The sequence below is a fragment of the Cupriavidus sp. 8B genome (genome assembly GCF_054589115.1).
The window spans coordinates 33,105-88,827 of record NZ_BAAILO010000100.1; the positions used below are offsets into that span (position 1 = coordinate 33,105).

53 protein-coding genes and 1 pseudogene (1 of these 54 running past the window's edge) are annotated in these 55,723 nt (G+C 66.5%); 20 read left to right on the plus strand and 34 right to left on the minus strand.

The features are described from left to right. Window positions 1–122 precede the first annotated feature (122 nt). The 5 genes from ACYP5B_RS10590 to ACYP5B_RS10610 all read left to right on the plus strand — a co-directional run bounded on the left by ACYP5B_RS10590 (window position 123) and on the right by ACYP5B_RS10610 (window position 6,607). The gene (locus ACYP5B_RS10590; protein WP_400092103.1) at window positions 123–635 is read left to right on the plus strand and encodes a sigma-70 family RNA polymerase sigma factor; all 513 of its coding nucleotides are present in this window, start codon (window positions 123–125) and stop codon (window positions 633–635) included. A gap of 4 nt (window positions 636–639) precedes the next feature. Further along, window positions 640–1,626, plus strand: a complete 987-nt coding sequence (locus ACYP5B_RS10595) for a FecR domain-containing protein (RefSeq protein WP_459569555.1) — start codon at window positions 640–642, stop codon at window positions 1,624–1,626. 259 nt (window positions 1,627–1,885) lie between these two features. Next, a complete protein-coding gene (locus ACYP5B_RS10600) occupies window positions 1,886–4,258 on the plus strand; it encodes a TonB-dependent siderophore receptor (RefSeq protein WP_459569604.1) in 2,373 nt (790 codons plus the stop codon). Between the two features lie 39 nt (window positions 4,259–4,297). Beyond that, a complete protein-coding gene (locus ACYP5B_RS10605) occupies window positions 4,298–5,050 on the plus strand; it encodes a hypothetical protein (protein WP_400092110.1) in 753 nt (250 codons plus the stop codon). A 135-nt stretch (window positions 5,051–5,185) separates the two neighbouring features. Next, window positions 5,186–6,607 (plus strand): MFS transporter, encoded by a 1,422-nt coding sequence (locus ACYP5B_RS10610; protein WP_459569556.1) that lies wholly within the window; start codon window positions 5,186–5,188, stop codon window positions 6,605–6,607. 108 nt (window positions 6,608–6,715) lie between these two features. Here the strand turns inward: ACYP5B_RS10610 and ACYP5B_RS10615 are convergent, their stop codons facing one another. The 4 genes from ACYP5B_RS10615 to ACYP5B_RS10630 form a co-directional block, all read right to left on the minus strand. Beyond that, window positions 6,716–9,760 carry an FAD-binding and (Fe-S)-binding domain-containing protein gene (locus ACYP5B_RS10615; protein ID WP_459569557.1) on the minus strand — a complete coding sequence of 1,015 codons (3,045 nt, stop codon included), beginning with the start codon at window positions 9,758–9,760 and terminating at the stop codon, window positions 6,716–6,718. Window positions 9,761–9,821: 61 nt separating this feature from the next. Continuing rightward, window positions 9,822–9,947, minus strand: coding sequence for a hypothetical protein (locus ACYP5B_RS10620; protein WP_318235360.1), 126 nt, complete (start codon window positions 9,945–9,947; stop codon window positions 9,822–9,824). Window positions 9,948–10,011: 64 nt separating this feature from the next. Then, window positions 10,012–11,280: an MFS transporter gene (locus ACYP5B_RS10625; RefSeq protein WP_459569558.1), complete on the minus strand. Its 1,269-nt coding sequence runs from the start codon at window positions 11,278–11,280 to the stop codon at window positions 10,012–10,014. A 235-nt stretch (window positions 11,281–11,515) separates the two neighbouring features. After that, the gene (locus ACYP5B_RS10630) at window positions 11,516–12,736 is read right to left on the minus strand and encodes a pyridoxal-phosphate-dependent aminotransferase family protein (protein WP_459569559.1); all 1,221 of its coding nucleotides are present in this window, start codon (window positions 12,734–12,736) and stop codon (window positions 11,516–11,518) included. A 169-nt stretch (window positions 12,737–12,905) separates the two neighbouring features. On the opposite strand from ACYP5B_RS10630, the gene ACYP5B_RS10635 reads away from it, so the two are divergent. The 3 genes from ACYP5B_RS10635 (at window position 12,906) to ACYP5B_RS10645 (ending at window position 14,662) form a co-directional block, all read left to right on the plus strand. Then, on the plus strand, window positions 12,906–13,631 hold the full coding sequence (locus ACYP5B_RS10635) for a GntR family transcriptional regulator (RefSeq protein ID WP_318235357.1): 726 nt from the start codon (window positions 12,906–12,908) through the stop codon (window positions 13,629–13,631). A 405-nt stretch (window positions 13,632–14,036) separates the two neighbouring features. Further along, entirely contained in the window at window positions 14,037–14,258 is a 222-nt protein-coding gene (locus ACYP5B_RS10640) for a DUF2188 domain-containing protein (RefSeq protein ID WP_459569560.1), read from the plus strand. Window positions 14,259–14,473: 215 nt separating this feature from the next. Beyond that, window positions 14,474–14,662, plus strand: coding sequence for a DUF3008 family protein (locus tag ACYP5B_RS10645; RefSeq protein WP_318235355.1), 189 nt, complete (start codon window positions 14,474–14,476; stop codon window positions 14,660–14,662). A 92-nt stretch (window positions 14,663–14,754) separates the two neighbouring features. Here ACYP5B_RS10645 and ACYP5B_RS10650 read toward each other — a convergent pair whose 3' ends face one another. The 3 genes from ACYP5B_RS10650 to ACYP5B_RS10660 form a co-directional block, all read right to left on the minus strand. Continuing rightward, window positions 14,755–15,051, minus strand: a complete 297-nt coding sequence (locus ACYP5B_RS10650; RefSeq protein WP_459569561.1) for a XapX domain-containing protein — start codon at window positions 15,049–15,051, stop codon at window positions 14,755–14,757. Window positions 15,052–15,117: 66 nt separating this feature from the next. Further along, window positions 15,118–16,989 carry an amidohydrolase gene (locus tag ACYP5B_RS10655; protein WP_459569562.1) on the minus strand — a complete coding sequence of 624 codons (1,872 nt, stop codon included), beginning with the start codon at window positions 16,987–16,989 and terminating at the stop codon, window positions 15,118–15,120. An 85-nt stretch (window positions 16,990–17,074) separates the two neighbouring features. Then, window positions 17,075–17,761, minus strand: coding sequence for a hydrolase (locus ACYP5B_RS10660; protein ID WP_459569563.1), 687 nt, complete (start codon window positions 17,759–17,761; stop codon window positions 17,075–17,077). Between the two features lie 341 nt (window positions 17,762–18,102). On the opposite strand from ACYP5B_RS10660, the gene ACYP5B_RS10665 reads away from it, so the two are divergent. Together ACYP5B_RS10665 and ACYP5B_RS10670 are read left to right on the plus strand one after the other, a co-directional pair. Further along, on the plus strand, window positions 18,103–18,867 hold the full coding sequence (locus tag ACYP5B_RS10665; protein WP_318235351.1) for an SDR family oxidoreductase: 765 nt from the start codon (window positions 18,103–18,105) through the stop codon (window positions 18,865–18,867). 39 nt (window positions 18,868–18,906) lie between these two features. Further along, the gene (locus ACYP5B_RS10670) at window positions 18,907–19,722 is read left to right on the plus strand and encodes a helix-turn-helix domain-containing protein (protein ID WP_459569564.1); all 816 of its coding nucleotides are present in this window, start codon (window positions 18,907–18,909) and stop codon (window positions 19,720–19,722) included. Here ACYP5B_RS10670 and ACYP5B_RS10675 read toward each other — a convergent pair. From ACYP5B_RS10675 to ACYP5B_RS10685, 3 genes are read right to left on the minus strand one after another with little or no spacing between them, the layout of a single operon-like run. After that, entirely contained in the window at window positions 19,719–20,204 is a 486-nt protein-coding gene (locus ACYP5B_RS10675; RefSeq protein ID WP_400092134.1) for a RidA family protein, read from the minus strand. The two genes, ACYP5B_RS10670 and ACYP5B_RS10675, sit on opposite strands and share 4 nt — an antisense overlap. Next, window positions 20,201–21,088 carry a PhzF family phenazine biosynthesis protein gene (locus tag ACYP5B_RS10680; RefSeq protein WP_459569565.1) on the minus strand — a complete coding sequence of 296 codons (888 nt, stop codon included), beginning with the start codon at window positions 21,086–21,088 and terminating at the stop codon, window positions 20,201–20,203. Before ACYP5B_RS10680 ends, ACYP5B_RS10675 begins: the two co-directional genes overlap by 4 nt. A 16-nt stretch (window positions 21,089–21,104) precedes the next feature. After that, window positions 21,105–22,118 carry a Bug family tripartite tricarboxylate transporter substrate binding protein gene (locus tag ACYP5B_RS10685; protein WP_459569566.1) on the minus strand — a complete coding sequence of 338 codons (1,014 nt, stop codon included), beginning with the start codon at window positions 22,116–22,118 and terminating at the stop codon, window positions 21,105–21,107. Window positions 22,119–22,220: 102 nt separating this feature from the next. Here ACYP5B_RS10685 and ACYP5B_RS10690 point away from each other — a divergent pair. Further along, window positions 22,221–22,462: pseudogene (locus tag ACYP5B_RS10690) on the plus strand (hypothetical protein); the annotation flags it as partial. On the opposite strand, the gene ACYP5B_RS10695 reads toward ACYP5B_RS10690, so the two are convergent. Further along, window positions 22,442–23,167 carry a hypothetical protein gene (locus tag ACYP5B_RS10695; RefSeq protein ID WP_459569567.1) on the minus strand — a complete coding sequence of 242 codons (726 nt, stop codon included), beginning with the start codon at window positions 23,165–23,167 and terminating at the stop codon, window positions 22,442–22,444. The pseudogene ACYP5B_RS10690 and the gene ACYP5B_RS10695 sit on opposite strands and share 21 nt — an antisense overlap. A gap of 289 nt (window positions 23,168–23,456) precedes the next feature. On the opposite strand from ACYP5B_RS10695, the gene ACYP5B_RS10700 reads away from it, so the two are divergent. Further along, complete coding sequence (locus ACYP5B_RS10700; protein ID WP_459569568.1) at window positions 23,457–23,774, plus strand: high-potential iron-sulfur protein; 318 nt, start codon at window positions 23,457–23,459, stop codon at window positions 23,772–23,774. Between the two features lie 49 nt (window positions 23,775–23,823). Here ACYP5B_RS10700 and ACYP5B_RS10705 read toward each other — a convergent pair whose 3' ends face one another. The 13 genes from ACYP5B_RS10705 to gtdA form a co-directional block, all read right to left on the minus strand. Further along, a complete protein-coding gene (locus ACYP5B_RS10705) occupies window positions 23,824–24,231 on the minus strand; it encodes a Na+/H+ antiporter subunit G (RefSeq protein WP_400092200.1) in 408 nt (135 codons plus the stop codon). 24 nt (window positions 24,232–24,255) lie between these two features. Further along, window positions 24,256–24,531, minus strand: a complete 276-nt coding sequence (locus ACYP5B_RS10710) for a K+/H+ antiporter subunit F (protein ID WP_400092142.1) — start codon at window positions 24,529–24,531, stop codon at window positions 24,256–24,258. Continuing rightward, on the minus strand, window positions 24,516–25,019 hold the full coding sequence (locus ACYP5B_RS10715; protein WP_459569569.1) for a Na+/H+ antiporter subunit E: 504 nt from the start codon (window positions 25,017–25,019) through the stop codon (window positions 24,516–24,518). Before ACYP5B_RS10715 ends, ACYP5B_RS10710 begins: the two co-directional genes overlap by 16 nt. 4 nt (window positions 25,020–25,023) lie before the next feature. Continuing rightward, on the minus strand, window positions 25,024–26,556 hold the full coding sequence (locus ACYP5B_RS10720) for a monovalent cation/H+ antiporter subunit D (RefSeq protein ID WP_459569570.1): 1,533 nt from the start codon (window positions 26,554–26,556) through the stop codon (window positions 25,024–25,026). Beyond that, window positions 26,553–26,939: a Na+/H+ antiporter subunit C gene (locus ACYP5B_RS10725; protein WP_400092147.1), complete on the minus strand. Its 387-nt coding sequence runs from the start codon at window positions 26,937–26,939 to the stop codon at window positions 26,553–26,555. The genes ACYP5B_RS10720 and ACYP5B_RS10725 overlap by 4 nt, the downstream gene beginning before the upstream one ends. After that, window positions 26,939–29,734, minus strand: a complete 2,796-nt coding sequence (locus ACYP5B_RS10730; protein ID WP_459569571.1) for a monovalent cation/H+ antiporter subunit A — start codon at window positions 29,732–29,734, stop codon at window positions 26,939–26,941. The genes ACYP5B_RS10725 and ACYP5B_RS10730 overlap by 1 nt, the downstream gene beginning before the upstream one ends. Window positions 29,735–29,845: 111 nt before the next feature. Continuing rightward, window positions 29,846–30,262: a universal stress protein gene (locus tag ACYP5B_RS10735; RefSeq protein WP_459569572.1), complete on the minus strand. Its 417-nt coding sequence runs from the start codon at window positions 30,260–30,262 to the stop codon at window positions 29,846–29,848. 187 nt (window positions 30,263–30,449) lie between these two features. Next, window positions 30,450–32,300, minus strand: a complete 1,851-nt coding sequence (locus ACYP5B_RS10740; protein WP_459569573.1) for an OPT/YSL family transporter — start codon at window positions 32,298–32,300, stop codon at window positions 30,450–30,452. Window positions 32,301–32,653: 353 nt separating this feature from the next. Beyond that, complete coding sequence (locus ACYP5B_RS10745; protein ID WP_400092153.1) at window positions 32,654–33,997, minus strand: MFS transporter; 1,344 nt, start codon at window positions 33,995–33,997, stop codon at window positions 32,654–32,656. A gap of 85 nt (window positions 33,998–34,082) precedes the next feature. Continuing rightward, entirely contained in the window at window positions 34,083–35,291 is a 1,209-nt protein-coding gene (locus ACYP5B_RS10750; protein ID WP_459569574.1) for a 3-hydroxybenzoate 6-monooxygenase, read from the minus strand. 62 nt (window positions 35,292–35,353) lie between these two features. Further along, window positions 35,354–35,998, minus strand: a complete 645-nt coding sequence (gene maiA, locus ACYP5B_RS10755; protein WP_459569575.1) for a maleylacetoacetate isomerase — start codon at window positions 35,996–35,998, stop codon at window positions 35,354–35,356. A gap of 41 nt (window positions 35,999–36,039) precedes the next feature. Beyond that, window positions 36,040–36,738 (minus strand): fumarylacetoacetate hydrolase family protein, encoded by a 699-nt coding sequence (locus tag ACYP5B_RS10760; RefSeq protein ID WP_400092157.1) that lies wholly within the window; start codon window positions 36,736–36,738, stop codon window positions 36,040–36,042. A gap of 51 nt (window positions 36,739–36,789) precedes the next feature. Further along, window positions 36,790–37,836 carry a gentisate 1,2-dioxygenase gene (gene gtdA / locus ACYP5B_RS10765; protein WP_400092160.1) on the minus strand — a complete coding sequence of 349 codons (1,047 nt, stop codon included), beginning with the start codon at window positions 37,834–37,836 and terminating at the stop codon, window positions 36,790–36,792. A 157-nt stretch (window positions 37,837–37,993) separates the two neighbouring features. On the opposite strand from gtdA, the gene ACYP5B_RS10770 reads away from it, so the two are divergent. Beyond that, window positions 37,994–38,938 (plus strand): LysR substrate-binding domain-containing protein, encoded by a 945-nt coding sequence (locus ACYP5B_RS10770; RefSeq protein ID WP_400092161.1) that lies wholly within the window; start codon window positions 37,994–37,996, stop codon window positions 38,936–38,938. Window positions 38,939–38,954: 16 nt separating this feature from the next. Here the strand turns inward: ACYP5B_RS10770 and ACYP5B_RS10775 are convergent, their stop codons facing one another. After that, window positions 38,955–40,667, minus strand: a complete 1,713-nt coding sequence (locus ACYP5B_RS10775) for an ABC-F family ATP-binding cassette domain-containing protein (RefSeq protein WP_459569576.1) — start codon at window positions 40,665–40,667, stop codon at window positions 38,955–38,957. A gap of 115 nt (window positions 40,668–40,782) precedes the next feature. On the opposite strand from ACYP5B_RS10775, the gene ACYP5B_RS10780 reads away from it, so the two are divergent. The 3 genes from ACYP5B_RS10780 to ACYP5B_RS10790 all read left to right on the plus strand — a co-directional run bounded on the left by ACYP5B_RS10780 (window position 40,783) and on the right by ACYP5B_RS10790 (window position 42,853). Then, window positions 40,783–40,998, plus strand: a complete 216-nt coding sequence (locus tag ACYP5B_RS10780) for a hypothetical protein (RefSeq protein WP_459569577.1) — start codon at window positions 40,783–40,785, stop codon at window positions 40,996–40,998. A gap of 248 nt (window positions 40,999–41,246) precedes the next feature. After that, entirely contained in the window at window positions 41,247–41,540 is a 294-nt protein-coding gene (locus ACYP5B_RS10785) for a helix-turn-helix domain-containing protein (RefSeq protein WP_400092165.1), read from the plus strand. After that, on the plus strand, window positions 41,540–42,853 hold the full coding sequence (locus ACYP5B_RS10790) for a HipA domain-containing protein (protein WP_459569578.1): 1,314 nt from the start codon (window positions 41,540–41,542) through the stop codon (window positions 42,851–42,853). Before ACYP5B_RS10785 ends, ACYP5B_RS10790 begins: the two co-directional genes overlap by 1 nt. Window positions 42,854–42,884: 31 nt before the next feature. On the opposite strand, the gene ACYP5B_RS10795 is transcribed toward ACYP5B_RS10790, so the two are convergent. From ACYP5B_RS10795 to ACYP5B_RS10825, 7 genes are all read right to left on the minus strand, one after another. Next, window positions 42,885–44,309 carry a DHA2 family efflux MFS transporter permease subunit gene (locus ACYP5B_RS10795; protein WP_459569579.1) on the minus strand — a complete coding sequence of 475 codons (1,425 nt, stop codon included), beginning with the start codon at window positions 44,307–44,309 and terminating at the stop codon, window positions 42,885–42,887. Window positions 44,310–44,482: 173 nt separating this feature from the next. Beyond that, window positions 44,483–45,433, minus strand: coding sequence for a cation diffusion facilitator family transporter (locus ACYP5B_RS10800; protein ID WP_459569580.1), 951 nt, complete (start codon window positions 45,431–45,433; stop codon window positions 44,483–44,485). Next, window positions 45,423–45,911: a DUF6691 family protein gene (locus tag ACYP5B_RS10805; RefSeq protein ID WP_459569581.1), complete on the minus strand. Its 489-nt coding sequence runs from the start codon at window positions 45,909–45,911 to the stop codon at window positions 45,423–45,425. The genes ACYP5B_RS10800 and ACYP5B_RS10805 overlap by 11 nt, the downstream gene beginning before the upstream one ends. 8 nt (window positions 45,912–45,919) lie before the next feature. Continuing rightward, window positions 45,920–46,354: a YeeE/YedE family protein gene (locus ACYP5B_RS10810; protein ID WP_459569582.1), complete on the minus strand. Its 435-nt coding sequence runs from the start codon at window positions 46,352–46,354 to the stop codon at window positions 45,920–45,922. Then, a complete protein-coding gene (locus tag ACYP5B_RS10815) occupies window positions 46,344–46,688 on the minus strand; it encodes a metalloregulator ArsR/SmtB family transcription factor (RefSeq protein WP_459569584.1) in 345 nt (114 codons plus the stop codon). Before ACYP5B_RS10815 ends, ACYP5B_RS10810 begins: the two co-directional genes overlap by 11 nt. Window positions 46,689–46,785: 97 nt before the next feature. Further along, window positions 46,786–47,637 carry a universal stress protein gene (locus tag ACYP5B_RS10820; RefSeq protein ID WP_318237630.1) on the minus strand — a complete coding sequence of 284 codons (852 nt, stop codon included), beginning with the start codon at window positions 47,635–47,637 and terminating at the stop codon, window positions 46,786–46,788. A gap of 148 nt (window positions 47,638–47,785) precedes the next feature. Continuing rightward, window positions 47,786–48,475 (minus strand): cobalt-precorrin-7 (C(5))-methyltransferase, encoded by a 690-nt coding sequence (locus ACYP5B_RS10825; protein WP_459569585.1) that lies wholly within the window; start codon window positions 48,473–48,475, stop codon window positions 47,786–47,788. Window positions 48,476–48,711: 236 nt separating this feature from the next. Here ACYP5B_RS10825 and ACYP5B_RS10830 point away from each other — a divergent pair, with 236 nt between their 5' ends. Then, window positions 48,712–51,279, plus strand: coding sequence for a sensor domain-containing protein (locus ACYP5B_RS10830; protein WP_459569586.1), 2,568 nt, complete (start codon window positions 48,712–48,714; stop codon window positions 51,277–51,279). 36 nt (window positions 51,280–51,315) lie between these two features. On the opposite strand, the gene ACYP5B_RS10835 is transcribed toward ACYP5B_RS10830, so the two are convergent. Further along, window positions 51,316–52,683, minus strand: coding sequence for a M20/M25/M40 family metallo-hydrolase (locus tag ACYP5B_RS10835; protein WP_400092175.1), 1,368 nt, complete (start codon window positions 52,681–52,683; stop codon window positions 51,316–51,318). A 240-nt stretch (window positions 52,684–52,923) separates the two neighbouring features. Here ACYP5B_RS10835 and ACYP5B_RS10840 point away from each other — a divergent pair, with 240 nt between their 5' ends. The 3 genes from ACYP5B_RS10840 to ACYP5B_RS10850 all read left to right on the plus strand — a co-directional run bounded on the left by ACYP5B_RS10840 (window position 52,924) and on the right by ACYP5B_RS10850 (window position 54,646). Further along, complete coding sequence (locus ACYP5B_RS10840; RefSeq protein ID WP_416053272.1) at window positions 52,924–53,175, plus strand: HPr family phosphocarrier protein; 252 nt, start codon at window positions 52,924–52,926, stop codon at window positions 53,173–53,175. Window positions 53,176–53,200: 25 nt separating this feature from the next. Beyond that, a complete protein-coding gene (locus ACYP5B_RS10845; protein ID WP_459569588.1) occupies window positions 53,201–54,343 on the plus strand; it encodes a DUF1275 domain-containing transporter in 1,143 nt (380 codons plus the stop codon). 123 nt (window positions 54,344–54,466) lie between these two features. Continuing rightward, a complete protein-coding gene (locus tag ACYP5B_RS10850; protein WP_318237623.1) occupies window positions 54,467–54,646 on the plus strand; it encodes a hypothetical protein in 180 nt (59 codons plus the stop codon). 23 nt (window positions 54,647–54,669) lie between these two features. Here the strand turns inward: ACYP5B_RS10850 and ACYP5B_RS10855 are convergent, their stop codons facing one another. Then, on the minus strand, window positions 54,670–55,723 hold the 3' portion of the coding sequence (locus ACYP5B_RS10855) for a transglycosylase domain-containing protein (RefSeq protein WP_400092179.1). 1,973 nt of this gene lie beyond the right edge of the window; 1,054 of the gene's 3,027 nt are visible here — the last part of the coding sequence; the start codon falls outside the window, past its right edge; it ends in the stop codon at window positions 54,670–54,672.

The window sequence follows — 55,723 nt, forward strand, 5'->3', positions numbered from 1 at the left end:
CTTCCCCTCGCCTGCGCGGCCGTGATCGTCATTGCCACAGGCACCCCCGCCTTGTTATACTGAGAATCGTTCTCATTTCTTCTATCCGGTGCCGCGCACCTCCTCCCGAGTAGAAAGTGCCCATGCCGGCCGCCGATTCTCCGCTTCAGCGCGACTTGCTCGCGCTTTACAGTGACCACCACCGCTGGCTGTGCGGCTGGCTGCGCAAGAAGCTCGGCTGTACGCATCGCGCCGCGGATCTGGCCCACGACACCTTCCTGCGCCTGCTTGCCCGCGAAGAAGCCATCGCGATCCAGGAGCCGCGCGCGTTTCTCACCACGGTTGCCCAGCGGGTGCTGGCCAATCACTGGCGGCGCGAGCAAATCGAACGCGCCTACCTCGAAGCGCTGGCGCAGATGCCGCAACCGCTGGCGCCCTCGCCCGAAGAACGCGCCATCCTGCTGGAAACCTTGTTTGAAATCGACCGCTTGCTGGCCGGCCTGCCCACGCCGGTCAAGCGGGCGTTCCTGCTCTCGCAGCTCGACGGGCTTGGCCAGGCCGAGATCGCCACGCAACTCGGTATCTCCGTGACTACCGTGAAACGCTACCTCGTTCGTGCCGGCACGCAGTGCTATTTCGCGCTGCCGGTGGATTGACACCATGCCGCTAAGCACATCCGCAGGAATTCCCCCCGAGGTCGCCACGCGCGCGGTCGAATGGCTGCTCGCGCTGCAAGCCGAGGATGCCACCGGCGCCACGCGGCTTGCCTGGCAGCAGTGGCTGAAAGCCCACCCCGATCACGCCCGCGCCTGGCAACGCATTGAAGCGGTCAATGGCCGGCTGCGCGCGCTCTCGTCGCCGGTGGCCTCGGCCGTGGCCCACGCCACGCTGGCACCGCCGCGCTCGCCGCGGCGCCGCGACGCCGTCAAGACCCTGGCGCTGCTGCTGTTTGCCGGCGGTGGCGCGTGGATGGTGCAAGAGCGCACACCGTGGCGGGAATGGGTGGCGGACGAGCGCACGCGCGTGGGCGAGCGGCGCACCGTCACGCTGGCAGACGGCACCGTGGTCTCGCTGAATACCGATAGCGCCTTCAACGTGCGTTTTTCAGGTGCCGAGCGCCGTGTGCGGCTGCTTGCCGGCGAGATCATGGTGATTACCGGTAACGACGGCGGCACGGGGGCGCGCCCCTTCACCGTCGAGACCGCGCACGGAGAACTGCAACCGCTCGGCACGCGCTTCACGGTGCGGCTGCAGCCCGACGCCAGCCGGGTCGCCGTATTCGAAGGCGCGGTGGCCATCCGCCCGCGCGACGGGCATGGCCTGGCACGCACGCTGCAGGCCGGCGAGCAGGCGCGCTTTACCGGCACGGCAATCGGCGAGTCCGAGCGGGCCAACGACACCGACACCGCCTGGGTCGACAACATGCTCGTGGCCAGCGGCATGCGCCTGGACCGGTTCCTGGCCGAGCTCGGCCGGCATCGTCCGGGGCTCCTGCACTGCGATCCAGCAATCGCCGGCCTGCGCGTTTCCGGCACGTACCCGCTGGCGGAGACCGACCGCGTCCTCGATATGTTGCGCACCACGCTGCCGGTGGAAATCCACTTCATGACACGCTACTGCGCAACCGTGCGGCCTGCGCGCTCTTAGGCGGGCTCATAGGCGCGCCCCTGGATTTACCCCTTTCATCTCTTTTCACGAAAAAAACTGCCGGAAGTGGTCTGTTTTCGATTCTCGCGTGACATAGGAGGTAAGCGCACCACATCTCCCATCCTCCACCGAGCCATCGAATATGGAACCTCATCAAAACGCCGACGCCTTCGGCTGCCTCAAGCGACATCCGCTAGCGTCCGCCATCGGGCATGCCGCGGTGGCCATGGGCCTCACCACGGCCAGCCTGCTGCCCGGCATGGCGCGGGCGGCAGACGCGCCGGCAGCGCCGGCGCCGGCGACCGCCAGGGCCTACGACATCCCGGGCGGCCCGCTGGAGGGCGCGCTCAACCGCCTGGGCCGCGAAGCCGGCATCCTGCTCTCTTTCCCCACGGAAACCACGGCTGGCCTGCAAAGCAAGGGCTTGCACGGCCGTTATGACGTGCCGGACGCGCTGGCCCGACTGCTGCAAGGCACGGGCCTGGCCGCCGTGGCGCAGGCCAACGGCGGCTATGCGCTGGTCAGGCGCATCGAGTCCTCGGCAGCGGTACTTGGCGCGAGCGGCAACGAGGCCGCCCTGCCGCCGGTCACCGTGCGCGCCGATGCCGCCCGTGAAGACAGCTACCGTGCCCCGCCCACGGCATCCGTGATGCGTTCGGACACGCCCCTGCTCGACACGCCGCAGGTGGTGAACGTGGTGCCGGCCCAGGCGCTGCGCGATCAGCGTCCCCGCAACCTGGACGACGCGCTCGGCAATATCAGCGGCATCACCCAGGGCAATACGCTGGCCGGCACGCAGGACACCATCATGAAGCGCGGCTTTGGCGGCAATCGCGATGGCTCGGTGATGCACAACGGCATGCCCCTGATACAGGGCCGCGGGCTCAACGCGGCGGCCGACAGCGTGGAGGTGCTCAAGGGCCCGTCCTCGCTGCTGTACGGCATCATGGATCCGGGCGGCGTGATCAACATCGTCAGCAAGCGACCCATGCTTGAGCAATACAACGCCATCTCCGTGCTCGGCTCCACCTATGGCCACGGCAAGAACGGCGCGGGCGCCACGCTGGATTCCACCGGCCCCATCGGCACCTCCGGCCTGGCTTATCGCCTGGTGGTGGACCAGGTCGACGAGCAATACTGGCGCAACTTCGGCGAGCATCGCGAGACGCTGGTAGCGCCGTCGCTGGCCTGGTACGGCAAGGACACGCAGGTAGTCCTGTCCTACGAATACAGGAAGTTTCTCTATCCGTTCGATCGCGGCACGGCCATCGACCCGAAGACCAACGAGCCGCTGGCCATCCCCAGCCGGCGCCGGCTGGATGAGCCGTTCAACAGCATGGACGGGCAATCGCACTTGGTGCAGCTGGCGGTCGATCATCAGATCAATGCCGACTGGAAGGGACACTTCGGCTACAGCTACAACCGCGAGAGCTACGACGCCAACCAGTTGCGCGTGTTCGGGGTCAACTCCACCACCGGCGTGCTGTCGCGCAGCAATGACGCCACCCATGGCGCCTTGAGCACGGACAGCTACGGCATTGCCTATGTGGATGGCCGCTTCAATGTGGCCGGGCTGCGCAACGACCTGCAGGTTGGCGTCGACAGCGAGTACCGCAGGATCTACCGGGCGGACCTGCTGCGCCAGAACACCACCCGCACCTTCAACTACCTGAACCCGGTCTACGGGCTGGAGTCGCCATCCAGCACGGTCTCGGCGAGCGACAGCGACCAGACGGACACGCTGCACGACACCTCGTTGTTCTTCCAGGACAGCCTGCACCTGAGCGAGAAATGGATCCTGGTGGGCGGCGCCCGCTTCCTGTCGTACAGCCAGGTGGCCGGGCGCGGCCGGCCGTTCAACGTCAACACTGACATCAACGGCAACAAATGGCTGCCGCGCGCCGGCCTGGTCTACAAATGGACCGAGGCCGTGTCGCTGTATGGCAGCTACACCCAGTCGCTCAAGCCAACCTCGACCATCGCGCCGCTTAGCTCCGGCGTGGTGATCGACTCGGGCGTGCTGCCGGAACAAGCCACGTCCTGGGAGCTGGGCACCAAGCTGGACCTGCCGGGCAGCATGACGGGCTCGCTGGCGTTCTTCAACATCGACAAGAAGAACGTGCTGGTCTCCCAATACAACGACGTGACCCGGCAGACCGACTGGCGCACCTCCGGCCGCGCGCGCTCGCGCGGGATCGAGATGGACGTGGCCGGCCAGATCGGCGAGCGCTGGAACCTGATCGGCAGCTACGCCTATATCGACGCCAAGACCACCGAGGATCCCTTGTACGCGGGCAATCGGCTGTGGAACGTGGCGCAGCACACGGCGTCGCTGTCGGCCGTCTACGACTTCGGCCAGATCTTCGGCGGCGACAAGCTGCGCCTGGGCGCGGGCGCGCACTATGTGGGCAACCGCCCGGGCGATTCGGCCAACAGCTTCACGCTGCCCGCCTACACCGTGGCGGACGCCTTTGCCACCTACGAGACCAAGGTCGGGCAGCGCAAGCTCAGGTTCCAGCTCAACGTGAAGAATCTGTTCAACCGGACCTACTACCCGTCCAGCGTCAACAAGTACTTCGTATCGGTGGGCGACGCGCGTCAGGTCACGCTCCTTTCCACCTTTGAATTCTGAGATAGCGCCACGGATTACCCGATAAGGAATGCAGACACCATGAAGACTGAAGACCCCCACCCCGCCACCTTCGCTGGCGCCCTGGCCAGAACGCTGCGCGCGGCGATCGCCGGCGTGCTGATGGCCGCCTGCGGCGCCGGCATGTCCGCCCACGCCGCGCAAGCCAACGGGCAAGGCAAGAGGATCGCGCTGATCGTGCAGACCGATGGGCCCAACGTGGCTGTCGACCAGAAGATCAAATCGCACCTGGAAGCACGCGGCTACGCGGTCAGCCTCGTCGAGCAGGATCAATCGCCTGAAGCAGTGCGCGACGCGGATCTCGTCGTCATGTCGTCCACCGTCTCGGCCAAGCGCGTCGCGCCCGGATGGCGCCAGTTGCCCAAGCCGCTGCTGACCTGGGAGAACGACTTGCTGGACGACCTGGCCATGACCGGCAAGCGCCACGACGTGGACTTTGGCGAGGCGGCGAAGGAGCGCTATGTGTGGCTGGTCAATGCGCCGCATCCCATTGCCGCGGGCCTGCCGGCCGGGGCGATCAACGTCTACGACCGCCAGGCCGGCATGAGCTGGGGCAAGCCCGGCCTGGGCGCCAGCATCATCGCCACCCTGTACGGCCAGCCTGAGAAAGCGGCCATCTTCGCCTACGAAAAGGGCGCGACGATGGATTATGAATCGCTTGCCCCGGCACGCCGCGTCATGTTCTTCCTCGACAACGATACGTTCACCAACCTTGCGGCGCCAGGGCGGCAGCTCTTCGACGCGGCGGTGGATTGGGCAGTGGGCTTGCGGTAGGACACCGACAAAGGGGGGCTTCCTCCTCGCTTTAATTTCCAAAGCATGTACTTGTGTAATTGATGGCAGCGCCTTATTATCCAAGAATTAATTTGGATAATAAGGCAATGACAGCCAGCCTGTCGCCCCCTATCAATGTCTCCTGACCAAGCCGCTATCGGCACCTGGCTCGACCTGCTGCGCGCAAAGAACGGGCGGCTCGCCCTGGCCCTGACCGGCGGCGTGGCGCTCCACGCTATCAACGTTCACATTGTCACCACCGTGCTGCCATCGGTGGTGCACGACATCGGCGGCCTCGACTGGTACGCCTGGAACACCACCCTCTTCGTCGTAGCCTCCATCGTCGGCGCGGCATTGTCCGTGCGCCTGCTGGCCGCGCTGGGTCCGCATGGAGCGTCCATCGCCGCGCTGGCGGTGTTCGCGCTGGGCTCGGCTGGCTGCGCCCTCGCGGCGTCCATGCCCTGGATGCTGGCCAGCCGCGGCGTGCAAGGCCTGGGCGGCGGCACGCTGGCGGCGCTGAGCTATGCGCTGATCCGCGTCGTGTTTGCCCCACCGCTGTGGCCGCGCGCCGTGGCGCTGGTCTCAGGCATGTGGGGTGTAGCCACGCTGTGCGGGCCGGCCGTCGGCGGGTTGTTCGCGCAGGTCGGGCATTGGCGCTGGGCGTTCTGGGCGCTGCTGCCGGTGTCCTTGCTGCAGGGCATGCTGGTGGCCGTGCAGTTGCGGCCCAAAGGCAAGCCGGCTGCGTCGGCCGCCGCGCCGAGCATTCCTGCTGTGCAGATCGCCTTGCTGGCGGCTTCCGTGCTGGCCGTGGCCGCGGGCAGCCTGTCGGACGAGATGGCCTGGCAGGCCGCCGGCATGGTGGCAGGGTTGGCGCTGGGCGCAATGGCCATTGCGAGGGACCGGCGCGCGCCAGTGCGCTTGCTGCCTACCGGTGGCACCGAGCCCGGCACGCCGCTGGGCGCCGTCTACGCCAGCGTGGCCTTGCTGCTGGTCGGCACCACCACCGAAGTCTTCGTGCCGTATTTCCTGCAAACCTTGCATGGCCACACACCGCTGGCCGCGGGATACCTCACGGCGGCCATGGCGGGTGGCTGGAGCCTGGGCTCGCTGCTCTCCTCCGGCCAGGACGGCGCCCGCGCGGCGCGCCTGCTGCGCGTGGGGCCGGTGCTGTGCGCGGCTAGCTTGCTCGCTCTGGCGCTGGTCGTGCCTGCGGGCGCAAGCCTCGCGCCGGCGGTGCGCACGCTGCTATGCGGGCTGGCACTGGCCGGCGCGGGTGCCGGCGTGGGCATCGGCTGGCCGCACCTGCTGACACACGTGTTGACGCTGGCGCCCCGCGGCGAGGAAGGCATGGCCTCGGCCGCGATCACTACGGTCCAGCTCTACGGCATGGCGATCGGCGCGGCGGTCGCCGGGCTGGTAGCCAATGCGGCCGGGCTCATCACGCCGGGCGGCACGGCGGGCGCGCAGTCCGCCGCTGCCTGGCTGTTTGCCAGCTTTGCCCTGGCACCCACGCTGGCAGCGCTGGCGGCGCACCGGATCACCAGCATGGCGCGATAGCCGGACGGGGCAACGCATGACGCTCGCCCCTCGCATCGGCAACGCCATCAGCATGCACGCAGCCATCGTGCCGTGGCCAGAGGGGCACCTCGGTGGCCTGCGTGTGCCTCAGGCCTGAGGCCCGCCCTCGCGCTTCAGCGCCATCGCCAGCACACGAGCCACGTGCATGGCATCGGTGTGGGCACCGTCCAGGATCTGGTGGCGGCAACTGGTGCCGTCGGCCACCACGATGGCATTAGCGGCGCGCTGGCGCACGGCCGGCAGCAGAGACAATTCGGCCATCGCCTTGGACGCCTCGTAGTGCTCGGCCTCGTAGCCAAAGCTGCCGGCCATGCCGCAGCAGGACGATTCCACCGCAGAGACCTTCAGGCCGGGGATCCAGCCAAGCACGGTCTGCACCGGCGTGAAGGCGTCGAATGCCTTTTGGTGGCAGTGGCCATGCACCACGGCCTCGCTCGTCTGCAGCGCATCGAGGTCCAGCGCGAGGCGGTCGGCTTTTTTCTCACGCACCAGGAACTCCTCGAACAGGAAGGCCTGCGCGGCCAGCTTCCTGGCCTCGTCGCCATAGCCATAGTTGAGGAACTCATCGCGCAAGGACAGCAGGCACGAAGGCTCCAGCCCGACGATCGGGATGTCGCGGTCCACATAGGGCTTGACCGCATCCAGCAAGCGCCGCGCCTCCTCCTTGGCCTGGTCCACCAGCCCCGCCGCGAGGAAGGTGCGGCCGCAGCACAAGGGGCGCTCGCCCTCGCGGCGGTTGAAATGCACCGTGTACCCCGCTGCCTCCAGCACCTGTTGCGCCGCCCGCGCGTTCTCTGGCTCCATGTAGTTGCTGAAGGTGTCGACGAAGAGCATGACTTCGCGGCCCGGCGTGCCTTGGTGCTTCGCCTTGGCCTTCGACAGGAACGAGGCCTTGAAGCGTGGCAACGAGCGCTGCGGTGCAAATCCCAGCGCCCGCTTCACCACGCCGGAGATACCGGGAATGCTGTCGGCCAGCGCGAGCAGCGCCGGGAAGCGGCTGGCCAGCGGCGCATAGCGCGGCATGAAGGCCACCATGCGTTCGCGCAGGGTGATGCCGTGCCGCCGGGTCCAGGCGTGGCGCGCCTCGATCTTGAACCTGGCCATGTCCACGCCCGTCGGGCAATCGCGCTTGCAGCCTTTGCAGGAGACGCACAGGTCCAGCGCTTCCTTGACTTCCACGCTGGCGAGCCCGTCGTCGCCCAGCTGGCCTGACACCGCCAGCCGCAGCGTATTGGCACGGCCGCGCGTGACGTGCTGCTCGTCCTTGGTCACGCGATAGCTCGGGCACATGGTGCCCGCGTCGAACTTGCGGCAGTGGCCGTTGTTGTTGCACATCTCTACCGCCGCGGCCAGGCCGCCGGCACGGTCGGTGCCAGTGCCGGGCGCCGTTTCCTCGCCGCTCAACGGGTTGCGGCTGACATTCCACGCGGACCAGTCGAGCGCCGGCGTGAGCGGCAAGGCGGCATAGCCCGGCGCGAAGCGGAAGTTCTCGCGTGCGTCCATCTTCGGCGGCCGTACGATCTTGTCCGGGTTGAAGCGGTTGTCCGGATCGAACAACGCCTTGATCTCGCCGAAAGCGGCGTTGATGCGCGGGCCGTACTGCCAGGCCACCCACTCGCCGCGGCACAGGCCGTCGCCGTGTTCGCCGGAATACGCACCCTTGTATTCACGCACCAGCTCCGCCGCTTCCTCGGCAATCTCGCGCATGCGCACCGCGCCGTCGCGCCGCATGTCCAGGATCGGGCGCACATGCAGCGTGCCCACGCTGGCATGGGCGTACCAGGTGCCTTCGGTCTCGTGCTTGTGGAACACGGCGGTGAGCCGGCGCGTGTACTCGGCCAGGTGCTCCAGCGGCACGGCGCAATCCTCGATGAAGGAGACCGGCTTGCCGTCACCCTTCATGCTCATCATGATATTGAGACCGGCCTTGCGCACATCCCACAGCGCCTTCTGGGATTTGGCGTCGGGCATCTTGACCACGGATCCCGGCAGGCCCAGATCGCTCATCAGCCTCGCCAGATCGTCCAGTTGTGCCAGCAGCGCGCTGTGCTCCTCCCCCGCGAACTCGACCAGCAGGATAGCCTGCGGCTCGCCCGACAAGGCGCTCTCGATGACGGGGCGAAACGCCGGGTTCTCCATCGACAGGTCGATCATGGTGCGATCCACCAGTTCCACCGCAACCGGCTTGAGCTTGACGATATGCTGCGTCATGTCCATGGCCTGGTAGAACGTGGGGAAGTTCACCACGCCCAACACCTTGTGCCGCGGCAGCGCAGACAGCTTCAGCGTGACCTGGCGGCTATAGGCCAGCGTGCCTTCGGAGCCCACCAGGATATGCGAGAGATTGGCGTAGCCGTCGTCGGTGTAGGCGCGCGGGTTCTGGCATTCGAACAGGTCGATGTTGTAGCCGGCCACACGGCGCAGCACCTTCGGCATGCGCTCGGCAATCTCGCCCTGCTCGCGCGTGGCGATGCGTTGCAAGCCCTTCAGGATGCCGTCCACGCGCGCATCGGCCACGGGTGCCTTCAGCGAGCCGAAATGGCATTGGCTGCCGTCGGCCAGCACCGCATCGATGCCCAGCACGTTGTGCACCATGTTGCCGTACTCGATGGAGCGCGAGCCGCATGAGTTATTGCCGGCCATGCCGCCGATGGTGCATTGCGCGCCCGTCGATACGTCCACCGGAAACCACAGGCCATGCGGCTTCAGCCAGGCGTTGAGGTGATCCAGCACGATGCCGGGCTCGACCGTGACGGTCGCGGCCACGGGATCGAAATCCACCACATTGTTCAGCCACTTGCTGTTGTCGATCACAAGCGCCTCGCCAACCGTCTGGCCGCACTGGCTGGTGCCAGCGCCGCGCGCCAGCACCGGGGCCTTTTCGTCGCGGGCGATCTCCAGCGCCAGCAACAGGTCCGCCTGGTCGCGCGGCACCACCACGCCGATAGGCGTGATCTGGTAGATAGAGGCATCGGTGGCGTAGCGGCCCCGGTTGGCGCGATCGAAGAACATGTCGCCGCGCAGTTCCTTGCGCAAGCGGGCCGACAGTGGCGACAGGGCCGGGCCGGCGCGGCCTTGCGACGGCACAAGATGGATCGGCTTGACGAGCAAAGGGGAGGAGGAATGATTCATGGCTTTCTACCAGGGCTTGTGTGGCGCGGTGCCGTGCCGGCGCGACTTGTCATGCGAGTTGTCATGCGAGGATCAATTCAACCGGCGGCAGGCCGGCGATCCGGCCCAGCGCCACGCCCGCCTGGGCGGGAAAATGCATGCCCGTGTAGGACCCGGTGGTCACCAGCGTGCCGTGCCCCAGCGTCATGCCGCGCATGGTGCAGTGGTTGACGATCCACGGGTTTTCGGGTCGGTTGGCATGTCTGCGTGGCTCAGGCGTGCAACGGCTTCGAGGCGGCCGCGGGCTCGGTTTCGAACTTGCTCTCGGGCTGCATGCGCAAGGCCAGCACCACGCCGATGCCCATCAGCACCATGCTGCCGATAAAGGGCAGCTCCCAGCTGCCGAAGCGGTCGATCAGGTAGCCCGAGAGCACCGGCGAGATGATCGCGGCCAGCGCGGAGCCGGAATTCATCATCCCGCTGGCGGTACCAGAATGCTCCGGCGCGATATCCATGGGGATCGCCCACATCGGCCCGATGGTCATCTCGGAGAAGAAGAAACCGGCGGCCAGGCAAGCCATCGAGACGTAGAGCTGGTGGGTAAACAACATAGGGATCAGCGACAGCATCGTCAGCAGCATGCAGACCGCCACCATCCAGCTGCGGGCGCGCTTCAGGCTACCGGTACGCTCAAAGAGCTTGTCGGTGACGATGCCGCCGAGCGTGTCGCCGAGCACGCCAGCGAAGAACACGGCGGAGGCGAAGATGGCGGACTTCTTCAGGTCCAGGTCGTAGCTATGCAGGAAGTACTGGGGAATCCAGCTCAGGAACAGCCACAGGGTCCAGGCGTAGCAGAAGTAGACGATGGTGACCGGCGCCATGCGCTTGAACAGGCGGCGCCAGGGCACGTTGCCAGCCTTCTTCTTGGCGGCGGGCATCGTTTCGAGTTCGTCCGCCGTCATGCGGGGATGATCCTTGGGGTGCTCGGTGAAGGTCACCGCCCACAACGCCACCCAGACCAGGCTGATTACGCCACAGATGTAAAACGATTCGCGCCAGCCGTAGACCGCCATGATGGCGACGACCGCGGCCGGGGCCACCGCGTTGCCTACCCGTGCGCAGGCATGGGTGATGCCCTGCGCGAAGCCGCGCTTTTCCTTGGGCACCCAGCGCGCCATGGCGGCGGTGGCCGCCGGAAACGTAGCGCCCTCGCCCAGGCCCAGCAGCAGGCGCGCGGCGAGCAGGGAAATCAGCCCGCCGGCAAAGCCCGTGAGCAAGGTGGCGATGGCCCAGAGCACGCCGCAGGCCATCAGGGTGCGCTTGGCGCCGAACCGGTCGCTGACCCAGCCGCCGATGATCTGGAACACCAGGTAGGGATAGGCAAAGGCCGAGAACACCAGCCCGATCTCGGTCTTGCTGAGGTTGAACTCCTGGCCAAAGCCGGCCGCGGCCGTGCTCACATTGACGCGGTCCAGGTAGGTGATGAAATACATGATGCATAGCATCCCCAGCACGACGCTGGTTGCGCGCAGGCGTTTCATGGCTTGTCTCCGTTTTTGTTCCTGCCCGCCCGGCGGGTGCCGGGGCCGGGGCAAATTCATCGCGGCCGGCTCTATGGCCGGTTCCCGCTCCTGCGCACAGGCGGCGGTATGGCTGCCTGACCAAAAAAAGGCAGCACGTCTGCCTGGCCTCACCCCAGGGGTGAAGCCATGCCTGCTTGCACTTGTTGTTGCGTTGCGGTGGTTCAGGAAGGCCGCCCGGCCCTCCTGCGCCGGCCTATGCCGCGGCCTTCAGCACCGGGGTATCCGCATGCGAGGCCAGGTACTCCATCGCCGCCACGACGCCGCTGGCGGCCACCGGCACGCCGGCGAGCTTCAGCCCCATCTCGCAGCCGGACAACGTGGCCATCAGCGTGAGGTCGTTGCAGTCGCCGAGATGGCCGATACGGAACATCTTGCCGCGCATCTTGCCCAGCGCCTGTCCCAGCGACATGTCGAAGCGTTCATAGATGCGCTTGCGCACTTCGTCGGCATCCACGCCGTCCGACATCATCACGCCCGTCAGCACCGGGCTGTACACGGCGGCATCCGCGCACTGGATCTCCAGGCCCCACGCCCGCACAGCGCGGCGGGTGGCTTCGGCCAGCCGCTGGTGCCGCGCGAACACGTTGTCCAGGCCCTCCTCCAGGATCATGTCCAGCGCTTCGGACAGGCCGTAGAGCAGATTGGTGTTGGGGGTGTACGGCCAGTAGCCGTTCTTGTTGGCTTCGATGATCTCGTCCCAGCCCCAGAACGCGCGCGGCAACTTTGCCGCCTTGCTGGCCGCGATGGCCTTGGGCGACAGCGCGTTGAAGCTGATCCCCGGCGGCAGCATCAGCCCCTTCTGCGAGCCCGACACCGTCACGTCCACGCCCCATTCGTCGTGGCGGTAGTCCGCCGAGGCCAGGCCGGAGATGGTGTCCACCAGCAGCAGCGCCGGGTGGCCGGCCGCGTCGATGGCGCGGCGCACCGCGGCGATGTTCGAGGTCACGCCGGTCGAGGTCTCGTTGTGCACCACGCACACCGCCTTGATGGCATGCGCACTGTCGGCGCGCAGGCGGGCTTCGATCATGTCGGCCTGCACGCCACGGCGCCAGCCCTCGATGCCCGGCAGCCCCAGGAATTCCGGCTTCAGCCCGAGCGCTTGCGCCATCTTCTGCCACAGCGTGGCGAAGTGACCCGTCTCGAACATCAGCACCGTGTCGCCCGGGCTCAGCGTGTTGGTCAGCGCTGCCTCCCAGGCGCCGGTGCCGGAGGCCGGATAGATGATGACCGGCTGCTCGGTCTTGAAGATCGTCTTGATGTCCGCCAGCACCTTGCGGCCCAGCGCGCCGAATTCCGGGCCGCGATGGTCGATGGTCGGGTAGCTCATCGCACGCAGGATCCGGTCAGGCACGGGGCTCGGGCCGGGGATCTGCAGGAAGTGGCGGCCAGCGGGATGGAAGTCGAGTTTGATCATGGGTTGTGCCTTTTTGTGAATTATGCATTTTGCATTCAAAATACTTTAGCAGACGAAACCCTTCGCATCCAAGCGCTGTTTTGGCCTGAACACTGGGTGTTTACCCCGAAACTGGGCGCCTGCCAAGAGATGCAGTAGAATGCGAAAAACGCAAAGATAAGGACTTTGAATGCAGAATCCATCTGGCGGCGACCTCACGCGCCCTGCAGCGGTCCTCCCCAAGGTCGAGCGCCAACGGCTGCACGACACCGTGGTCGAGCACCTGCGCCGGTTCATCGTGGAAGGCGTGCTGTCCCCGGGCATGAAGCTCAACGAACGCGAGCTGTGCGAAACGCTGGGTATTTCCCGCACGCCGCTGCGCGAGGCGTTCAAGGTGCTGGCGGCGGAAGGCCTGATCGAGATCTCGCCCAACCGGGGCGCCAGCGTCTCGCGCATGACGGAGGCGGAAGTCTGGGAGACGTTCGAGCTGATGAGCGGCCTGGAGGCATTCTCGGGCGAGCTGGCTTGCGAGCGCATCACGCCGGCCGAGCTGGCCGAGATCAAGGCGCTGCATTATTCGATGCTGGCCTGCCGCGTGCAGAACGACCTGCCGGGCTACTACAGCCGCAACCAGGAAATCCACGACCGCATCAACGAGGCGGCGCGCAACGCTACGCTGCGCCAGACCTACCAGGGCATCAACCGCCGCCTGAAGGCGCTGCGCTTTCGCTCCAACCACCAGACGGACAAGTGGGACCGCGCCGTGCACGATCACGAAGACATGATCAAGGCACTGGAGGCACGTGACGGCAAGCTGCTAGGCGCTATCCTCAAACGCCACTTGCTGGAAAAGCGCGACGCCATCATGCAGATCCATCAGGATCCGATCGGCGACCCGCCCACCCCGAACGACTAGACGAGCGCCCGTTTGCCGATAAAACCATGCCCGCGCCCGGGCATGGTGGTCGACGGGTGGTCGACGCGTCAAAGCGCGGTGCGCCTTGATGGTGCCCACGTCCGCATGGCGCTGCGCGACGCGTATCTTCTGCCGCACAAGCTCCTTTTGCCAATGCGATTTGCGAGGGATGCAGCGCAAAAAGGCCTCTTCGCTTGCGGCATGTTTCTTGCGAAGCATGCGGGGGTGCTGCCATGCGCGCACGAGATGCGCACGAGATGCGTACGACGGGAAGGCGCCCATCATCGCGCCACTGCGTAAGGGTGGCAGCGCACTGCGGTGTCAGACGGTCCCCGATTGCCATGCGCGATAGCAGGACCAGAAGAGAGGTATCCGTTATCGGTAAGAACCCCACAGGAGATCGCCATGACAGCCCATAACATCCACGTTTTGCCGCATGGCACCGGCTGGGACGTGATCCAGGAGGGCGCGAGGTATGCCAACTCGCATCACGCGTCCCAGGAAGAAGCCGTGGAGGCGGGTATCCGGGATGCCCAGCGCGAGCAGGTCGAGTTATTGATTCACGGGCTGGACGGACAGATCCGTGCCCGCAACAGCTTTGCGCATGATCCTCGCTCGACGATATAGAGCGGAATGCGGGACCGAGCGATGAAGACTTTTTTACCTGTGTTGCAGGATTCGGTGCAGGGGCACAGCGGGTTTCGCACGGCTCAGCTGGCGCGGTCCACAGGCATATGGTTTGCTTCATGCAAGTAGCTGCCTGGGCTGGTGCCCGACGGCAGCCACTCCCATTGACCGCTTAAAGGACGCCTGAAAGGACGCCTGAACGAAGGAGACCTCCCATGCCCGCAAAATCCAAGGCACAGCAAATGGCCGCCGGCGTTGCGCTCTCTGCAAAGCGTGGCGACAGGAAGGCCAGTACATTGAAAGGCGCTTCCAGATCAATGGTCAAGTCGATGAGCGAAGCCGAGCTGCACGACATGGCCTCCACCAGCCAGAAGGGCAAGCCAGGGCATAAGTCCAAGTCCTGACGCGCCGCCCGCCGCGAGGGCCATGGCAAGCAATGAAGCCACCGCACATCGGTGGCTTCATGCATTCAGGGGCAAATTCAGGGGCTGGCGTTCTACGTGCCGTTCTTGTCGCCCGTGCTGGCCACCGTTGCCGCCTGCGCTGGCACCCCCTGTGCCGGCGCAGGCGGCGCACCGCTGATCTTGGGCACGCACTCGGAGCGGAACCATGCAACGGTGATCGGCTCCCCGGCCATCAAGCGCTTCGCGGTCGGCACAACCTGCTCGCCAATCAGCATCCCAAGCAGCCCGATCAGGGCAATGGCGGGCGGGGCCGGCGAGCGGACCTGCAACAGCGCATAGATGATGCCGACCAGAATCCCCGCGCCGAACGAAACAAGAAACAGCTTCATGTCGCTTCTCCCTGGAAGTAGCCTCTGTTCACGATGGTGGTGCGGGCCGAAGGGTGCCCACTGCCATCAAAACGCCCAGCAGGAGCAACCCGGCGCGCCCCAGAACCCGCGATGATCCGACACCGGCGCACTGGTCTGCCACGCACCCGCGTGCGCATGGCCATGCACGCCGCAGGCGCTCGCGCAGCCGCAGCCGGCCGTCACGGCCAGCGCCTGTGCGCCTGGCGCTCGCCGTGGCTGATAGCCGCCAAAGGCGCGCACCGGCGCCCAGTCCGGCATGGCGGGCGGCAGCGGTGGCGCCAGCTTGCCGAAGTCGCCATCGCCGTACACGACCTTGCCGCCCAGCACGGTCAGCACGGAGGTGATGTCCTGGATCTCGTCGCCCGGCACGGAGAAATAATCGCTCGACAGCACCGCCAGGTCGGCCATCTGCCCGGCCTGGATCTGGCCCTTCTTGCCTTCTTCCGAGGAGAACCACGTATTGGCCTCGGTCCACAGGCGCAGCGCGGCTTCGCGGTCAAGCAGGTTGGCCTGCGGATACAGCGAAAGGCCGCCCAGCGTCTTGCCAGTGACCAGCCAGGACAGCGACACCCAGGGGTTGTACGATGCCACGCGCGTGGCATCGGTGCCGCCGCCGACCTTGACCCCGCGCTCCAGCATGCGCTTGATGGGCGGCGTGCTCTCGGCGGCCTTGGCACCGTAGCGCTCCACGAAGTACTCGCCCTGGTACGCCATGCGGTGTTGCACGGCAATCCCGCCGCCGAGCGCGGCAATGCGGTCGATGTTGCGATCGGTGATGGTCTCGGCGTGGTCGAAGAACCAGTGCAGCCCGTCGAGGGGCACGTCCCTCGCTACTTTTTCGTAGACGTCCAGCGCGCGGGAGATGGTCTCGTCATAGGTGGCGTGCAGCCGCCAGGGCCAGCGGTTTTCCGCCAGCAGCCGGATCACCGGCTCCAGGTCGCTCTCCATCGATGGCGGCATCTCGGGACGCTCGACACGAAAGTCTTCGAAGTCCGCTGCGCTATAGACCAGCATTTCCCCGGCGCCGTTGTGCCGATAGACGTCGTCGCCCTGCCCCGGCCTGACCTTGCCGGCCCAGGTCTTGAAATCGCTGAGCTCGTCCTTGGGCTTTTGCGTGAAGAGGTTGTAGGCCAGCCGGATGGTCAGCAGCCCTTCGGCATGCAGGGACTCGATGATGCTGTAGTCCTCCGGATAATTCTGGAAGCCGCCGCCGGCATCGATCACGCCGGTGACGCCAAGCCGGTTGACCTCGCGCATGAAATGCCGCGTGGAGTTCTTCTGGTATTCGGGCGGCAGCTTGGGGCCCTTGGCCAGCGTCGCGTAGAGAATGGTCGCATTAGGCTTGGCCAGCAGCAGCCCGGTGGGGTTTCCCAGGGCATCGCGCACGATCTCGCCGCCCGGCGGATTCGGCGTGTCCTTGGTGTAGCCCACGGTACGCAGCGCGGCGCCATTGAGGATGGCGCGGTCGTATAGGTGCAGGATGAACACCGGGGTATCCGGCGCGGCCGCGTTCAGCTCGTCGATGGTCGGCAAGCGCTTTTCCGCGAACTGCTGGTCGGTGAACCCGCCCACCACGCGCACCCATTGCGGTGCCGGTGTGCGCGCCACTTGCTCCTTGAGCATGCGCATGGCATCGGCCAGCGAGCGCACGCCATCCCAGCGCAACTCCATGTTGTAGTTCAGCCCACCGCGGATGATGTGCATGTGGCTGTCGATCAGCCCCGGCACGGCGCAGCGGCCATGCAGGTCGATCACCTGGGTGCCGCTGTCCGCCAGCGCCATCACATCCTGCCGCGTGCCCACGGCAATGAACTTGCCAGCACGGATGGCAACGGCGTCGGCCTGCGGGTTGGCGCGATCAAGCGTGGCAAAGCGCCCGTTCATCAGGATCAGTTCGGGCTTGGCGGTAGCATCCATGGTAAGGCTCCGGTCGATGGCAACGACACACGGCGGGGCCGCGGCAAAGCGGCGCCCGCCGGCTCGTGAAAGCGCTGTCTGGCGGCTAGCGCGCGGGCACTGCCGGCAGGGCCTCGTGCTTGTCGCTGGTACGTTGCTCGGCCTTGTGCACCATCGTGTAGGCGTAGTCCACGCCCATGCCATAAGCGCCGGAATGCTCCTTGACCAGTTTCATCACGGCGTCATAGGTGTCACGGTGCGCCCAGTCGCGTTGCCATTCGAGCAGGACCTGCTGCCAGGTCACGGGGACGACGCCGGCCTGGATCATGCGCTGCATGGCGTAGTCGTGCGCTTCCTTCGTAGTGCCGCCCGAGGCGTCGGCCACCATGTAGATTTCGTAGTTGCCCTCCGCCATCGCGCATAGCGCAAAGCTGTTGTTGCACACCTCGGTCCACAAGCCGGAGACGACAACCTTCTTGCGCCCGTTCGCCGCTAGCGCGTCGCGCACCTTCTGGTCATCCCAGGAGTTCATCGATGTGCGTTCAAGCAGCTTCTTGCCAGGAAATACATCGAGCAATTCCGGATAGGTGAACCCCGAAAAGCTCTCGGACTCCACGGTAGTGATCGTGGTGGGAATATTGAAGATCTTAGCGGCCTTGGCCAATCCGACCGTATTGTTCTTCAGGGCCTGCCGGTCCATGGATTGCACGCCGAAGGCCATTTGCGGCTGGTGATCGATGAAAATCAACTGACAGTTCTGCGGCGTCAATACCTCGAGCTTCGGGTTTGTCATGGTGGTTCTCCGATACGGACGTACGAATGGATTGAGGATGGGTGAGTCCCTCGCGTGGGATTCGCGTCGCGGGCGCGGCGCCCGCGCGCGGGCCCATGAAACGATGTGAAGCGCGCCCCGTGCTTTGAGCCTTACCAATATAGGAACTCTTTTCAAACCGGCCAGGCTTTTTCTTATGCGGCAGCGCGCACATTTTTCTTCGCCTTCAGCTCCGGCATGGAGTGGCGCGCTTCAATGATTTTTGTGATCCGGCCCTGTCGGGAATCGCCGTTGGCGACCATACTCTTCTAGCCTGGCGCATCGGGCGGAGCCATCCGCACGCGCCAATCGGGAGAAACGCCATGGAACGCCTGGCCGGAAAAGTCGCCATCATCACAGGTGCCAGCGGCGGCATCGGATTCGCTACGGCGAAGCTGTTTGCCGCCCAGGGCGCCAAGGTCGTCATCGGGGCGCGGCGCCAGGATGAGCTGGACCAACTGGCCGCGCAGATCCGCGCGGCCGGCGGCGAAGCCGTCGCGCTGGCTGGCGATGTGCGCGCGGAGGACTATGCCAAGGCGCTGGTCGCGCTGGCGGTCGAGCGCTACGGGAGGCTGGATGTCGCGTTCAACAACGCGGGCACGCTAGGAGAATCCGGCCCCAGCACAGGTGTCTCCGAAGCGGGCTGGAACGACGCCATCGCCATCAACCTGACGGGCGCCTTCCTGGGGGCCAAGCACCAGATCGCGCAAATGCTCAAGAACGGCGGTGGCTCGGTGATCTTCACCTCGACGTTCGTCGGCTACAGCTTTGCGTTCCCCGGCGTGGCAGCGTATGCGGCGAGCAAAGCGGGCCTGATCGGCCTGACCCAGGCGCTGGCCGCCGAGTTCGGGCCGCAAGGGGTGCGTGTCAATGCGATACTGCCGGGGGCGGTGGACACCGACATGTACCGCAGCATGAACAGCACGGCGGAGTCCCAGTCCTTTATCACCAACCTCCACGCCCTCAAGCGCGTGGCCAGCGCGGACGAACTGGCCCGTTCGGTGCTGTACCTGGCATCTGACGATTCAGCCTTCGTGACCGGTACAGCATCCCTGGTGGATGGTGGTGCATCGATCACCCGTACCTGAGCAAAGGCTCGAAAGCCACGACACCAGCAACGCGTTCCGATGCCCATCACTGCGCCACTCTCCTCCAAGCTTGCCCTGATCTCGGCCCAAGGATTCGCGTTCCGCGAAAGCCGCCAGCCGGACTACCGCGTCGAATGGCATACGCACGATTGCGCCATGCTGCTGTGGCCGCGCCTGGGCAGGCTCAAGAGTGCGTGGATGGCGCCAGGCCATGATTCCGATCGCGCCCCAGGCCTCGCAAACTCCCGCGCCGCAAAGCTGGTCCGGGGCTCGGCCGTCTTGCTTCCCGTTTGTGCCGCGCACCTCACCGTCTCGGACTCGGGCCGGCAACAACACGGGGAGCTGTACCTGCAGCCCGACAGCCTGCGCGAGTGCCGGCACTTCGGGGCCCTCCGTCTGGACGGCGCCACCATCGCCATGCTGGATGCCCTGCTGGCGCCGACCCTCACCACGGCCAGCGCCGCGCTATTGGTGCGCGCGATCGTTGCGCAAGTGCTATCGAGCCGGCCGCTGGCCTTGCCGCCAGCGCCCGTCTCCATCGGGAGCAGGATGGTGCAGTGCTACATGCGCGCATTGGAATACGAGGCCGCGCTCCCCGCCGTGGAAGCAGTGGCTTGCGAGCTCGGCGTCACAACGCGCCAGCTTCAACGCGCCGCGCAAGAGGAATTCGGCGCCAGTCCCGTCAGCATCCGGCGCAGGCTGCTGGCAGCGCACGCCAGGGCATTGCTGAGCGAGGGGCATTCACTGGCCCGGGTCAGCGAGCGGCTTGGATTCGCTACCAGCGGGCACCTCTCCAGGCTATTGCGGACGGCCGGCGAGCAAACCCGTGAGCCAACCGTCCGACAACGCGCTTAGCCGGCCAGCGCCCACGCATCAATCTCGATTTCGATCCAGGCATGGCTCGGCAGGCTCGCCACGCCAACCGCGCTGCGGGCAGGCAGCAACTGGCCGGGAAACGCCACGCACAGCACGGCCGAGGCCGCGTCCAGCACCGCGGGATGGTGCGCGAAATCCGCCGATGCACGAATGAAGCCGCGCAAGCGCATCACTTGTGCCACCCGGTCCAGCTGGCCGCCGCAAGCATCCCGCAGCGCCGCCAGCGCATTCAGCATGGCCACTTCGGCGGCAAGGCGCGCGCCGGCCACGTCGTACTCGCCGTGGCAAATGCCCGCGATGGCTATCCCATCTTGCCGGCAGGTCTGGCCGCTGATGGCAATCCATCGCCCAGCCTGCCCGGACACCATGCAGGAAGGGGCATACATGCCGCGCGGCACGGGCGCGCTCGGCAATGCAAAGCCGGCGGCTGCCAGCCGGGCCTCCGGAGATGCATGGCTCACGGCGCCTCCCATTCCACGTTGCCGCTTAACCAGCAACCATCGCTCCCCCCTTCCCGCGAATACCGAGGGCTCACCTGGATCTCGGACGGGCAGCCCATGGCTTCGCCTTGCACGACGGTAACCGCTTGCGAGCCAGCACCGTCGTTGGCAAACGCGCCCGACGCAATCAGATGCCCCCAGAGCGCGGACGCGGCGATGCCCGTCGCCGCGTCCTCCGGGTAGCCAGAGGATTTGGGGAACTGCCGGGCATGCACAACGTGCGGCACCGTCGCATCCATCGCAAACGGATAGAGCCCCGTGGAACCGATCGACTCGCACAGCGCTGCCATCGCGTCGAAATCCGGCTGCAACCGGTTGAGCGCCGCCACGTCCGGCAGTCCCACCAGGGTCTTGACCCGGCTGGTGGATGCGTTGGTCATGGCGTAGTACGCGGCGTCGGCCGGCAAACGAAGCACGTCGGCCACGCGCTGGCGCTCCGGCTCCGACAGCGCACGGCTATTGACGGGCGGCTGCGAGATCCAGGCGCGCTGGTGCGCTTCGTCCCACCGCGCGATGACCGGGCCGCTCAAGGTCTCCACCCGTGCCGTGGGGCGGGTCCAGCGTTTCCATTGGCGCAGCGCCCAGAGCGTGCCGACGGTGGCGTGCCCGCACATTTCCATCTCGTGCTGCGGGACAAAGAAGCGCAGGCGCCAGTCGAAACGGCTATCGCTCGGCGGCAGGATAAAGGCGGATTCATGTCCATGGCTGAGCGCCACTTGCTGCATGGCAGCGTCGGACATGCCGCGCGCATCGGCGACAAGGGGAACCGGGTTGCCGCCACGGGCCGCGTTCGCACCGCGCACAAACACGCGCATGACCGTGACCGCGCCGGACGTAGTGGGCATGCTGATCGAGGCGGGCTTATTCAACGGTGGCCCCCACGGATCTGGCAATGGCGCCCCAGTACGGAATGTCCTTTTTCACCGTTGCCTGCATCTCGGCCGGCGTGCCCGGGTGAGCGGTAACGCCCTTGGTGGCCAGGTCGCGGGCCACGTCGCGCTGCGAGAGCACCTTGTTCAGCGCCGCATTGAAGCGGCTGACGATGGCCGGCGGCGTGCCCTTGGGAAAGGCCACGCCATACCAGAGCTGCTGCTCGAAATTGGCGATGCCCTGCCTGGCGAAGGTCGGCACGTCCGCCAGCAGCGGCGTAGGCGCGGTCGTGGCGATGGCCGTGATCTTCTGCGCTTTCACGTAAGGCGCCAGGCCGACCGGGTTATCGAACATCAACTGGACCTGCCCGCCCATCAGGTCGGTATAGGCCGGCGCCGCGCCGCGATACGGCACGTGGATCATGGGCACGTTCGCCAGCTTGCTGAACTGCTCTCCCATCAGGTGGGAGACCGTGCCCACGCCGACCGAGCCGAACGTGGGCTGCCCGCCTGCCGCCTTCAGCTTCTCCACCAGCCCCTTGACGTCCTTGGCCTGCAAGGACCGGTTGACCGCCAGCACATAGGGCGACGTGCCGATGAAACCCGCGTAGGCGAAGTCGCTGGCCGGGTCATACGCCAGCTTCGGGTACACGCTGACGCTGACCGCATGCGTGCTGGTGGTGACGACCCCGGCGGTGTAGCCATCCGGCGTGGCCCGCGCGACAAAGGTCGAGCCGATGGTGCCGCCGGCCCCGCTACGGTTGTCGATGACGACCGGCTGCCCGAGTTCCTTTTGCAGCAGCGGCTGGATCGACCGGATGACAAGGTCGGTGCCCCCGGCCGCCGGGAACGGGACGACCAGCGTGATGGGCCGGGCAGGCCAGCCCTGCGCAAAGGCCGTCCCGAAGCTCAGGGCGGCAAGGATGGCGGCCAAAGCCCCGCGGGCTCCGTAAAACAGAAAAGGTCGATGGAAAGGTCGGTAAGGCAGTCGTGGCGCAGATGACATGGCGTTCTCCCTGGATGGAAGCAACGAGTCTATTGAGGCGCCCTGGGCGGGCCAAACCCGGATGCGACAAGCGGCAAGCCCAAATGCGACACGCGCGCCGCGCGGCCCCGCGCGTTCTACGACCTGGTGGTCGAGGCGGCCATCGTCCGGCCGGGCCCGGTGCAAAGCGGCATGGTGCATCCTTACTGCGCCGCCGGCAGGGACTCGAGCCGGCCACTTATTCCAGCATCGCCATGGAGAAAGCGCTATCGCGCACGCTCGGCGTGCTGATCTTCCAGGAACAGGTCATGCAGGTGGCCATGAACGCGTTCCCCGCCCTCGCCTCAACCCGCCGAGCTGGCGGGAAGCACTGAAACGCGCACGCTGGTAATGCCCAGCGGCTCGCGCCCGGCCGCATCCGCCACAACCGTCCACGCCTTCAGCGTCTCGGCGGCCGACTGCAACAGCGCCGCGCCCGAAGCGGACGCCTGATCCAGCCCCAGCAGCACCTCGAACGAGGCGCTGCGCTCGCCCGCCGCCTGCAGCCGTGCATCCAGGTCGCCCAGCAAGGCGTACACGGCATTGGCCAGCTGCTGCACAAAACCGCGCTGGAGGCCAAGTGACTGGTACTGCGGGCGAATCCACGACTCGACCAGCGTAACGAAGATCACGCCGGTTTCGTCGGCGTTGATCTCGAACGCGCAGTACCCGACCGGATCCAGGTCCCGCGCGAGGATCAGGCGGTAGAACAGGACCTGGCCGCAAACCTCATCGGTGTCCATGTCCATCTCGAACGCCTGGCCCGGCTCCCAGTCCTCGCTGGCGAGGATTTCGCCAATGTCCGGTTCGTCGCCCGCCGGCGAAGGCGCGACGAGGTGCGCGTCGAGCTGGGCGCGCAGCGCGGAGAGCACCTCGTCGCGCCCCGGCGCTTCCGGCGGCTCGGTGTAGATGGCGAACCGCTCTGCGTCGCCCGCCTCGGCAAAGGCGGTGCCCATCAAGGGCGCGAGTTGCAAAGGCAGCGGTTCCTGCAAGGCGTGGCGGAGGGTGTGGGTGTTGGTGGACGCGGTCATGGGCCTGAGAGTGCTTGAGAGTGCTTGAGGGTGCTTGAGAGTAAACGGCGTGCCGGCGACGAAGGCGCAAGCACAAAAAAGGCAGTGCCGAGTTTGCCACAGATATGGCGCGGCGAAGCTGCCGGATGGACCATCCCGCGAGATCCGTTGCGCATCCCTGTCAACGATCCCGCACTCCGAGGCGCCGCATGAGCAAGAGGCGAGTCGGCAGCGGCTGTGCCACAATCCCCCCGCCGGACGCAGACACTCCCCCACCAGATACCGGCCGGCCCACAGAAAAAGGAAGCCCATGTCCTCCCGCCGTCAATTCCTGAAGACAACGCCGCTGGCGGTTGTCGCCAGCCTCGCCGCCGCTTCGATGTCGCGTGGCGCTTACGCTGCCACGCCCACGCTCGACGAGAACGATCCGCAAGCGGTCAAGCTGGGCTACAAGGCGGATACCCGCAAGGTGGACCAGGCGAAGTATCCCAAGCATGCAGCCAGCCAGACCTGCGCCAATTGCCAGCTATTCCAGGAAGGCGCCAATGCGGCAACGGGTGCCTGCGTGCTCTTTGGCGACAAGCAGGTGGCTGCAGCCGGATGGTGCAGTTCGTGGGAACAGGGTTAATAGCAGGGTTAACAGCAGGGTTGACAGCTGGGGGTCGCAGGCTGAGCGCTCAGTTTTCCTGAGCGTTCCGGGGCGATGCCGGTGCCGTGCCTTGCGCCGGCGCTGCGCTGCGCTGCCTGTCTTGCGCATCCCACAAACGCCCGCGCGTGCGCGGATCGACGGGCAGCCGCTGCTGCATGGCTGCCTTGGCCAGCATATGGGCGCTGATCGGCGCGGTGAGAAACAGGAATGCGGTAATCAGCAACTCATGCAGGCTCAGGCCGTCGCCCTGGTTGCTGAAGAACACTACCGACGCCACCACCACGCCGCCAACGCCAAGCGTGGTCGACTTGGTCGGGCCGTGCAGGCGCATGAAGAAGTCAGGCAGCCGGAACAGCCCGATGGCGCCGACCAGGGTAAAGACGCTGCCGATCAGCAGCAGCGCACAGGTGGCGAGTTCCGCGACGGGGCTCATCAAATCCATTGGGTCTCCCGGTGCCGGTTACTTGAGTTCGATAATGTCGCCGCGCTGCAGGTACTTGGTCAGCGCGACGGTGCCGATAAAGCCCATCACCGCGATCAGCAGCGCAATCTCGAAGAACAGCGCCGAGCGCAGCCAGATGCCGAACACCACGATCAGCGCGATCGCATTGATATTGAGCGTATCGAGCGCCACGATGCGGTCGGGCAGGCCCGGGCCGCGCACCAGCCGGATAAAGGTCAGCAGGCAGGCAACCCCCAGGATCCCCAGCGAGATCGGTATTACGATGGCAAGCATTCAAATATCTCCCTTAACGGCGTCTCGTAGCGCGTCTTGATCAGCGCGATCAGCTTGGTTTCATCGTCAAGATCCAGCACATGCACCAGCAGGCGGCGGCGGTCGTCGCTGAGCTCGGCGCACAAGGTGCCCGGGCTGAGCGACACGATGCTGATCAGCGCGGACAGCGCCAGCTCGTGCTCGACATCGATCGGCACCTGGATAAAGGTCGGGCGCAGCCGGGATACCGGCCCCAGCACCAGAATGGCCACCTGCACATTGGCCACCACGATGTCGATGAGCACGTGCACGAACAAGCGCAGCATCAGGTCGGGACGGGACAGCCGCACCGGCCGCAGCCAGAGCCTTGACCCAATCCGCAGCGAGATGGCCCAGCCGAGGAAGGCACCCAGCGCCCAGTTGCCTGGCGACGCGCTATTGGTCAGCAGCAGCCAGATCGCCAGCAGTGCCAGGCTGAACCACGGATGCGGGAACCAGCGTTTCCACATGGCGTCAGCCTCCCCCGGGTGGCAGCACCGCGCGCAGGTATGCGCCACGGTCGAACAACTGGGCGGTGGTGTCAGCAAGATACTGGCTCAGCGGACGGGCGCACACCACCAGCGCCACGCTGCAGGCCAACAGGAACGCGCAGCAGCCCAGCTTCCAGCCGTCGGGCGCAATGCGCTGGTAGGCGCCATGGCGCTCGGGATCGTGATCCTGAGGCAGGCGCCACAACAGGCGCGTGCCCGTGCGGCTGACCGCGATCAGCAGCGCCAGGCTGGACAACAGGATGCAAGGCCACAACACGCCCGCCGCCGGCAGCGAGGCACTGCGCATGACCATGACCTTGCCGATGAAGCCGGATAACGGCGGCAGGCCGATCGCCGCCACCGCCGCGACCAGGAACAGCAAGCCGGCCAGCCGCGAGCCACGGACCACCGCCACCGGCTCGCGCGCCGAGGAGGGAAGCGGCGCCGGCTCCAGCGCGTCCGCCAGCAGGAACAGCGCCGCCGTGCACAGCGTGGTGCTGAGCAGGTAATACAGCGCGCCGGCCCAGCTTTGCGTGGTCTGCATCGACACGCTGGCCGCCAGCAGCCCTACCGATGCCAGCACGAGGTAGCAGGTCAGCGATTTCAGGTTCGGGGCGGCCAGCGCGCCAAGGGCGCCGAACGCCATGGTGGCAAGGGCCAGCCACCACACCCAGTCATGCAGGAACGCGCCCAGCATGCCATCCGGCGCATCGAAGACCAGCGCGGCGCAGCGCAGGATGGCGTAGATGCCCACCTTGGTCATGATGGCGAACAGCGCCGCGGCAGATCCCGTGGCGCTGGCATAGGCCTTGGGCAGCCAGAAGACCATGGGAAACAGCGCGGCCTTGAGCGCAAACACCAGCATCAGCATGACGCCCGCCGCCGTGGCCAGCGGCACATCGGACGGGGCCAGCCCGGCCAGGCGCACGCCCATATGCGCCATGTTGAGCGTGCCGCTCAGCCCGTACAGCACACCGATCGCGATCAGGAAGAAAGCGGATCCGGCCAGGTTCAGCACGACGTAATGCAGCCCGGCGCCGATGCGCGCGCGCCCGCCGCCATGCAAGAGCAAGGCATAGGAGGCGATCAGCAGGATCTCGAAGAAGACGAAGAGGTTGAACAGGTCGCCGGCCAGGAAGGCGCCGTTGAGCCCCATCAGCTGGAACTGGAACAGCGCATGGAAATGCCGCCCGAGGCGCGCGTCGCCCCGGCCCGCCGCCACCACGGCGGCCACGCCCAGCACCGCGGTCAGCAACAGCATCATGGCGCCCAGCCGGTCGAGCTGGAGCACGATGCCAAACGGCGCTGGCCAGTTCCCGATGTGATCGACCGTGATGGCGCCCGTGGCTGCCGCGCTGACCATGCACGCCGCGACCGGCAACAGCAGCAGCGTGACCACCGTGCTGAGCACGCGCTGGGCCCGGGACCAGCGCGCCGGCGCGGCCACCAGCAGGCCGCCGGCAAACATCGGCAGCAGGATGGGCAGGAGGATCGACAAATGGAGGCAGTGGGTCATCGGCCGGTCGCCCTGTCGGTGCTGGGGGTGCCGGCTGCCGGCGGCGCGCCCTGCGCCGAGCCCGCTTCCTTGCCGTCCACATGATCGCTGCCCGTGATGCCGAGCGAGCGAAGGGCCAGCACGACCGCGAAAGCTGTCATGGCAAAGCCGATGACGATGGCTGTCAGCACGAGGCCCTGCGGCAGCGGATCCGCATACTGCGCCCCCATGGCGATGACCGGCGGGCGGCCGGTGGAAAGCCGGCCCATCCCCAGCAGGAACAGGCTCACGGCGTACGAGATCAGCGCCAGCCCCACCACCACGGAAAACGTGCGCGCACGCAGCAGCAGGTAGATGCCGCAGGCCATCAGGATGCCGACCGTGCCGGCGTAGACGGCTTCCATCAGCCCCCCTCCTTCACATTGACGCGCTTGTCGCGCACGCCGAGGTGCGACACGATCAGCAAGGTCGTGCCCACCACCGTGAAATAAACGCCAAGGTCAAAAATCATGGCGCTCGCCAGTTCGATTTCTCCCAGCACCGGTATGTGGAAATGGCCGAAGGCCGTGGTCAGGAACGGGAAGCCGAACGCCCAGCTGCCCAGGCCCGTCAGCCCCGCCACCAGGATGCCGCCACCGGCCAGCGCGCGATAGTTCAGCGCGATGCGCGCCTCGGTCCACAGCACGCCGCTGGCCACGTACTGCAGCAGCAAGGCCACCGCCGTGATCAGCGAGGCGATAAAGCCGCCGCCCGGCAGGTTGTGCCCGCGCAGCAGCACGAAGACCGCGACCAGCATGGTCAGCGGCAGCATCAGGCGGGCCAGGATGGCGAGCAGCAAGGGATGGCTCTGGCTCGACCACGGCAGCCCGTTGGGCCCCGCTGGCGGCGCCGTCAGGCGCATGCCCTTGAGCAAGGCCTGCACCGCAAGGCCGGCGATCAGCAGCACGCAGATCTCGCCCATCGTATCGAAGCCCCGGAAGTCCACCAGGATCACGTTCACCACATTGTGGCCACCGCCGCCATCCACGCTGTTGGCCAGGAAGAACGAAGAGATGGAGTCATAGGGCCGCGTCATCACGGCGTAGGCCAGGATGGCCAGCAACGTACCGCCGCCCAGCGCCAGGCAACCATCGCGGACATGCCGGGCCACCGCGGACGAATCCGGCCGGTGAAAGGGCAGGAAGTACAAGGCCAGCACCAGCAGGAGGATCGTGACGACCTCGACCGAGACCTGCGTCAGCGCCAGGTCTGGCGCCGAGAATCGCGTGAACAGCAGCGCCACCAGCAAGCCGCTCACGCTCAGCAGGACCAGCGCGTTGAGCCGTTGCCGGTGGGCGATCACCACGCCGATCGCCGACAGGCCCAGCAAACCCATGCCCGCCACGGTCATGAGGTCGAGCGGGCTCGCCGGCACCGGGCCGGCCAGCGTGTCCAGGTCGGACAGGAAGGCGGCCGGAATCAGCAGCATGGCGGCCAGCATCCACGCCAGGTAGCCTTGCAGCGAACCATTCTCGAATGCGCCGGTGATGCGCCCGGCCATGCGCGCCAGGCTGTCGATGCCGGCCTCGAACGCATCGCGCGCGTTCAGGTGGGCAAAGCGCGCGTGCGTCCGATGAAAGGCGTTGCGCCGCAAGAAGAACAGCACGCCGCCGCAGCCCATCGAGACCAGGCTCATCAGCAGGGGCAGATTGAAGCCATGCCACAGGCTGAGGCTGTACTCCGGTAGCGGCCCGCCCAGCGTAACCAAGGCGGCAGTCGCCAGCAGCGGCCCCACCGTATACGCCGGGAACAGCCCCACCACGAGGCAGATGGCAACCAGCACCTCCACCGGGATCTTCATGGAGCGCGGCGGCTCATGCGGCGGATAGTTCGGCAGGTCGTCCGGCTTGCCACCGAAGAACACGCCGTAGATAAAGCGCAGCGAGTACGCCACCGTCAGCGCCCCGGCGAAGGTCGCCGCCGCCGGGATGATCCAGTTGAAATCGCCCAGCAGGCCCTGCGCGAGCGTCTCGCCAAAGAACATCTCCTTGCTCAGGAAGCCGTTGAACAGCGGCACGCCCGCCATCGAGAGCGACGCCACGATGGCCAGCAACGCGGTGTGCGGCATATAGCGGCGCAGGCCCCGCAGCCGTTGCAGGTCGCGCGTGCCGGTTTCATGATCGATGATGCCCGCCGCCATGAAAAGCGACGCCTTGAACACCGCATGGTTGATGATGTGGAACAGCGCGGCCACCGTGCTCATCTGCGTGTCCAGGCCGAACAGCAGCGTGATCAGGCCAAGATGGCTGATGGTGGAATACGCCAGCAGGCCTTTGAGGTCGCGCTGCAGCAAGGCCATGCCCGCGCCAGCCACCAGAGTGGCAAGGCCGGTGAGGCTCACCATGTAGAACCACCAGTTGGTGCCGTCCAGCACGGGATACAGCCGCGCCAGCAGGAAGACGCCGGCCTTGACCATCGTGGCGGAATGCAGATAGGCGGACACCGGCGTGGGCGCCGCCATCGCATGCGGCAGCCAGAAACTGAAGGGAAACTGCGCGGACTTGGTAAACGCCGCCAGCAGAATCAGGCTCAGCATCACCGGATACAGCGGGTGGCGCTGCACGATGCCGGCCTGGGCCAGCACCACGGAGAGTTCCATGCTGCCGCAGATATGCCCGAGCAACAGCACGCCGGCCAGCAAGGCCAGCCCGCCCCCACCGGTCACTGTCAGCGCCATGCGCGCGCCCTTGCGCGCGTCCGAGCGATAGGACCAAAAGCCGATCAGCAGGAACGACACAATGCTGGTCATCTCCCAGAACACCGCCAGCAGCAGCAGGTTGCTCGACAGCACCACGCCCAGCATCGCCGCCATGAACAGCAGCAGCAGGGAAAAGAAACGTACGGTGGATTCGCTGCGCGGCAGGTAATAGCGCGCATAGAGGATGACCAGCAAGCCGATGCCCAGCACCAGCAGCGCAAACACGTAGGCCAGGCCGTCAAGCCGCAGGCTAAGGCTTAGCCCGATGTCCTCGAGCCAGGGCTGGCGCCAGGCGATGGTGCGGCCGTCGAACACCTCGCCGCGCACGCTGAGCAGCAAGCCAAGGCCGATCAGCGGCGTGCCCACCACGATGGGCGCGGCCAGGAAGCGCGCGTGACGCCGCACCGGCAACAACAGCATCGCCGCCAGCAAGGGAAGCGCGATCAACCAGGCCATCACCATCGGCGGGCTCCGCAGGCGCGCCACGTGCTGCCGGCGACGGGGGCGTCAATGAGGTTCAAGGGGTTTTCGAGGGCGTTCAATGTGTCGGCGTCCTGGGAAGCTCCGTGGCGTTCATGGGGATGCGTGGCGGTCGTGGCCAGCGTGGCCTTCCGTCTCCATCTCTGTCTCTGTCTCCGGCCGGTTGACGACAAGCACCGGCACCTCCGATTTTGCAAGCAAGGCCGTGGCGACGGAGCCGAGCATGGCGTTGGCCAGCGCGCCGCGGCGCTTGGCCCCGACCACGATGGCGTCGGCGTCACGCTCCGTTGCCAAGCGCATGATCTCACGTGCCGGGTCGCCGATGAGCCAATGGCGATGGATTTCATGGGCGACCGGCGCAAGCACCGTGCTTGCCGCATCGAACGCACTAGCCGCCGCCGCGGTGTTTTCCAACGCAAGTTCCGCGCCCGGCCTCACCTGCCGGCCCGCCGCGCCCAGCGACCGGCAGACACGGGCCACGCGCACCACCAACGGCGGCGCGCCAGGCACGCCCGGGCGGCCTGGTTTCGCCGCGGCCGCCGTAGCATATTTTGCGCCACAACCACGCGCCTCCGGCTTGGCCCGCCATCCCGGATAAAGAATTCAGATCCGTCTCTCAAGAATGGAAAGCAGTTCCGCCAGTGGAAGGTGCCGATGCTGCAGGCTGTGAGCTGACACCGGGGGCGGACCTTGCCCGCTAGCCCAGGGCCGTAAACAACAGCCCCGCAAGGCCGAGCCCGACCGCCGCCAGCGCATCCCCCGCGATCAGCCCGCCACCCACCAGCGATGTCGTGCTCATGTCCTCGGGCAAGGCATCCGGCGCGTTCTCCTGCCGGCGCAAGCTATTGAGCACGCTGGCCACGACGCCGCCCAGCGCAAACCACGCCGAGGTGGGCAGGTTGACGAACCCGCCAAAGGACGAGGCATAGGGCGATGGCAGCACGACCGTATCCAGCAGGAAATCGGCAATGCCGCCGACCCTTCCCGCCTGCACAAAGCGCTGGTAGCGCGGCCAAGACTTGACCAGCAGGCGCAGCGCCGCGGTGGCCAGCCCAAGGCCGATGCCCAGCGCTACCGCCGTGCGCTGGTGCGGCAGGTCGGCGGTCAGGCCGCGCAATGCGCCGACGATCTTGTAGGTCATGGCCGAAGCCCAGTGATGGGGCTGCTCGCTGGCCGAGAGCACGGTCTGGTCGAGCGCCAGCTCCGGATACGCTCGCATGAACAGCCTGGCGAACAACACCGCCAGCACCGCGCCGGCAACGATGCCCGCCACCTGGAAGCGGAACTGCGCAGTGCGGTTCGTGCCGAGCCGCCAGCCGGTGGAGCGGTCTTGCTGCATGTCGCACGCCTCGCTGGTCGACACCAGCAGCACCGTCGCCGCGATCAGCCCGACATTCGGGTCGCGCAAACCCAGCGCGGCCATCAGGATCACGGACAGCACGAAGGCGGAAGAAATCGGGTTCTGGTCGACCATCCCCACCGAGATGCCGTTGACCATGGCGAACACGAACACCAGCAGCACCGCCAGTACCATGTAGCCCGCGGGCTGATGCAGCAGGCCCACACCCACCGCCACCACAGCCAGCCCCCAGAACAGCACCCATGCCACCACCCGCCACAGGCTGCCGCCGCTAGCCACCGCCGAGGGCCCCGGTCGCATCCTTCCTGGCAACTGCCGCCCATGCCGGTACACCTTGAGCAGGATCAGCGAGATATCGATCAGCGCGGCGCCCATGATCATGCCGAGCGCAATCAGGAACGTGATCTTGCGAAACGGGTCGCCCGGCGCCAGCCAGCCGATGGAGACAAAGAAGGGAATCAGCGCCCAGCCCGCCAGCCCGGCAACAAGCGCCGCCACGCCGATGCGGGCCCCGACGATCATGCCCGCGCCAAAGGTGGACGCGGACAGATCGATGGCGGCAAGCCGCTCCACACGGGCCGCGCCGATGCCGCTGACGATGCCCAGCACCGTACCGCCGGCCAGGCGCGACACCGATTGCCTGAGCAGCACCGGATCCGTCAGGGCGCGCAGGATATTGGCCACCGCCAGCCCGGAGGGAAACGTGAGTTGCAGCCGATCGACCAGGATCGGCGTGTACAGCATGCCTACGCCCACGCCGAACATGCCCACGCAAAGCATGTACAGCATCAACTGCCATATCGGCGGCTCGGGCAGGCCCATCCAGGTCATCGCCTGGATCACCACGGCCATGCCGCTCATGCCGGCCACCGACGCGGCAATGGTCTGGATATAGTTCGCGCCATGGCGGCCGTCCGCGCCATAGCCATAGGTCACCGTGGAGCCCAGGATGCCCGCCAGCACCTGCCCGCCCACGAAGAAGCCGAGCGAGAAGTTCATGTACGCCGCGGCGATCCCGCCCAGCGGGCCAAGGATGAAGACGCCGATGGCACCGAGCAGCGCATAGTATTTCCACCCGCCCTGCTCAGGCAGCCATGCCCAGCGCCGGCTCGTGCCCGTTGCGGCATCGAGCCTGTCGGCGGGTGCCGCCGAGGTAGCGTCTTGCGGTGGCCTGCCGACTGCCGTCATTGGCTTCCCCATGCGCGCTGGCCGCATCAGTGGCGGCTGGATCGAAGGAAAACGAAAAAAGGCCCACGCGGCGAAGACAACGCTGCTGGCGCTGCGCAGATGCTACCGCAAGCAGCGGGCTGCGAGCATGGCATGCGTGCGCAAGGGCACGCTAAGGCGCGAAGGAGATAAGGCGCAGAGGGGGTAAGGCGGACGAGGACTAGCAAAAAAAACCGGACACGAGACGTGTCCGGCAACCCATTTGCTGACTCAGATCGTGTCACTAACCCGAGATCTCAAATGATAACGATTATCATTTAAATACTCAAGGATGAATCGCATATCCAGAATCGCGTATCCAACTGCCGGAACTCTCAGGCCACCACCGCCATGCGCCGCGCCTGGCCCGCGCGATGGCGCCCGAACCGGAGCATGGTGGCGCCAGCAATCACCGCCGGAATCCCTACCATCAGGAACAGCGCCGGCATGGTAAGGCCCATCGACAACATGGTGCCGCCCCCGACCGAGCCAACCACCGAGCCCATCCGCCCCACGCCATTGGCCCAGCTCACGCCGGTGGCGCGGCAATCGGTGGGGTAGTAAGCCGCCGACAAGGCATTGGCGCCCACTTGCGAGCCTGAGATGCAGAAACCTGCGGCGAATACCGCCACACCCGCCAGCCAGGGCGCCGTGGTCAGGCTGCCGATGGCCGTGATGAACACACCTGCCAGCGCGTAGCTTGCGGCCAGCACATAGTGCGGGTTGGCCCGGTCCATCAGCCAGCCCAGCACGATGGCGCCGATGGTGCCGCCGACCTGGAACATCATGGTCACCAGCGCCGCCGTCTTGAGGGAGATCCCGGTCGCCCGCAGCAACGTGGGCAGCCAGCTGGACAGCAGGTAGATCACCAGCAGGCTCATGAAGAAGGTGAGCCACAGCAGCAAAGTGCCTCGCACCAGCTCGGGCTTGAACAGGTGCGCAACCGGCGAGCCGGGCGCGCGCTTGTCCGCCACCACGATGCTGCCAGGTGCGACACGCTCGCGCGGCGCGATCCGCTCCAGGATGGCCGCCACCTTTTCCGGGTGCTTGCCGCTGAGCACCAGGTAGCGGACCGACTCGGGCAGTTTCCACACCAGGAACGGCAGCAGCAGCAATGGCAGCACGCCACCCAACAGCAGCACGGAGCGCCAGCCGTGCTCCTCGATCAGGTTCGCCGAGGCCAGGCCGCCGAGTGCCGAGCCAATCGTGAAGCCGCAGAACATGGTCGTGACCAGGAAGGAGCGGCGCTTGGCCGGGCAGTATTCCGAGGTCAGCGTGATGGTATTGGGCATGGCGCCGCCCAGCCCCAGCCCGGTCAGGAAGCGCAGCGCCACCAGCCCCCACAGCGAGCCGGAGAACGCAGAGACCAGGCTCGCGATGCCAAAGAACAGCACGCAGAAGAGCAGCACGCTCTTGCGGCCGAAGCGGTCGGCCAGCGGGCCGAACAGGAATGCGCCGGCCATCAGGCCAGTCAGCCCGGCGCCAAACAGCGGCGCCAGGTGCGCCGGCGTGAGCTGCCATTCGGCGCGGATCGCGGGTGCGATAAAGCCGATCGCGGCGGTATCGAATCCGTCGATGGCGACAATCAAGAAGCAGAGCGCGACGATCGCGACCTGGAAGGCCGATAGCGGCTGGCGATCGATGAACTCGGTGATGCCGATGGATGGTTGAGTGGGCACAGCTGTCTCCTGCATTGTGTTTCGAAGCGGCCGATTTGCGATCGGCTCGCCCTTTTTTGTGGCCGTTCTCTGGCCAGCACTGCCCCTATCGCGCCCCTCCCAGGCAGTCTTGCGCGCGCCAGCCGTGCAGCCATTGCAGCGCGTCGTAGAACTGGTCCTGCGTGCGACCCACCCACAGCGAATTGCGCACCAGCCGCTCCACGCCCTTGGCGTGATACAGCCGGCCCATCTCGCGGGCGGAGTACAGGACGCGCGCGGTGCGCGGGATGCGCGCCTTCTCGTACAGGGCAAAGGCCGCCACGAAATCGCCGTCGGTCTCGGCCACGGCCGCGCCCAGCGTCACGGCGTCCTCCAGCGCCTGGCAGGCGCCCTGCGCGAGGTACTGCGTCATCGGGTGGGCGGCATCGCCCAGGATGGTGGCGCGGCCAAAGCTCCATTGCTCCACCGGGTCGCGGTCCGCGGTGGCCCAGCGCCGCCACGAGGTCGGCCGGTCCAGCATCTGGTGCGGGCGGGCGTGGATGCCCTCGAAGTACGACAGCACTTCTTCCTTGCTGCCATCGCGCACGCCCCAGACCTCTTTCTCGCGGCTATGGAAGGTCACCACCAGGTTGTACTGCTCGCCGCCGCGCAGCGGGTAGTGCACCAGATGGCAGTTGGGGCCGGCCCACACCACCGGCGCGTTGATCTGCAGGTCGGCCGGCATGTCGGCCACATCCACCACGGCGCGGTACACCACGTGGCCTGTTACGCGCGGTTCGTCGCCGAGCAAGGCCTGGCGCACGGCGGATTTCACGCCATCGCAGCCGATCACGGCATCGCCCTGGTGGCGTTCGCCGCGCTGGTCGATCACGGTGACGCCGCGCTCATCCTGCTCCAGCGCGCACACCGTGGTGGCGGTGCGGAACTGGATCAGCGGGTGGTCCTGCACGGCTTCCAGGATGGACAGGTGGATGTCGGCGCGATGGATCACCGCGTAGGGATTGCCGAAGCGCTGGCGATAGCGCTCGCCGACATCCACCTTGGCGACTTCGGTAGCGTCGATCGCATCCATCATCACCAGGTAGTCGGTGAAAACAGAGCGCTTGCGCGCGGCTTCGCCCACGCCCAGCGCATCCAGCGCGGCAAAGGCGTTGGCGCCAAGCTGGATGCCGGCGCCGATTTCGCCGATCTTCTCCGCCTGCTCCAGCAATTCAACGCGGATGCCCTGCCGGGCGAGCGCCAGTGCGGCGGCCAGGCCGCCGATGCCGCCGCCGACCACGATCACCTTGCGGTCCGTGCTGCGCGTGTTGTTCATGTTCGTCTCCTTGGGTGCGAGCCCGGCGGCCAATCCGGCCCGGTGCGCCCCCGTTGCGTTGGTTAGCGCGCCGTGTAGTCCGGCTGCCGCTGAGGTTCTGCCTGCTGGAAGGCCGGGTGCTCGCTGGCATGGCGGTACACTGCCATGGCGCGCTCGAAGCGCTCGGTGTCGCAGCCCATGCGCTGCGCATTGGCGATCTGCGGCACCAGGCAGCAGTCGGCCAGCGTGGGCTGGTCGCCGAAGCACCACGGGCCGCGCCCGTGCTGCGCGAGCAGCCGCTCTACCGCGCCCAGCCCGTCGTCCACCCAATGCCGGTACCAGGCGTCCTTTTGCTCCGGCGTCACGCCCAGCGTGTCCTGCAGGTAGCGCAGGATGCGCATGTTGTTGACCGGATGGATGTCGCAGGCAATCACATTGGCCAGCTCCAGCACGCGCGCGCGCAGCTCCGCCGCTTGCGGGATCAACCGCGGTTCCGGATGGCGGGCGTCGAGGTAGTCGATGATCGCCATCGACTGGCCCAGGTGAAAATCGCCATCCACCAGCGCCGGCACCACCGCCGAGGGATTGATGCCCGCCACATAGTCCGGGGCGCGATGCTCGCCCGCGCGGATATTGACCGGCCGGTAGTCGTGCGGCAGGCCCTTGAGCGCCAGCGCGATGCGCACCCGGTATGAGGTGGAGCTGTTGAAGAAGCTATAGATCTGCACGGTGAAGCCCTCTTTTTCGAAATCCCGAAATCTCGACGTCGTCAGGCCACGCGCACCGACAGCTCGCCCAGCCGCTCCACGCCGGCGACCATCAGGTCACCGGACTTGACGGCGCCAACGCCTTCGGGCGTGCCGGTGTAGATCAGGTCTCCCGCCTCCAGGCGGAAGTACCTGGACAGGTCCGCCACGGTCTCTGCCACCGACCAGATCAGGTGCGTCACGTCGCTGCGCTGCTTGTCGGCGCCGTTGACGGTCAGCCAGATCGCGGCCTGCTCGAAATGGCCCACGTCGGCGGCCGGATGGATCGGGCCGATCGGCGCCGAGGCGTCGAAGGCCTTGCCGATTTCCCACGGGCGGCCCATCTCGCGCATCTTCATCTGCAGGTCGCGGCGGGTCATGTCCAGGCCCACCGCATAGCCCCAGACGTGTTCCAGCGCCTGTTCCAGGGGAATATCCGCGCCGCCCTTGCCGATGGCGACGACCAGCTCGGATTCATAGTGGTAGTTGCTGGTCTGGGCCGGGTACGGCAGCGTCAGGGTCTCGCCGTAGGCGACCGGGATCACGGCATCGGCCGGCTTGCAGAAGAAGAACGGCGGCTCGCGGTCCGGATCGAAGCCCATCTCGCGGGCATGCGCGGCGTAGTTGCGGCCCACGCAGTAGACGCGGCGCACGGGAAACTGGTCGCTGGTGCCAACGACCGGCACGGCCACGGTAGCGGGAGGGGTAATGACAAAAGACATGGAAGACCTCAAGCAAGGAAATGGGAAAAGACAAAAAAGGACTGCGCCGGATCAGGTGCGCTCCTCGCGCAGCAGGTTGAGCGCGGACAGCACCGGGCGATCGGAATAGCTGAACAGCACCGTGTCCTCGACCGAAGCCAGTTGCACCGGCTGCCAGGACGGCACCACGAAGGTGTCGCGCGGCTCGAACTGGAACTGCGCCTCGCCGATGCGCACGGTGCCGCGCCCTTCCACCACGGAATAGACGGTGGCGTCGGTGCTGCGATACGTTTTGCCCTGAAAACCGGCCGGGAGGTATTGCATGAACGTGGCCATGGTCGGCATCGGCCAGCCGCCGGTAGCCGGGTTCACATAGCGCAGCTTCACGCCATCCCACGCATCGAGTTCGCCATTGCGGTAGAGCTGGTCGAGCGCCTCGCGGCTGCGGGCATAGGGGTAGCTGAAGATCGGCGAGGTGGGATCGGTCACGCGGTGGCGCACCGGCAGCATGTTGTGGCCGAAGCGGGCAAAGCTATCGCCTTCAGGACGCAGCACCGGCTGCGAGGCTTCCGGGTAGTTCTCCGCGAAGCCCGCATCCAGGTGCTGCAGCAGCGGGATGTCCAGCCCGTCGAGCCAGACCACCGGCTCGCCGCCATCCGCCACGCACGGGTTGCCGTGGTCATGCCAGGTCCACGATGGCGTGATGATGAAATCGCCCGGATGCATGGTGGTGCGCTCGCCGTTGACGGCGGTCCAGGCGCCACTGCCTTCCACGATAAAGCGCAGCGCGGACTGGGTATGGCGATGGCTGGGAGCGATCTCGCCCGGCAGGATCAACTGCAGGCCGGCATAGAGCGTGGAGGTGATGCTGGACTTCCCGGGCAGGCCGGGATTCTCCAGCACCAGCACGCGGCGCACGGCTTCTTCGGCGCTGATGACCTCGCCCGCCTGCATCACCAGCGGACGGATCTCGGCGTACTTCCAGATCGCCGGCTGCGCTTGCGGGCGGGGCTCGCGCGGGACCAGCGCGTGCAGCGATTCCCACAGGGGCGCCATCTGGTTGCGGCCGATGCGGCCGTAATAAGCGGAACGGTCTGCGCTCTTCTTTGCGTCTGGCATGGTTTTGTCTCCGATTCATCGCCCGGTCGGGGCGCTGAGCAGCCGCTGTGGGCTGCGAGGTGCGATGGAAGATTTATACGCCCGGAGATATACCTTGTAAAATGATGAATTCCTCTTATCCATATAGATATGGATATAGCTCAAAGGGAATACCCTGATGGATTGGACCCAGCGGCTCCGGCTGCGCAACTTGCAGATGCTGCTTAGCCTGGCGCAGACCGGAAACATGAGCCAGACGGCCACGGCGCTCAGCACCACGCAGCCCGCCTTGTCGAAGTGGCTCAAGGAACTCGAAGACGACATCGGGCTGCCGCTGTTCGAGCGCCACGCGCGCGGCCTGCGGCCAACGCCCTATGGCGAATCGATGATTGCCCACGCCAGGCGCATCGAGGCGCACCTGGACACCGCCCGCGACGACATGCAGGCCATGCGCGAAGGCGGCAGCGGGCTGGTGGTGATCGGCACCTCCGGCGCGTCGGCCGCCGATACCGTGCCGCTCGCCGTCACCTCGCTGCTGCAGCGCCTGCCGAAAGCCCATGTCCGGCTGGTGGAAAGCACGATGAACCTGCTGATGGCGCAACTGGCCCGGGGCGAGGTCGACATCGTGGTGGGCCGCTCCGCCCCGGAACTGCAGGACGGGCAGATGCGCGCCGAGGCGCTCTACATGGAGCCGATCCATTTCGTCACGCGCCCGCGGCATCCGCTCTTTGAGCTGGCCGGGCCTGGCTGGAGCGACCTGCAGGCATACCGGTGGATCGTCTGGCCGCGCGGCACGCCCATCCGCAATACGCTGGAGTCGGCGCTGAACGCGGCAGGCGAGAGCATGCCGGCCGATTGCGTGGAGTCGAACTCGGTCATCCTCAACCTGACCTTGCTCAACCACAGCAATATGATCGGCGTGGCCTCGCACCGGACCGCGCGGCGCCTGGAGCATCTTGGCGCCCTGCGCATCCTGCCGCTGCGGCTGGCGGGCTTTGGCTCGGTATCCATGTACTGGCGCGACGACGGCTTTGGCCGTATCGCGGTCAGCGCCGCGCTGGATGCCCTGCGGCGCGCGGCGGTGCGCTCGGTCGATGAAATCCCCGGCGACACGGACGGATGACGCCAGCCCGCGTGCCTTACCTGCAAGCCTCCAGTTGCCAGTCTCCGCCTTGCCACGCCACCAAGTGGGTCAGGCCCAGCGCGTCGAGGAAGCGCCGGTCGTGCGACGCCACCAGGATCGCGCCAGGATAGGCGCTCAAGGCCTGCTCCAGCGCGCGCACCGAATCGAGGTCGAGGTGATTGGTGGGCTCATCGAGCAAGAGCATCTGGGCAGGCTGCGCGGCCCACAAGGCGCAGGCAAGGGCCGCCTTCAGGCGCTCTCCCCCGCTCAGTACGCCGGAAGGCTGTCGCACCAGCTCCGCGCCAAGGCCGAGCAACGACAGATGGCTGCGCAGCACGCCCTCCTGCAAGGGGCTGTCCAACTCGCGCAGCCGCTCCAGTACGGACACGTCCGGCGGCAATAGCGATGCCGCCTGCTGGTCGAGCCAGGCACTGGGGACGCCCGCCGCGCAAGTCCCGGAAACCGGGTTCTCGATGCCGGCCAGCAGCTTGAGCAACGTCGTTTTGCCGCAGCCATTCGGCCCGGTCACGGCAACCCGCACCGGCCCCGACAGCGTCAGCTTGAGCGGCTTTGCGCCCGCCGGAAACGGCGGGATCGCGTCTTCCACGTGCACCACGCGCTTGCCCGCGGCGACTACCGCTGCCGGCAGCATCAGCGCCACCGGCGGGCCAGGCTCGATGCGCTGCGCGGCTTGCCGTACAGCGTCGTCCAGCGTTGCGCGGGCTTCCTGCTGGCGCCGCTGCTCGCGCCCGGAAAAAGCCTGCGCGCCATCCTTGAGCCGGCTGAGGTAGATGCCGGGCAGGTTGGCCGTCTTGCCCGCGCGGTCATTGCGCGCGGCACGGCGCTGATGGGCATCGTGCTGGCGCCGCAAGTCGCGCAAGGCCGAGCTGCGGCTGGTCCGCGCGTGATCCAGCGCGGCTTGCGCGGCTGCGGCCTCGGCGTCCCGCTGCGCCGCGTACAGCGTGTAATTGCCGCCGTAGTGGCGCAGGCCATCCGGCGTCAGCGCGACTATGTGATCCATTTCCTCCAGCAACTCGCGGTCGTGGCTGACCACCACCAGGCCGCCGCGCCATTGCCGCAACTGAGCGCGCAGCCATTGCCGGGCGACGAGGTCAAGGTGATTGCTGGGCTCATCGAGTACCAGTGCATCGGCCCCGGAAAGAAAGGCCCCCACCAGCGCCACGCGCGTGAGCTCGCCGCCGCTGAGGCTGCTGGCGAGCCGCTCCGGCGCCAGGTGACCCAGGCCGGCCGCCTCGCAAGCTTGCCGCAGCTGGTCGCGCAGGTCCCACCGCCCTTCCAGCAGGTCGAAGTCCGCGCCCTGCGCCTCGCCTCGCTCCACCCGGGCGATCGCATCAAAGGCCGGCGTCAGCCCCGCCACATCCGCCAGCGTCGCGCCTGGCGCCGGCCTTGCGTCTTGCGGCACATAGGCCACGGTGGCATTCCTGACAATGCGCCCGGTATCCGGCTTGACAAGGCCTGCCAGCAGCTTTGCCAGCACGCTCTTGCCGGTGCCGTTGCGGCCAACCAGGCCGATGCGCTCGGGCTGGAAGGTGTCGCTCAGGTCGTCCAGCAGCACCCGCCCATCGGGCAGCACCACGGTAACGTGGCGCAGGGATAGCCAGAACGCCGGCTGCGAACCTGAGTGGGAATCCAAGGGGGTGGCACCAGAAATGCCGCCGGACGGCGGCGCGGACAAAACCGCGAACGGAATCGATATGAAGTCAGCCATGCAAGCTCCAGACAAGACAGGTAGCGCGCCTGGAACCCGAGGGCTCGACAGACGCGAACAGTATTGAAGTGGGCTTACAGGATCATTTTGCGTTGACTCGGTAGATACGGGTGATGTGACCGGTCAGGCCCCGGCCGAGTTCCGTTCGGTGCGGCGAGCCCGCTCCGACGGCGGTAAATCCCACTACGTTAACAGCACTTTTTGCAGGGCCACGGTGCTTGCGTACGGCATCCGCGCCGGGGCCAACCCGGCCGACTGGCTCGGCACGATGTCCGCCAATCCGCTCTTGGCGCTGCGGTTCCAGGCCTGGGACGGGCACGATCTGCATTGACGTTGCGGATGGGTCATGGGCGGTCTCTACTTCATAGACAACGCATCACTAAATTTCCGTACATGGAAACTATGCAGTTTTGTGATCGTCATTTTGATTATTTCCATAAAGAGAAACTATATTGACTTCAGGGAGTACCACCCTTATAGTTTCCACATACGGAAACAACAAACCAAATTCTCCCTTGCCGGATACTTGTTTCCATATATGGAAACAATATTTCACGTACCGAAGGAGAGCCAAAGCGTATGTCCCGCCAGTTGCAAGCTTCGCTTCCGTTCGTTCAGCCGCGGATCGCCTCCCTTGACGAACTCGGCGCCCTCGTGCGCAACCGTCGTCTCAAGCAACAGCTTCGCATCGACGATGCGGCGAGTTTTTGTGGTGTATCGGCGAATCTGTTGTCGCGGCTGGAGAATGGCCGCCCCGTCCAGACCGACAAGCTTCTGCTTGTCCTTGCTGGGCTGGGATTGAGCATGATCCTGTGGCCCAAGGCGGCCGTCGCGGAGATCGCGCTTCCCGACGCTCCCCCCGAGAGTGCCTGATGACCACCCATCCGCTCTCTGTCTTCGATGGGAACGAGTTGGTGGGGACGGTCCACTACGACCCTCTCGCCGACAGTTTCTCGTTTGCGTACGACGAAGCCTGGCGGTCCGCCCCGCATCGCTACGCCCTGTCGCCGGCCATCCCGTTCGATACGCCAGCGAATTCCGCCAGCATCAGGCGCTTTATCGAGAACCTCCTTCCCGAAGGGCGGGCGCTGGACATCGCTTCGGCCTATGGGCAAGTCTCAAAGAACAACGTCTACGGCCTGATTCGACAGCTTGGGGGAGAAACCACGGGGGCGCTGAGCTTTCGTGCCGATGCCCCACCGCCGGTGGAAGTGCCTCGGCTACGCGAGATATCCACCGATGAGCTGAACTTGCGCATCCGCGATCGGGAACAGGTTCCTTTTTCTGTCTGGGACGGGCGGGTTCGCTTGTCCATTGCTGGCTACCAGGACAAGCTGGCCGTGTTCATGGATGGGGAGCGGCTATTCCTGGCCGACGGAGCCGGTGTCGCGTCGACGCACATCGTCAAGCCTGAGCCCGCGCAAGCTGCCACTATGTGCATGGTGGCGAATGAGCACTTCTGCATGACACTGGCAGCCCACCTCGGCTTGCCCGTTGCGCCTGTGTCAATGCGCCGTATCCCTAGCCCGATCTTGCTGGTCACGCGCTTCGACCGCGTGAAGGAAAACGGTGCTGTCAGGCGCTTGCATATTGTCGATGCGTGCCAGGCGCTGGATCTCCCCGTGAGCTACAAATACGAGCGGAATTTCGGCGCCACCAAGGACGTTGCCACAATTCGCGACGGCGTCAGCTTTGAGCGCTTGTTTTCATTGCGGGACAAGACGGTCGACCAGGCGATCGCCCAGCGCACGATGCTGCAATGGGCGATTTTCCAGCTCCTGATCGGCAACAGCGATGCGCACGGCAAGAACTTCTCATTCTTTTGCACGCAAGCCGGCCTGCGCCCAACGCCGTTCTACGACCTGGTCTCGGTGGTCCAGTACGACCAGTTCGTGCACGATCTGGCGATGGCCGTCGGCGATGAGTTCGACATGGCGAAGCTAACGCCGTTTGCACTAGCGGATTTCATGTCTCGCATCGGCATCCGCCGGCCCACGGCGGTCCGGATCATGACAAGCCTGGCGCGAGCCGCTGCCACCCATGCCGCCAGACAGGCCGAGGATGCCGTCTATGTCGGGGAAGAACGTGAGATAGTGCGCGCGATCGCTGCGCTGGTCCAGCGCCAGGCGGGCATTCTCGTCGGCATGGCTGCGCAGATCCTGGCGGTTGACGCCGCCCTGCTTTAACCTCGACCAACACCCTGCACGGCCCTCCCCATCACCCAGCCGCCCGCCGGCTCGACAAATGCCGTCCCGCATCCGGCGTGAGCCGGACATAGCCGATCAACGACACCAGCGTCAGCACGCCCGCGAAGAGAAACGCCCAGCGAAAATCGCCGAGCGTAAAGTGCGGCGCGTCACTGGCCTCGCCGCGCAGCGATGCGGCAATCCTCAGCGACAGCGAGCCAAACGCAATGCCAAGGCCGATCGACATCTGCTGGGCAGCATTCCATAGCGTATTGGCGCTGCTCATCTGCTTTTGCGGGATATCGGCGTAGGCCAGCGTGGCAAGCGTGGAAAACTGCATCGAGCGCGTCACGCCGTAGATAAACACCACGAACAGCACGATGGCGAGCGGCGTCTCGGGCGTGAGGAACCCGCACGCGACGATGAACACGCTGGCGAAGGCCACATCGACGATCGCGGTAGCGCGAAAGCCGTAGTGCTGCAGCACGCGCGTGGTCAGCGCCTTCATGCCGAGGTTGCCGAGCGCGCTGGCGAGCAGCAACAGCCCGGAGCGGAACGCGGACAGCCCGAAGCCGACCTGGAACAGCAACGGCATCAGGTACGGCACCGCGCCGATGCCGATGCGGGTGACGGATCCGGTGATCACCGTGACCGAGAACGTCGGCACCCGCAGCGTCGTGCAATCGAGCAGCGGATGCTCGCGCCCCGCGGCGTGGCGCACGGCGAGCACGCCCAGGGCGAGGCCGGCGGCCACAAAGGCGCCCGCCGTCGCCAGGCTGGAGCCTTGCTGGCTTGCCAGTTCCGTGCCGTACAGCACGAAGGTGAGCGTGGCGCCGCTGAGCAGGAAGCCAACGATATCGAGCGGCCTGGGCTCGCTCGCGCGCTCATTGCGGATCATCATGAAGGTGGCGATCAGCGCGGCAATGCCGAATGGCACGTTGAGCAGGAAGATCCAGCGCCAGGAGGCGTAGGTGGTGATGAACCCGCCGATCGGCGGCCCGACCACGGGCGCCACGATGGCGGGCCAGGTGATGGTGGAAATGGCCTTGATCAGTTGGCGCTTGTCGGTGTTGCGCACGACGATCAGCCGGCCGACCGGCACCATCATCGCGCCGCCAATGCCCTGCAACACGCGCGCCGCGGTGAACTCGAACAATCCGTTCGATGCGCCGCACAGCACCGAAGCCACCGTGAAGACAACGATCGCGCCGCCGAACACCGTCTTCGATCCGAAGCGATCGGCGATCCAGCCGCTGATCGGGATAAACACCGCCAGCGCCAGCATGTAGGCCGTCATGCCCAGGCTCAGGTCATTCGGCCCGACCCCGAACGACCGCGCCATCTGCGGCAACGCAGTGGCGAGCACGGTGGTATCGAGGTACTCCATGAAGAAGGTGGCTGCGACGAGATAGGGCAGGAATCTCATCGACGATGACTGGGTTTGCGTGTGGTCCATGGAGCGGCGGGTGCGGGGGATGCGTGTCTGCGCGGCGAAGCGGGTGGACCGCTTTTCGCCGCCGGAAAGCCATTTCAAGCCGGGATGGCAATCATACCGGGCATCGGCAATACACGTTTGCGCCGATCGCGGTGCCGGATCAATGCAGGAGCACTACGAAATCGCGGCAGCCGTCATGCCGCGCCTGCGCGCGCCGGGTCCTCGGCCTGGCGCTGCGGCACGCGCACCGGGTCGACATGGGTCATCACATTGAGCACGTCCGGAATCTGCATGGCGCTCAGGCGCGCCTCCACGGCAATACGGTGCCCCGCTTCCACCGTCATCGCCCCATCGATCTCCAGATGCACATCGACCAGGATCGCGTCGCCCATCTTGCGGGTCTTCAGGTCATGCAGGCCCCGCACGCCGGGCGTGGCCTGCATGGCCTGCCGGATCGCCTCGATGCTCTGCGCGTCCACGGCGCGGTCCATCAGGTCATGCAGGGCATCCCAGGAAAACTTCCAGCCCATCCTGGTCACCATCAGGCCGACCACCAGCGCGGCCACCGGGTCGAGCATGTGGTAGCCAAGCAGGTTGCCGCCGATGCCCACGGCGACCACCAGCGACGATGCCGCATCCGAGCGCGCGTGCCATGCGTTGGCAACCAGCATGCTGGAGCGCACCCGCTCGGCCACGGCGAGCATGTAGCGGAACAACGATTCCTTTGCCACCAGCGCGCCCAAGGCCACCCAGAGCGCGACACCCTTGACCGGCTGGATCAGCTCGGGATGCTCCAGCTTTTGCACGGCCGACCACAACATGCCGACGCCGACCGCGAGCAGCAGCAGGCCGATCGCCAGCGAGGCGGCGGTCTCGAAGCGCTGGTGGCCGTATTGGTGGTCGGCGTCCGCGCCCTTGCGGCTATGGTGGCTGGCAAACAGCACCACAAAGTCCGAGACCAGATCGGAGAGCGAATGAATCGCATCCGCGATCAACGCCTGCGAGCCAGCCACCACGCCCGCCAGCATCTGCATGCAGGTCAGCAGGATATTCACGGCCACGCTCACCCAGGTGCTGCGCCGCGCTGCCTGGGCCCTGGCAGGCGTTTCTACCTCGGCCTCGTCAACGACCTCATCAGCTTGCATCGATTGATGACTCCCGTTGTCCGGTTACCGCGTTGCCGCGCAAAGCGCGGCCGCGTCCCAGCCATTCTAGCCACTCGAACAGCGCCATCCCGGCCAGCATGGCCAGCACAAAGACCGCGGCTTGCCATGCGCCCGCGCCCAGCAGCACCAGCGCGGGCCCCGGGCAGATCCCCGCCAGTCCCCAGCCCACGCCGAACAACAGGCTACCACCGAGCAGGCGCCGGTCAATCCGGCGCGATGCCGGCAGCTGCATGGGCACGCCCAGCAGCGAGACGGCACGCCGCCGGGCGAAGGCGAACGCCACCACGCCCACCGCGATCGCGCCGCCCATCACCAGCGCCAGCGAGGGATCCCAGCGCCCCGCAAGGTCAAGGAATCCAAGCACCTTGCCCGGATTGGCCATGCCGGCCAGGATCAGCCCGAGGCCGAACACGAGGCCACAGGCCAGCGAGATCAACAAGGAAGAAAGCCGGTTCATGTCGCTCCTTATGCGCCCAGCAGGTGCCGTGCGACGAAGACTGTCGCAAAACCGGCCGCCATGAAGGCCGCGGTGGCCGCCAGCGAGCGCGGCGACAGCCGCGACAGCCCGCAGACGCCGTGCCCGCTGGTGCAGCCGGCGCCGTAGCGGGTACCCAGCCCCACCAGCAGGCCGGCCACGACCAGCAGGCCGGCGCCGGCATCGACCCGGCTCTCCGGCAGCGTGCCGAACAGGCGCCACAGCAGCGGTGCCGCCAGCAGGCCAAGCACAAAGGCAATACGCCAGCCAGTTTCTGCGCGCCTGGGCCGCAGCAAGCCCCCGACGATGCCGCTGATGCCCGCGATGCGCCCGTTGAATAGCACGAGCGCGGCGGCGGCCACGCCAATCAGCAGGCCACCGCCCAGCGCGGACCAGGGCGTGAAATGGGTCCAGTCAATGGTCATTGCCAGTGGCTCCTTCATCCATGGGGCAATACAAGGCGTAGAGTGTTTTGAGCACGGCCAGCACCCGTGCATCGGCAACCGCATAAAAGATCCGCTTGCCGTCGCGCCGGGTGTCGACCAGCCCTTGCGCACGCAGCACGCCGAGTTGTTGCGACAAGGTGGGTTGGTGGATGCCGAGCAGCGCTTCGAGCTCGCCCACCGACAACTCGCCCTGGCTGAGCTGGCAGAGCAGCAGCAGCCGGTCTTCATTGGCGAGAGCGCGCAACATGGCGGTGGCGTCGCCAGCGGCGGCGCGCATCGTGTCCAGGCTCAGGGAAGGAGAAACTGCTTGCATGGGTTCACCGAAGGCAGGGACGGAAGCCCGGCCTGCTAATCAATATACAGGCAAATATTATATTAAAACATATATTGATGCCAGCCGAGGCAGCCCTTCAGTGCGACATCAACACCGGAATGTCGGCGTGGCGCATCAGGGTGCGGGTGGTGCCGCCGGTGACCAGCTCAAGCAGCCGGGCGTGCCCATAGCCACCCGCCACCAGCAGATCGGCTTGCAAGTGCCGCACCGCCTCCAGCAGCAGCTGGCCCACCTGGTGGCTGCCTTGCACGGCGTGCATGACGCTGGTGACGCCCTGGCGCGCCAGGTGATCGCGCAGGCCGGCGTGCGCGCCTGGCACATCCGGCATGCCGTGGGTAGCTGAGTGGTCATGCGTGCTTGACGCCGACACCACGGTGACACGCTTGGCCAGGCGCAGCAGGGGCATCGCATCCGCCACGGCCCGGGCGGCTTCCCGCCCACCATCCCATGCGATGGCGACATGCTCGCAGGGCAGATGCCGTACGCCCGGTGGCACCAGCAGCACCGGCCGGCCGGTGTTGAGCAACACATATTCCGGGGTCTGTGCCACCAGCACGGGGATGGATTCCGGCCCGGGCAAGCGGGCCAGGACAACCAGGTCCGCCACCCGCCCTTGCTGGACCAGCGCCCAGCCCACGTCGTCCTCGATGACCCGGTGGGTGAAGCCCACGCCGGGCGCCGCTTCGCACATGGCCCGATGGAATGCGGCACTGGCTTCGGCGCCCTGCGCCAGCAACTGGCGCCGGGCCAGCTCCGCGTAGTATCCCGCCTCGTCGCCCGCGCCCCGGAACGGCTCCAGCCGCATGCCGGTGGCCGTCACACCGATCACATGGCCGGCCGAGCGTTGCGCCAGTTCCGCAGCAAGGTTGACGCGATCCGCACAGCTGGGGTCGGCACCGAGTTCGACCAGCACGGTCTTGAAATCCATGATGTTTTCCCTCCGATCAGGAGACCCCAGCGCACGGTTGCAGCCGTTTTTTGGACTCTACTCCGTGCGCGGGGCAGCGCAAGCGGGCAATGCGGGCATATTGCGGCAGATCAATGTCGACCCTGCCCTGCGCGGCCGCCGCGCAGGGCTAAGCAAGCGGCGGCGGCTCGATCTGGCTGGGCATGGGCGCCAGCGCGCGGATCAGCATGATGCTCATATCGGTGAACGCCAGCGTGCAACTGGCCAGCGTGCCCCGCCAGTGCGCATCGGCCAGCGTCAGGTTCTCCCACACCTCGACCGGATGCTCGGGCGGCACGCCCTGCGCCACCAGCCAGGCGGCGATATCGCCGGGCATGAAATCCCACGGGCGCGGAATCACGATGGCATTGCGCTGGTCCGCCAGCACATGCACCAGATGGCGCTTGAACGGTTCGAGGTCGCCGCGCCGGTGAAAGGTCAGGAAGGTGGTCTCGTCAAAGCAAACCTTGCCGCGCGCGGCCAGCACCTGGGCGGAAGAGATGCCGGGCACGGTATCCACCGGATGGCCGCATGCCCGCTCGACCCGCTCCAGGTACTGGAAGCCACTGAAATGCATGTCGCCCATGAACAGCACCACGCAGCGCCGGCCGCCATGGTGCTCGGCGGCAACCCAGCCAAGCCGCTCCACCTGGTCCTGGTATCCCATGGTGACGACCTGGGTAGCCGGCGGCACCAGCGGGCGGATGACGTCGATGACCGCGTCGAAGCCGGCCACGATGTCGGCGCCACGGATCAGCTCCGCCACGCCGTGGGTCAGGAAGTCGAGGTGCCCGGGGCCAACGCCGGCGCAGATGATCATGAAGGGTCCCGGTTCGAGCGGTGATGGGGACGGCGCGTGCATCGCCCCGTCAAGACAGGGCGCAATTATGCCAAGCGGTCGGACCACGAAGCCTGCGCCGGGGGACGCCTCGCGCAAAAAAAGACTTCAGGATCCGGTCCTGGATGCCGATAGCTGCATCAGAGCCGAGTCAATGTCCCGCGAGCCCTTCCGGGCAAGGCAGGCATTCTCGGTCGTTAGCGACGTTTACCTCACTCATGCCAGACAGAGACAAAGCGCTCAGCATAGCCGACCCTCATCAGTTGTTCCGCAACTCGCTCGAGCAAGCCACCGACGCCGTCTTCGTCCTGAACGCGGACGACAAGGTGATCTTCCTGAACGCTGCTGCGGAGGCCCTCTATGGCGCATCCCGAACGCAAGTCTTCGGCATGAACATGGAGGCGCTCGTGCAAAAGCTGCCGGATACCGACGCCGAGCGTGCCCAGCCCCTGCCCGCCGTCCAGATCCTGAGGCCGGATGGCGAGCTTCGCTTTGGCCATGTCGCGGAATCCAGCACCCGCCTGGGCGACGTCACGCTGCGCACGCTGCTGGTGAAGGTGCCCAGCCACCACGATGCCAGCCGCGACGATCACCCGCTGCTCTCCGTCATTGCCGACGAGATCGACAGCGCTGTGCTGGTGGTCGATGCTGACTGGCACATCGTGTACGCCAACGCCGGGCTCACGCGCATGCTGGGCTACAAGCCCTGCGAGCTAAAGGGGAAGACGCCGCGCGAGATATTGGCCGGCGAGTTCACCGACCCCGGCGTGATGCAACGCCTGCATGCCCAGCGCTCATCCCCGGGCGGCGAGCGCCACGAGGCGCTGGTGTACGCGCGCAACGGTAGCCCTCTCTGGGTCTGCGCCACCGTCCGCCACCTGGTCAGCGCTACCGGCGACCGGCACCACGGCATCGTCATCCTCACCGACATCACCCAGCAGCGGACCTACGAGATGCTGCAGCGAAAGGTGCTGCAAGCCATGGTGATGGAGCAGCCGCTGCCCGCCGTGATGGAGCTGATCTGCCAGGAAGTGCAACGCGTTGCACCGTCCGTGATCGCGTCCGTGCTGCGCGTGGACGCCGATGGCGGCATGCATCCGCTCGCCGCGCCCGACTTGCCGCCGGAATATTCGGCGGCGCTGGACGGCGTGATCATGGGACCATCCGTGGGTTCCTGCGGCACGGCGGCCTGGCTGGGCGAGCCGGTGATTGTCAGCGATATCGCCAACGATCCGCTATGGGCGGATTTTCGCGATCTCGCCCTGCCCCTTGGCCTCGCAGCATGCTGGTCCTATCCGATCAAGGCGAGCGATGGCCGCGTGCTTGCCACGCTGGCCTTCTACTGCCGCACCGTCCGCCAGCCCGATGCCTTCCACCAGCAACTGGCCGAGGTATGCGCCTCGCTATGCAAGCTCGCGTTCGAGCGCGAGGAAGCGGCGGAGCGGATCCTGCAACTCGACCACTACGACTCACTGACCGGCCTGCCCAACCGCAGCCTGTTGCAGATGCAGGCCGGCACCCTGTTGCTCGCGGCGCGCTCGGCGGGCACCACGCTCAGCGTGCTGTTCGTCGACCTGGACCGCTTCAAGCATATCAACGACTCGCTCGGCCACGTCGGCGGCGACAAGCTGCTGCGCGAGGTTGCGCAACGCCTTAGCGCGCACGCCGGGGACACCGCGCTGGTGGCGCGGCTGTCGGGCGACGAATTCGCGCTGGTGCTGCCTGACAGCGACCGCGCCCAGACCATTGCGGCGGGCAAGCGCATCCTGGCCGCGCTGCGCCAGCCGCTGCGCATCGACCACGCCAGCATTGCACCCTCGGCCAGCATCGGCATCAGCATGTTCCCGGCCGACGGCGATGCGCTTGACTACCTGCTGCACTGCGCCGAGATGGCCATGTACGACGCCAAGGCTGCGGGGCGCAACCTGTTCCGCTTCTTCAGCATCGAGATGAACTGGGCCGCGCAGGAACGCCTTGCGCTGGAGTCCGCACTGCGCGACGCCCTGCTCGCCGAGGAGCTTCATCTCAACTTCCAGCCCCAGGTGTTCCTGCGCGACGGGCGCCTCTACGGCCTGGAAGTGCTGGTCCGCTGGCACCACCCGCACTTTGGGACGGTGCCGCCCGACCGCTTCGTGCCGCTGGCCGAAGACAGCGGCCTGATCGGCACGCTGGATCGCTGGGTGCTGGAGCAATCGTGCGCGCAGCTAGCTGCCTGGCGCCGGGAAGGCCTGTCCGTACCCACGATCTCCGTCAATATCTCGCCCGCCAGCTTCCGCGACCCGGGCCTGCCGGCGCAAGTGGCCGAGACCCTGTCCCGCCATGGGCTGCCCGCGCAAGCGCTGGTTCTGGAAATGACCGAAGGGCTGCTGATGGAGGACGACGCCGGGCTGGCAGCCACTGTCGCCGCCATCCACGCGCAGGGCGTGCGCTTGTCCATGGACGACTTCGGCACGGGATATTCCAGCCTGGGCTATCTCAGGCAGTTGCCCGTGCACCAGCTCAAGCTGGACAAGAGCTTTGTGATCGACCTGGAAAGCGATGCCGCCGCCCGCGAACTGGCCAGCGCCGTCATCCGCATCGGCGACAGCTTGAAGCTCGCCGTGATCGCCGAAGGCGTGGAAAACGAAGCCCAGCGGCGCTTCCTGCTGTCGCAGGGATGCCATATGGGGCAAGGCTATCTGTTCTCGCGCCCGCTGGATGCCGTGGCGGTGGCGAAATGGATCGCCGCGCCGCGGGGGGTTGAGCGGGAGCCGGCGGAGCATGGAGAGCGGCATTCCCGGCGTTGAAGGGAAAAGCGGGGCAGCGCCCCGCTCTCGCGTCGCCTACCTGGCGGCGGCGCGCTTTTCCAGCAGCGGCTGGGCGACGCCCTGCACGCCCACCAGCCCGAGCACCGTGGTCAACCCGACCTGGGCGCCTTGCCAGGCGTTGGTCGGGTCGTACCACTCATCGCGGGCATGGAAGCCTCCGGTCTTGCCGCCGCTGCCGATGATGATGGCGGGAATGCCGAGCGCCATCGGCACGTTGGCGTCGGTGCTGCCGCCGCGCAGGCTGGGCGTGCCCTTGCCATAGCCCTTGATGGCGCGCACCGCCGCCTGCACGATGATGGCGTCCGGCGGCGTATGGCCCGCCGGACGGTCGCCGATCTGCTTGACCTGGTAGGTGATCTGGCTGGCGGCGTCGGCCGGATGCCAGCGGCGGTTTTCCTCGGCAACCCCGGCCTCGATGGCCGCCATGATCTGCTTTTCGGTTTCCAGCAGCGATGGCGTGGCGTTGGAGCGGATATCCACCGCCATGCGTGCATCGCCCGCAATCGCGTTGACTGACGTGCCGCCGCCCACCGTGCCCACCGTGAACGTGGTCTTGGGATCCTCGGGCGGGCGCACGTCGCTCACCTTGGCAATGGCCCGTCCCATCGCGTGGATGGCGCTGGGCAGGCCGAAAGCGCCGAAGCTATGGCCGCCCAGGCCGCGGAACGTCACCTCGTAACGATGGCTGCCGGTGCCGAGCGACAGCACCCGGTCACCCACGCCCGGCTCCAGCCCGACCATGCCGTCGATATCCGGGTGGTCGCGGAACACGGCCTTCATGCCGCGCAGGTTGCCCAGCTCTTCCTCGCCCACATTGCCAACGAACACCAGGTCGCCCACGGTGCGCACCTGGTTGTCGTTGAGCACCTTGAGCCATGACAACAGGACCGTCAGCCCGCGCGTGTCATCCGAGATGCCCGGTGCATAGAGCCGGCCGTCGCGCGGCTTGACCGTGACATCGGTGCCTTCCGGAAAGACCGTGTCCAGGTGCGCCGAGATCAGCAGCTTGGGCCCGTTCCCGCTTCCCTTGCGGATGCCGATGGCATTGCCCTCGGCATCGATATGCGCATCGGCAAGGCCAAGCGCCTTGAGCCGGGAGAGGAAATACTCGGCCCGGGCCTTCTCCTTGAACGGCGGCGCGGGGATCTCGGTCAGGGCCTTGAGATCGCCCAGCGAACGCGCGTCATCCGCCTTCACGTCGGCCAGCACCTTCTTGACCAGCGGGGCGGCTTCGAGCGTGGCGTAGGCGCGGTCCACCGCGGGCGATACCGTCGGCACGGGGATGGTCTGCGCTACGGCGTGGCTACCTGTCAGGGCGAGCACCGCGAGCATGAGGGAAAGCGGACGGACCGGGATGGCAACGGATTGGGGACGTGCTTGCATGGTGGGACGATGACTCCGGGAAGGACATGGCGGCATGACGAACGGCACATGCATCGGGCATGGCCGGGCGAAGCCATATTCTGCCAGCGAGGCGGGCAATATTGGGCTGCAAGAGGCATCCATGTGCCGGGCGCGGTAATTGGATTACCATTCGATACATTGGCAAGCAAACCCGTGGCAGTGGCCCCCTTTCCGGCTTGCCCGGCGTCCACGCTTTATCGAGGTTTTACCGAGGGTGATGTGGTAGAAGCAACGATTGAGATGTCCAGTCCTCACGGCCTGCAGGGCCGCAGGGCCACACGGCTGACCACCACGGCAAGCCAGTTCGAGTGCAATATCCAACTGAGCAGCAATGACTGCACCGCGGACGCCAAGAATGTGTCCGAGGTCATGCGCTTGTCGGCGCGCGCCGGGCTGCGCTTGCGCATCCAGGCCAGCGGCGCGGACGAGTCGGTGGCGCTGCGCGTGATCTGCGCCTTGCTGACCGACTAAGCGGCCCGCCCGCCCGACAGCGACCATGCCCATCACCTACCTGCGCAACCTCACCGGGCGGGTACGCAGCCCGCAGGCCAACCGGCAGCTTGCCGGCTATCTCAGCTTCGTGGCCGGCGCCACCAACGCCGGCGGCTTCCTTGCCGTGCAGCAGTACACCTCCCACATGACGGGCATCGTTTCGGCCATGGCGGACCACCTGGTGCTGGGGCAGGTCGGGCTGATCCTGGAGGGGCTTGGCGCGCTGCTGTCCTTCCTGGCTGGCGCGGCCACTTCCGCCATCCTCATCAACTGGGCACGGCGTGAACACCTGAACAGCGAATATGCCTTGCCCCTGATGCTGGAGGCCATCTTGTTGCTGTGCTTTGGCTTGCTCGGCGGCAACCTTGGCAATCACCAATGGCTGTTCGTGCCCGCCACCGTGATGGTGCTGTGCTTCATCATGGGCCTGCAAAACGCCATGATCACCAAGATTTCCCACGCCGAGATCCGCACCACCCACATCACGGGAATGGTGACCGATATCGGCATCGAACTCGGCAAGCTGTTCTACTGGAACCTCGCCAGATCCGACGAGGCCGGGCCGCTGGTGCTGGCTAACCGGCCCCGGCTGCGCACGCTGGCCATGCTGGTGGCGCTGTTCTTCTTCGGCGGCGTCGTCGGCGCGCTGGGCTTCAAGCAGCTGGGATTCAGCGCCACGCTTGCGCTGGCGGCATTGCTGCTGGTGCTGGCGTTCGTGCCGGTGGTGGACGACGTGCGGGACCACGGCGCGCGGCTGGCCGCCTACGGGCGCAAATGGGCGCGCGAGGTATTGCGCGATGTCCACGCCCTGTGGCTGGCCGCGCGCGACCCGCGCACGCCGTGGTACGCAAAAGCCGTGGCCCTGCTGGTGGCGGGCTACGCACTGTCGCCGATCGACCTGATCCCTGACTTCATCCCGGTGCGGGGCTACCTGGACGATGTCGTGCTGGTACCGCTCGGGGTCATGCTGGCCATCCGGATGATCCCGCCGGACCTCATGCGCGAGTACCGGGCCGCCGCCGTTGCGGCCGGGCAACGCCCGAGCAGCCGCGTGGCGGCGGCGGTCATCATCGTGCTGTGGATAGGCGGCGCCGTTGTGATGGCTGCGCTGCTTGCGCGCCATATTCCGTGGCTCGCAAGCAACTGATTTGCCGTTCCAGGCCCTGAAGGTACGCGCGGACACATTGGTTTGCATTTGGCTCGGCCGGCGCTACCTACAATCAAATCGTCGGGAGGCACATCCCGCCCATCACCGAGCCAGCAACGCATCATGCAGGACCAAGCCTTGCCCCCCACCGTGACCTGCCTGCAGGGCCTGCGCGATCTTGCGGCCCTGCTCACCGCAGGCTCCCTGCTCCAGTCCGCCACCTTGCAGGTCATCGCCGAGTACGAACGGCACGCCCGCACCTCCGAAGACGAGTACTGGGCCCGACGACATGGCTGGGATTAGGCTCGCCCCGGCAGCGCTGCCGCTCAGTGCTTGCATGCCAGCGGTGAACGCACGCCGCCGTCGCGCACAAGCGGCAGGATGGTAGGCGCCAGCGATTTCAGCAACTGCACGGACAGCGCGCTGGTGAAGGCGTAGCGCGCGGCATAGGGCTCTTGCACATACGCCGTGACGTTGCCGAAGTAGCGGTCGCCAAGGAAGAACACGAAAGTGGCGGAGCGGCTGACCACACGCGACGAAATCAGCCGGCCGCCCGGCCCGTAGACTTCGTAGCGATGATCGCCCGTGCCGGTCTTGCCGCCGGCCACGATGCCGCTGCCGCCCAGCGCGGACTTCAGCGATCCCGCCGTGCCCGAATCCACCACGCCGATCAGCGCGGCGCGCACCACCTCGGTGATATCCTCGCTCAGCAATTGCGTGCCCTTCTGCCCCAATCCGAAATCGGTCGCGTACGGCGTGCCCGCCGCAAAATCCAGGCTGCGCAGCGCCGTGGCCTGCTGGCGCACGCCATTGCCCTGCACGATGCCGACCAGCTCGGCCAGCGCAGCCGGCCGGTCCCCCGCCGCGCCGATCGCCGAGGCATAGGACGCCGTGATCGCGCTGAACGGATAGCCCAGGCGCTGCCACCGGCGGGCAATCTCGACAAAGGCCTGGCGCTCCAGCTGGCTGCGGATGCGGCGCGTCTGCCCGCCGGGATGACGGGTCTTGAACAGCCAGGCATACACCTCCTGGCGTTGCGCGGTGCTGTCGCGCAAGACTTCATCCAGGCTGGCACCAGGCCGCTGGCGCAGGTAGTTCAGCAGCCATAGCTCAAGTGGGTGCACCCGCGCCAGGTAGCCCCGGTCATTGAGCGAAAAACTGGTCGGTCCGTATTTGCTGTACAGCTTGGCCAGCTTCTCATCGGTCAGCCCCGCCTTGGGCAGGGTGGCAAGCATGATCTTGTTGAACTGCGCCGGATCGATGTCGGGATCGATGCTTCGCAGCGTCACCGCCAGCCCCACCGGAGAGAAGTGGCGGTTCTGGAGCACGCGCCTGGCCGCTTCCTGCTGGGTCATGCCGCGATATTTCCCGTAGAAGGCA

Excerpts from the sequence above, each read along its gene's own strand:
- ACYP5B_RS10610 (WP_459569556.1), top strand. The coding sequence starts at position 5,186 with ATGTCTCCTGACCAAGCCGCTATCGGCACCTGGCTCGACCTGCTGCGC.
- ACYP5B_RS10725 (WP_400092147.1), bottom strand. The coding sequence starts at position 26,939 with ATGGAAGCCGTCTACGCCGGCACGGTCGGCATCCTGATGGCCTGCGGC.
- ACYP5B_RS10795 (WP_459569579.1), bottom strand. The coding sequence starts at position 44,309 with ATGGACCACACGCAAACCCAGTCATCGTCGATGAGATTCCTGCCCTAT.
- ACYP5B_RS10730 (WP_459569571.1), bottom strand. The coding sequence starts at position 29,734 with ATGGTGATGGCCTGGTTGATCGCGCTTCCCTTGCTGGCGGCGATGCTG.
- ACYP5B_RS10760 (WP_400092157.1), bottom strand. The coding sequence starts at position 36,738 with ATGTCTTTTGTCATTACCCCTCCCGCTACCGTGGCCGTGCCGGTCGTT.
- ACYP5B_RS10810 (WP_459569582.1), bottom strand. The coding sequence starts at position 46,354 with ATGACCATTGACTGGACCCATTTCACGCCCTGGTCCGCGCTGGGCGGT.
- ACYP5B_RS10850 (WP_318237623.1), top strand. The coding sequence starts at position 54,467 with ATGCAGGACCAAGCCTTGCCCCCCACCGTGACCTGCCTGCAGGGCCTG.
- ACYP5B_RS10630 (WP_459569559.1), bottom strand. The coding sequence starts at position 12,736 with ATGATCAAACTCGACTTCCATCCCGCTGGCCGCCACTTCCTGCAGATC.
- ACYP5B_RS10790 (WP_459569578.1), top strand. The coding sequence starts at position 41,540 with ATGACCACCCATCCGCTCTCTGTCTTCGATGGGAACGAGTTGGTGGGG.
- ACYP5B_RS10800 (WP_459569580.1), bottom strand. The coding sequence starts at position 45,433 with ATGCAAGCTGATGAGGTCGTTGACGAGGCCGAGGTAGAAACGCCTGCC.
- ACYP5B_RS10715 (WP_459569569.1), bottom strand. The coding sequence starts at position 25,019 with ATGTGGAAACGCTGGTTCCCGCATCCGTGGTTCAGCCTGGCACTGCTG.
- ACYP5B_RS10635 (WP_318235357.1), top strand. The coding sequence starts at position 12,906 with ATGCAGAATCCATCTGGCGGCGACCTCACGCGCCCTGCAGCGGTCCTC.
- ACYP5B_RS10685 (WP_459569566.1), bottom strand. The coding sequence starts at position 22,118 with ATGTCATCTGCGCCACGACTGCCTTACCGACCTTTCCATCGACCTTTT.
- ACYP5B_RS10775 (WP_459569576.1), bottom strand. The coding sequence starts at position 40,667 with ATGGCTGACTTCATATCGATTCCGTTCGCGGTTTTGTCCGCGCCGCCG.
- ACYP5B_RS10830 (WP_459569586.1), top strand. The coding sequence starts at position 48,712 with ATGCCAGACAGAGACAAAGCGCTCAGCATAGCCGACCCTCATCAGTTG.
- ACYP5B_RS10700 (WP_459569568.1), top strand. The coding sequence starts at position 23,457 with ATGTCCTCCCGCCGTCAATTCCTGAAGACAACGCCGCTGGCGGTTGTC.
- ACYP5B_RS10670 (WP_459569564.1), top strand. The coding sequence starts at position 18,907 with ATGCCCATCACTGCGCCACTCTCCTCCAAGCTTGCCCTGATCTCGGCC.
- ACYP5B_RS10660 (WP_459569563.1), bottom strand. The coding sequence starts at position 17,761 with ATGACAAACCCGAAGCTCGAGGTATTGACGCCGCAGAACTGTCAGTTG.
- ACYP5B_RS10720 (WP_459569570.1), bottom strand. The coding sequence starts at position 26,556 with ATGACCCACTGCCTCCATTTGTCGATCCTCCTGCCCATCCTGCTGCCG.
- ACYP5B_RS10615 (WP_459569557.1), bottom strand. The coding sequence starts at position 9,760 with ATGAATCATTCCTCCTCCCCTTTGCTCGTCAAGCCGATCCATCTTGTG.
- ACYP5B_RS10805 (WP_459569581.1), bottom strand. The coding sequence starts at position 45,911 with ATGAACCGGCTTTCTTCCTTGTTGATCTCGCTGGCCTGTGGCCTCGTG.
- ACYP5B_RS10815 (WP_459569584.1), bottom strand. The coding sequence starts at position 46,688 with ATGCAAGCAGTTTCTCCTTCCCTGAGCCTGGACACGATGCGCGCCGCC.
- ACYP5B_RS10595 (WP_459569555.1), top strand. The coding sequence starts at position 640 with ATGCCGCTAAGCACATCCGCAGGAATTCCCCCCGAGGTCGCCACGCGC.
- ACYP5B_RS10750 (WP_459569574.1), bottom strand. The coding sequence starts at position 35,291 with ATGAACAACACGCGCAGCACGGACCGCAAGGTGATCGTGGTCGGCGGC.
- ACYP5B_RS10770 (WP_400092161.1), top strand. The coding sequence starts at position 37,994 with ATGGATTGGACCCAGCGGCTCCGGCTGCGCAACTTGCAGATGCTGCTT.
- ACYP5B_RS10600 (WP_459569604.1), top strand. The coding sequence starts at position 1,886 with ATGGCGCGGGCGGCAGACGCGCCGGCAGCGCCGGCGCCGGCGACCGCC.
- ACYP5B_RS10605 (WP_400092110.1), top strand. The coding sequence starts at position 4,298 with ATGAAGACTGAAGACCCCCACCCCGCCACCTTCGCTGGCGCCCTGGCC.
- ACYP5B_RS10665 (WP_318235351.1), top strand. The coding sequence starts at position 18,103 with ATGGAACGCCTGGCCGGAAAAGTCGCCATCATCACAGGTGCCAGCGGC.
- ACYP5B_RS10655 (WP_459569562.1), bottom strand. The coding sequence starts at position 16,989 with ATGGATGCTACCGCCAAGCCCGAACTGATCCTGATGAACGGGCGCTTT.
- ACYP5B_RS10710 (WP_400092142.1), bottom strand. The coding sequence starts at position 24,531 with ATGCTTGCCATCGTAATACCGATCTCGCTGGGGATCCTGGGGGTTGCC.
- ACYP5B_RS10680 (WP_459569565.1), bottom strand. The coding sequence starts at position 21,088 with ATGCCCACTACGTCCGGCGCGGTCACGGTCATGCGCGTGTTTGTGCGC.
- gtdA (WP_400092160.1), bottom strand. The coding sequence starts at position 37,836 with ATGCCAGACGCAAAGAAGAGCGCAGACCGTTCCGCTTATTACGGCCGC.
- ACYP5B_RS10620 (WP_318235360.1), bottom strand. The coding sequence starts at position 9,947 with ATGACGCTGGGGCACGGCACGCTGGTGACCACCGGGTCCTACACGGGC.
- ACYP5B_RS10695 (WP_459569567.1), bottom strand. The coding sequence starts at position 23,167 with ATGACCGCGTCCACCAACACCCACACCCTCCGCCACGCCTTGCAGGAA.
- ACYP5B_RS10650 (WP_459569561.1), bottom strand. The coding sequence starts at position 15,051 with ATGAAGCTGTTTCTTGTTTCGTTCGGCGCGGGGATTCTGGTCGGCATC.
- ACYP5B_RS10645 (WP_318235355.1), top strand. The coding sequence starts at position 14,474 with ATGCCCGCAAAATCCAAGGCACAGCAAATGGCCGCCGGCGTTGCGCTC.
- ACYP5B_RS10845 (WP_459569588.1), top strand. The coding sequence starts at position 53,201 with ATGCCCATCACCTACCTGCGCAACCTCACCGGGCGGGTACGCAGCCCG.
- ACYP5B_RS10785 (WP_400092165.1), top strand. The coding sequence starts at position 41,247 with ATGTCCCGCCAGTTGCAAGCTTCGCTTCCGTTCGTTCAGCCGCGGATC.
- ACYP5B_RS10740 (WP_459569573.1), bottom strand. The coding sequence starts at position 32,300 with ATGACGGCAGTCGGCAGGCCACCGCAAGACGCTACCTCGGCGGCACCC.
- ACYP5B_RS10825 (WP_459569585.1), bottom strand. The coding sequence starts at position 48,475 with ATGATCATCTGCGCCGGCGTTGGCCCCGGGCACCTCGACTTCCTGACC.
- ACYP5B_RS10590 (WP_400092103.1), top strand. The coding sequence starts at position 123 with ATGCCGGCCGCCGATTCTCCGCTTCAGCGCGACTTGCTCGCGCTTTAC.
- ACYP5B_RS10640 (WP_459569560.1), top strand. The coding sequence starts at position 14,037 with ATGACAGCCCATAACATCCACGTTTTGCCGCATGGCACCGGCTGGGAC.
- ACYP5B_RS10625 (WP_459569558.1), bottom strand. The coding sequence starts at position 11,280 with ATGAAACGCCTGCGCGCAACCAGCGTCGTGCTGGGGATGCTATGCATC.
- ACYP5B_RS10820 (WP_318237630.1), bottom strand. The coding sequence starts at position 47,637 with ATGGATTTCAAGACCGTGCTGGTCGAACTCGGTGCCGACCCCAGCTGT.
- ACYP5B_RS10835 (WP_400092175.1), bottom strand. The coding sequence starts at position 52,683 with ATGCAAGCACGTCCCCAATCCGTTGCCATCCCGGTCCGTCCGCTTTCC.